Below are 57,671 nucleotides of genomic sequence, written 5' to 3'. Positions count from 1 at the left end.
CCATCGCTATCGTCGCCGGAATCACCGTGGTTGCACAGCGCTACCTCAACCGAATCCAGTAACCCCACCACTCGCCCAACGAGACAGGGGAGGACCAGCGTTGCTCACCGACACACATGTACCACTACGCGAATGGCTCACCCGCATACGTCGAGACGACCGCGGCGCAGCCCTCGAAACAGTCGTGGTATTCGGCGTCGTCCTACTGCTCTTCCTCATCGCAATCCAGGCAGCTCTCTACGCTCACGCACGGACCGTAGCGATTTCGACCGGTGAAGAAGCTCTACGACAAGCGCGATCGCAATTCGGCAGCGCTGCGGCCGGAACAGCGGCGGGCTACGCCTTCGCATCCACCGCCGGCCCGACGACCCTTCGAGCACCCGTCATTGTCGTCAACCGAGGCTTGCGAGAAGCAACTGTCCAGATCACCGGACAACCCATCCGCCTCATCCCCTTCTTCTCCCTCGACATCAATGTCAGCGAGACGCTTCCCGTTGAACGAGTCACTGCCCCAGGAACCAGATGAACACCGCGAACAAACTGCGCCAGCTGGCAGCCGCAGCCAGAGCCGACGACCGAGGATCGGCCCTGCAGACTGTCATCGTCGCCCCCGCCACACTGTTCCTGATCGCACTGATCGTCACCTTCGGCGTTCTCGCGCAAGCGCACCAGAAAGTAGTCCACGCCGCGAACGAGGCCGCGCGTACCGCCTCCATCGCGCGAACGGCGTTCTCCGCAGCCCCCGATGCGCAAGCAGCCGCGCGAAACGACCTGGCAGCACGAGGGCTCACCTGTTCCGCTCTCAACGTCAACACCGACCTCGGCGGATTCAGAACTCGCCCCGGCGTCACGGCTTCCGTCTCGGCCACCGTCACGTGCGTCATCTCCCTCGACGCACTCGGATTCCCGCAAGTCATGGGCTCACGGACCATCACAGCAACCGCGACTTCACCCGTCGACACCTACCGGGAGCGCGCCTGATGACCGAAGCACTACGCCGGGCGGTGGCCGCCTGCACACGGCGAGACGCGCACAACGACGCCGGAACCATCGCCATGTGGAGCGTCATCACAGCCATGGCGTTGCTGATCATGATGGGTCTCGTCGTCGACGGCGGCGGCAAAGTTTACGCCAAGCAGCGCGCCGAGCAAGTCGCTGAAGAAGCAGCCCGCGGGGCAGGACAAGCCATCATCGAACCACTCGCAGTCCGCGGTACCAACGTCGTCGTCAACCCGCTGACAGCCCAAGCCAAAGCCACCAAATACCTTGCCGCAGCAGGAATCCCCGGCGTCGTCGTGCAGACCGGACCGACAACACTGCTGATCACCACCACAACGACCTACCAACCCCGTGTCCTCGGTTTGATCGGCGTCGGGCCACAGCAGATCATCGGAACAGCCACCGTCAACCTGAACCGCACCAACCTCGGAATCCCCGGCACACCATGACCAATCGACCGCAGAGCAGACGAGTCGCAGAACTCCACGAGAAGACGGAGGACGTGATTCGACAGCTCGCGGCGCAACGCTGCACGACCCCGGCCACCCTGCAGCCATCGGAAAGGACACCCGCATGACCACCATCCGACGGCGCTTGACTGGTTTGCTCTACCTGATCGTCCTACTCGTCCTCGTCGTCGGAATTCCGCTCGCACTGTGGACATTCCGCGGCAACCCAATACCGACGACGCTGCCCGATCTCGACCAGATCAAAACAGCTCTGACCACCCAAGACGACGGATCACTCTTCCTCGGATTCGTGACCTGGATCGGCTGGCTCGCCTGGGCCACCTTCACCTTCAGCACCGTCATCGAACTCGTCGCAGCACTACGCGGCATCAAAGCACCTCAACTCCGAGGCCTCGGCTTCCAGCAGCGAAGCGCCTCCGTTCTCATAGGCGGAGCGCTCATGCTGGTAACAGCGGGCACCGCCACAGCCCAACCCCTCACCGCCACAGCACTACCGCTCTTCGACGCCCCTGCCCACTCGGCACCGATCCAAGTAACGCAACAAAGCCAACCGCATCCAGCAGAAGCCCCCGCCCGCCCCATCAACGGGGAAACCATCACGGTGCAGCAGGGCGACAGCCTATGGAAACTCGCAGAACGCCACCTTGGCGATGGCTTTCGATACACCGAGATCAAGCAACTCAACGCCGACGTCCTGACCGTCGACGGATGGCTGCAACCAGGATGGAAACTTCAGCTCCCCGCCGCCGCACCCACAACCGTCGACGGGGCCTACACAGTTCGAGAAGGCGACAGTCTCTGGAGCATCGCCGAGCAACATCTGGGTGACGGACACCGCTACAAAGAAATCATCAACGCCGACGGAACTGCACCGTCGACAATCATCCACGTCGGCCAGCAGCTCACCGTCAACGATCAAACCGCCGAGACCGTCACGCCCGAACCGGGTCCGGTTGCTTCCCCCGACCCGGCCCCGGTTGCTGCCGCTCCTGTACCTGCTGCTGTGCCCGAACCGACCGTCGCTCCTGAACCGGCCCCGGTCGCTGCCGCTCCCGAACCGGCTCCGGCTGCCGCTCCTGAACCGGCCCCCGCAGCAGCGCCTGAACTGTCCTCCGCTGCACCTCTCCTGGGTGGCACCGACGTTCCGGAACAAGCGGAGATGGTTCCGGGCGGTGACGAACAGGCTCAGGCAGAAGCGCAGGCCGCTGCCGCCGCCGCTGCGAAGATTTTCGGCATCGAACTCAACAGCGCTTCGTCACAGCTACCTGCTCCGACAGCGGCGGCTCCTGAGCCAGCGCCTGCTCCAGCAGCCCCTGAGCAGGCAGAGGCCCCCGCCCCGTCGGCGGTTCCTGAGCCAGCGCCTGCTCCGGTGGCCGCCCCTGAGCCAGCAGAGGCTCCCGCCCCGGTGGCAGCTTCCGAACCTGCTGCTGAGTCCGCGGGCGCAGATGTTGTGGCACCCGGGCCGGCACCCGCTCAAATGCCTGCTCCAGCGCAGACGTCGTCACCCAGTCCTGCTGCAGCTCCCGCCCCGACTCAGCCAGCCACCCAGATCCCACTGAATACATCGACGACAGACCCGGTATATATCGCCGCCACTGCGCAGCCAAGCGATGTCTCCGAGGATCAGAACAGCACATTGTGGCTCGGTATCTCAGCCCTAGCGGCCATCGGACTGGCTGGGGCCTTCGGGCTGCGCCGGCACCGTCAACAGCACGATCGCCGCAGAGGCGAGACCCTCCCTCAAACCTGGGGCGCTGCAGCAGTTGTGGAAGAACAGATTCATTCTGCAGCGGACAACAACGTCCTCACGCGGCTCGACGAAGCACTGAGGACTATCGCCGAACACGCTCGGACACAGGGCAACGCACTGCCGGCATTACTCGGCGCATTCATCGGTCCCGATGCGGTGGAGCTAGTAATCCTTGATGACTCCGTACTGCCGGACCAGTGGCTCAGATCAGAGACCGGCACCTGGACCCTCCCCGCCGACGTCCGGATCGCCCCAGCACCCACCACAATCAGCCCGTACCCCACGCTCGTGACACTCGGTTCCACAGACGACCGAACCCAAGTTCTTCTCAACCTGGAAGAACTCGGCTACCTCGGCGTCTCAGCTTCACCAGAGCACGCCCGCGGCACTCTCCAGGCCCTGGCCCTCGAACTCGTCGAATCCCCGCTCGCCGACAATCTGCACCTGACGCTGATCGGTTTCGGACAGGAGCTCCCCGAACTGTTCGGCAACGGTCGAATCGAGCACACCGACCAACCAGGCGAAGTGCTGGCCAGACTCGCCCGACAAGCCGAACGTGACCAAGACACCCTCGTCGAACAACACATCGACAGCATTGCAGCGGCCCGTTCGATCTACGACACAAGCGAAATGACCGCCCCCGAAGTAGTTCTCATCGCGAGTCAGTTGACGGCCGACCAACAGCAATCACTCGATCAGATCCTGGCCGCCACACCGCGCGTGGCGTTCGCTGCCGCCAGCACCGCCAGCACCGCCAGCGAGAACACCCAGGCCGCGTGGACACTCGACATCGTCGACCGCAACACCGCAAGCCTTGTCAAACGAGACACCGACGGCGGCTTCGCATTCCAGCCAGCATTTCTCGAGCCGGACCAATATGAAGGCATTACCGCCTACCTCGCGACCGCCACACAGCCAGCTATCCCCACAGAGTCGTCCATGCACGACCCCTGGGCTGCAGCCGAAATCGACGCACACCTCACCGACGCCGAAAGCGCTGAGACCTTCCTCGACTCCGTCACCACGATCGACCCCACCGACCAGCTGCTGCTGAACGGAACTACCGCATCGGAGACCGCCCCCGACGTCACAAACGTTCCGACCTACAGCCCGGACGCCGCGCAGTGGACATCCCCAGAAGCGATCAGGTACGACGACCAGGCCCCACCCATCGCTCCTGTCGCTGGTGACGTACCGGCCCCGGGACATCTCTGGCTCCATCTTCTCGGGAAACCAGCAGTCACCACCCCGACCGGGGAGCCACCCAAGGACGGCCGTGAAGTACTCCTAACCGAGATCGCCGCTCTTCTCTCCATCCACCCGGGAATCAAACACGACTCCATCGACAAAAAGATCTGGCCTGCAGACAATTTCGACAAACTCCCTCTGGAGGATCAGCCGAAAAAGAAGGCGACACGACGCCAGAACTACCTCTCGAGACTGCGAAATTGGTTGGGAGAGACAGAGAACGGTGAGCAGGCATTTCCGAAGCACGGCGACCGCACCGGCCGCACCGGCTACCGACTGCACCCCGATGTCCGATCGGACTGGGACTACTGGCAACAACTGATCGACACCACTCCGGCCGCCGCCACCGATGCGGAATTGCGGACGGCTGCAGAACTGGTAAACGATCAACCATTCGCCGGGACACGGTCAGACCGTTACGGGTGGGCACGAAACCTACAGCAGCACATGATCTCGACCCTCGCGGATGCCCTCGAAGAGCTCGCCACCAGACAAATAAAGACCGGAGATCTTTCCGCCGCGCTCACCACCGCAAACCGCGGCGTCACCGTCGAACCGTTCCGAGAAGGTCTCTGGAGACTGGCGATCATCGCTACCCACGGGAGCGACGAGATCAGCAAGACCCAGGAGCTGATCGACCAACTGCTCGCGAACCTCGCCGACATCGATGTCGACCCAGAACCCGAAACCGACGAACTCTTGCGCGCCCTCGCGCAATTCCACAATGGCGGCAACGCCCTCTACCGGATCGGAGCAATAGCCAGTTGATAGCAGTCGCGTCAATCGAGGTGTCTGAAGTGTCCGGTAAGCACGTTACGGTCCAAACAGCCGCACCATTATCGTTATCGCAGTACAACGCACAGAACAACGTAGGGGGTCCACGATGATCAGCACACGACGTCGCACAGGCGCGGCAATCCTCGCAGTAGCAGCCGCTGCAAGCATCAGCGTCGCATGCGGGAGCGGTGACATTGAGGCGACCCCCGTAACGACCACCACGCAGCCGGTCCTCACGGGACCAGAGGGCGTCGAAAAGTCCCCGGAACAACAGGCGACCGAGCAGGCAACAGCAAAGGTGAATGAGTTCTTCGCCGTTCTCGCGAAGGTCGAGAGCGATCCTGCTGTAGACATCAACATGCTGGACTCTGTTGCGAGTGGAAAGATCCTCGATCAGTTGAAGGCAAACGTGAACCTGCGCCGATCTCAAGGAATTGTCTCCACGGGTGCTGCGACTGTCGCAGATGCATTCGTGACGGAACTGCAGGCACCAAAGGATGCTGACGGGAACCCAATTAAGGAAGAAGCGTCGGCAACATTGCGAGTCTGCATCGACAGCTCGAACTATGACCAGATCCGTCCGGACGGCACGAGTGTGCTCCCTCCTGACCGAGTCCGGCGGGAGCTGGGCAAGCCGACTCTGGAGAACGTGGCGTGGCCAGATTCATCAGGCTGGCGCATTGTTTCCGATGCAGTGACTTCTTCGGGTACCCCATGCGACGCACCATGATCGACGGTTTGGCAAGTAGGCAACTGGAATCCATAAGGGCGGTGGGTCATGCGTAAGCCGCTTGGGGTTATCGCATCAGTGCTTCTAGTTGGAGTGTTCAACGCGAACCCAGTATTTGCGCAGCCGGGGATCGGCACCGGAACTGGCGGTGCCTTCGGCGGAGGCTTGGGTGGTTCGACAGTTGTGGTCGAAGGTACGTACACGAGTGTGCCGTCAGGGGGTGGAACGACTGGATCCGCGCCAGCTGCTGTGGGCGGGGGAGGTGGTGGGAGCGCCGCGCCGTCCGGACCGCCGCTCGAGTTCGTTCCGTCGACTGACGCCGCCAATATGACGCTTGTTCGAAATGCTGATAGTGGTGCCCCGATGGCAGTGAACGTCGTTAATGATGACGGCACAACATGGTCCTGCGAAGCGGCCGGTCCGTGTGTTCAAATTCCGGACGTTGGGGTGCCGGCTACGCCTCCGGTGGTCGACGTTATGACCGTTGTCGGCCAAGCGGTTACGGCAATGCAGTTGGATCCGCCCGGAATAGGCATCACCCCGAACCCCGCAAACACAGGTGCTGTCGGCCTGGTTGGTCTACCCGGCTGGTTCTGGGTCGCTGACCCACGGGAATCGACAGTCGGCCCCGTGACCAGAACTGCAGCAGGACCGGGTGTCATAGTTTCTGCTACAGGGGTCAATACGTCCGTGGTCGTCAATTGGGGGGACGGATCCGTGCCGTCGGTGTGCCCAGGTGCGTTACTGCCCTTCACGCCGTATACCGATGTTGCACAAGGGCTTCCAAGTCCGACGTGCGGCAATATCGTTTATCACAAGACGTCCACTACCGAGCCCGGTGGGACATTCAAGGTCTCCGCGACATCGAATTGGCTCGTCACGTGGACAGCGACGACACCCAACGGGACGGTCGGTGGAGTCATACCCACGCCGCTGACTTCGCGTACTGAAGTTCGGATTGGTGAACTGCAGGTCCTGGTCACAAATTAGAGCCGTGCGCCCCCGCTCCTCGGGTGCGAAATTGAGTCACTCCAGGCTTACCGGTTTGTAGGCTGGTGGAATGCCTGAACGGTTGACTGTCAACGTCACGATGCCACCGGAATTGGCTGGGGGGCAAGTGCAGGCCTACCTGGAAGAGTTGGGGTTCGAGGTCGCCCACACGTCCGCGCCCGATGTGTGGGCGTTAACCGAGCCGGCTGCCAGCATGGACTGTGTCGATTTTATGACCGTTCGCACCCTGTCGGGTTCGGAAGCGGACGTCGATGACGAGCTCGTCGACCTCCCGCAAGACCCTTACGTCTCCAGGCTGGACCATGGGCGAGTCGTTGAGGAGCGCCTTCGCGCGATCAGACAGATGAGCGCGGGTGCGGTGGGATCGTTCCTGTACGGACTCCAGCTACCTGTCATCACCGCCAGCGATCGAGCCTTGTCCGCGGCAGTACAGGACGCGAGTAGGGAGTTGGCCGGAACTTCGGACGACGATGACGAGCATCCGTTCGACCGGCATGCTGTCCACGTTGTTCGCTATGGCAACGCCACGCACCGTCGGATCAGGTTTCCTGGTTTCGTGTTACGTCTGAATCAGGACCCCGAACTTCTCGACGACATACGACGCGGGCCGATCGACGTCGATGAGACCATTTTCGCGTCGGGATCGTCGATCCTGAGCAGTGTCTTGATTCCCGCGAGCCATCTCGGTCCGTTGTTGGCCGCACGGTCTCCATGGGTATGGGCGTTTCAAGCGAACAGGGTGTCGGGTGCGGTGATTTTCACTCTCGGCACAGATATTGTCGGGAGGTCTCCTGTTCCGTACGAAGCGCATCAGGTACTTCCCCGATCACCAGTGGGTCGCCTTCCCCAGCGGCAGGAGCCGCCGGCACCGGAGGCGTGGGGTGCGGCCGTCGCTTGGTGGGTTGCTCAGATGAACTCTGTTCTCGGGCATCTCCTGAACCCATGCCTGTTCGCAGATGCTGACGGTGACTACCTCCCCTATGCGCAGCAGAACCGGTTGATGGAATTTGCGGATCTTCTGCAACGAGTTACCTCGACGCTGCTATCGCTGCACGACGACTACGCAGCCGGAGTTCTGATGTGGTCAGCAATGGACCTGATCGAGGCGACCTGGCTTTCATGGGATCTCACGGCACTGTGCAAGCCCTCGGTTGCGGCGAAAGCGCTGCAGCAAGTTCGAGAACGTATGCCTGCTGATGTTCAGTCCGTCCTGCTTCCGTACGCGGCTTTTGGTGTGGAAGCGTTGACCGAAGTGGGGGACGGGTTCTTCATCAAGAATTACCGTAGGTCGGAGAAGGTAATTCTGAAGCTGCCCGGTGGAGCGGACAAATCCCTGTCACTCGATGACGCAGTGAGTCAGTTCATGCGTTTGCGCAGGAACACTACACACGGGTTCGACAAACCTGATCCCGTCCGTGACCGACTTTTCGCGCAACACAACGGCCGGCTGCCGGCGACACTGATGTACCTGCCGCTGCTGTACTTGATGTACATCATGTCCGATCCTGATGACCTGAGACGTCGTCTGCTCCGTCGATCCGCTCGAAGACGCAGGACGCAGTGAGAGGTGTTCACACACGTTGCCGGTGGTGTGCTGAGACAATATTGCGGTGAGTGTCATGGTGCGCCGGCTGATGGGTGCGGTGTGGCCGACGAGGTTCGGCGCAGCCGAAATTGATGTCGAAAAGGGGGCGCTAGCAGTGGAATCGAACGACCGGGGTGGGCGCGAAAATGCTTCACCGGACTCCGCTGCTGGCGAAGAGATGGCGTCCGAGCTCAACCCGGTGAGTGTCGAGCTGAATCCGGCGGCAATCGAGATGGTGCACGCGAGCATCGAACGGACGCTGGATTCTCAGGAACGCCGAGTGACGAGCATCGATCAGCGCGGGGGTGTGCTGCTGGGATTCGCGGGCATTCTGGTGGGGATCGTGTTGCGCAATCCCGCGGGGATCGGTGTGTGGGAGGTTGCGGGTGCTGCCCTGGCCGGTGCGGCGGCAATCATGGCGGCATTCGTGATTGCACCCAATACCGCGTCGGGGCTCAATCCGGAAGTGGTGTTGGAGGAGTATTCGACAGTCGATGAGACGACGGGCCGGTTCGAGATCGCGTCGACACTGGTGTCGATTTATCAGGTGACAGAGATGCGGCTTCGGAGCAAGCTGATGCGGTTGCGGATCACGACGGGTCTGTTGGCTGGATCTGTGCTGGTGTTGCTCGTGACGGCTATCATTCGGATGTAGGAGGACATCATGGCTACGGTGAACGAGCAGCAGAAACCTGATCGACCGGTGGGCTCGGCGAGCCCGGCGACGGCGTCGCGGCGTCGCAAGGTGGCCTTGCGTCCCAATCCTCGGCTGGTGGGCAACTACGAGGGCAGTTCCCGCACGATCGACGAAGTGCGACGCCAGATAGAGAAGCAGCAGGGGGCGTCGGCGTGACGGCCTCGAAAGATCAGAATCCGCCGGCGGGGTCGTCGGCTCCACGTGCCAGCGCGCGCCCTGTGGTGGTGGTCCCGACATCGGCTGCGGGTGATCGCACCATTGTTCGGGCAGCACCCAACGAGAGAGCTATCCGCAGCATCACTGCGGGGGCTGCACCTCAAAATGTGCGGTCCGCTGTCCGCCGCGAGCACTAATTTCGCGCGCACGCCTTTGCGCTGTGTCGTAGATGATCCAAAATTGGGCTAGCAGACGGTGCCAAACGTGTTCGTCCAGGTCGCCGATCTGCAGCGTCGACTGTGTCTGCTCCCGATCACGCTTGGCCGTTACCTGGGCAGCTGTGGTGATCGATGCAGCAGCGGGGGAGGGCTTACGATGCGGCCACCGACCCGCGTCGAGTGCTCGATGTAGTAGTCGAGCATCGGGTGAAACTCGGCAGGGTAATCCCTTAGCCAAAAGCTTGCACGGTGTTCGACGAATTTCGACGCAAACCCCGCGACACTCAGACAGCGGTGGTGTGGGCAACCGGACCGCATGTATGGATCTCATAGCGATACTCCATTGCCGCGTGTCCGAACGGCGAGGACCAAACGTGGCACAACCAGCCATTGCTTACGACTTTGCGACGGACTCCTGTCACGGGCGGCGAAGTAGCCCTGCAGGTGTGGAAGCGTACGCGGGGTCGTTGAACACGGCGCTGTCTTCGCCGACATGCTCCGCAACGCCAGCGGGGGGTGGCCCGAGGATTTCAGTTTTGATGCAGCCTTTGGTCGAGTCGAGCCAGGTACGGGAATCGGCCCCAAGTCGAAATGGATGGGCCATGTCGTTGGAAATGATGTTGCGCATGATGTTGTACACCGCCGAATTGGGTTGCCGGGCCAGGAGCTGATTCATCAGCGATTGCCGGGTGGGCACCAGGTATTGCGGTTTCTTTCCTGTTGGGGACATGCACTCGAGCATCACGTTGGTCGATGCAATCAACTTCACGAGCTGGATAGCCGTTGCTCGCTTTTCCTGGGCGATGGCCACATTGACGGAAAGTGCGTCGGTATAAAGCGGTATCCCCACTTTTTCGATAGGTTCGGAGCTCAGCGGCATGACTGAATAGGTCGAGGCGTCGACGTTGTCGATGAAGTGGAAGATTTCGGTCAAGCCTACGAAGGCTCGACCGATCCGCTGGTTCCATTTCGTGATTCGGTCGTAGCCCGAGTCGGGATATGTCGCCTGGGCGTACCCGGCGATGTTTCGCAGCACCTGCATGTCGGCGAGGCCTTGCTGATCGAGTCCTGGACAGGGGGGAAGGGCGGGAGTGAGCGGAAACTGGCCCGACTCCTCCATGACGGCCTGCTCGTACATGCACGCGACGGTCGTTCCCCCAGTAAAATCCAACAGCATGCCTTGACCCTGCGCGGGCCAGACTGCTTTCGGATCCCCGTCGCCGAGGATTTTGTGTAATTCTTCGACAGTCATCCCCGGCGCACCCAGTGCTGCGTCAGTGAGACGGCGAATCAAAATTTGCATGCACCCTAAATACGGTATTCCTTGATACTCCGAGGATTCCGTTTTCAGCGATGCGAGAGACCACGGGTAAAAGTCTGCGGTGCCGTCGATATCGAACTCGACACAGAACTGACGCATGTGATCAGCGAAGATGCAGTCGTAGGCAAAAACGTCCACAGTGGACGGCGGATCGCCTTTGTAACAGTCGTAGGTGTAGACGAAATTGAGAGCGACATCCGGTTGGACGCTGTGCCACGCGGCTCTGATGGTGGACTCGAACCATTTCGGTTCGGGCGTGTACGGGTACAAGGCGACGTTCAACGTGGATGCGTCGCTGGCTGGAGGTGGCTGGTTGGTGGGGCCGGAATCCTTGTTCAAACTGCGTCCGAACTCGGTACTGGTCACTGCACACTTCCCGTCATCACACTGTCTGCAGGGGAACGGCGATTGCCTCATACAGTCGCATGATTTTCCGAAAGTGGCAAGGATCACATTTACTTACCCTCGATCCACGGACTGAGGTGACCCACTGTGGTCGATGACCGAATTGTGGGGTCGGGACTGGTTGGGCGTGTTTCGTCCGCTGGTCTACCCAGCATTTCCACGATTGTCGTTGCTCGGGCCGAGTCGGCGGGTCGGGTGAGGATCAGGCGGGTGTGGGTGGGCTGATGCCAATGATGTTGCGCCATAATTGAAGCCACGCATCGAGCCACGGCCAGTGTCGCGGCAGGTGCAGTGTGGGTGTGCGTTGTGGCCGCACGAAACGCGCGGCAATGTTGACGATTTGCGCCGTAGCGTTATTCCGCGAGCTTTCGCGTGACGCCCGCCGGAGACGGTTCCGGCGGCGCGCAGCAGGTTGTGGGCGATCGCTGCGCACTGCACCCAGGCAGAGCTCGCGCCAAACGATCCTGACGGCATGTGCGCGAGCGGTCCGTCGATCAGATCCGAGAACACAGTCTCGATGACCGCGTGTGCACGGTGGACGACATCTGCGGTCGTCGTCGGCAGGGTGCTGTTGGTAAAAAACGGGTGATACCGCCACACCGGAAACAATGCATCGCGGTAGCGGGCGTCTTTGACCCGCCGCACGATCAACCGTGCAGAAACAGGATACGCGGTGGAAGAGAAAGCGGTGAACGATGTTTCGGCGACCTCGGCGTCGGAGATCCAGCCGTCGGTGTCGGGGTCGCGGACCGCTCCCGGGTAGCGCACGGGCGTCCACGCGGTGTCAGGGATGGAGGCGATCGCTCGTTGGACGATTCGGTTCTTGATCAGTACGAACGAGAACTTGATGCAGGCGCGTACGACGCGGCTGTTGCCGTAGGCGGAGTCGCCGCGGACCATGATTTTCCCGCTGGCGAGACTGGATGTCGCAGCTCAGCCCTAGTCATCCGGGCGAGCACGGGTGGCCCATTCTAAGTCGACTCTCAGCCCGGTCGCCTGCCCTCCGTACGATCAAGGGGGTGCTGACCGATCCACTGCCGAATTCCGGCTCACTTGAGCGCTATGAGGCTTTGCCCACGATTCTCCAGCTGAGGAGCTACCTCTCGGAGATCCAGGCGGAGCCGACCGAGTGGATCTCGGTTCTACGGAATCGAGGGAGCGGAATCAAGTACAGCTCGCTTCAACCTCTTCTGGTGGCGACATCGGACCAGCGCAAATTCCTCGCCACTACCGATTGGTCCATCAACGACCTCGGCGAGCCCAGTTACAGCTCTGATCGCCTCCCGGCCTTCCGCGACGGCTTGACCTCCAACCCTGATGGCTACGACCTTCATCTGTTCGTCAACGTGTCCTGGGTGCCATCGGCAACCACAGAACCCGTTATCGAATTCACGCCGTCGTTCGTATGGTGGTTGGGCCTGATCACGCGATCGAACGAGACAATGTATCGAACTAATCACGCGGGCCGCGATGAGGAGGTCGTCGAGATCGTCAGACCGAATCCTGGTGAATACGAGGTTCGAGTCAATGCACGGCACCTCCGAAAGTATCTCGCGGCCCGGAGCATGAGCCTGGTGATCCAGCACGCCCATTCTCGGGCTGACGACAGCGTGCATGAAGCTCGGATCGACCTTGAGATTCGCACCAAAGACGCAGCGTTCGCCTACACGGCGTGGGACGCGTATCGGGGGCCTGGTTTCGTAGCGCAGTTGGTTGGGAAACAGGCAGTTTTGCCGTTCGCGTCCGCTGGCGAGCACCCCGACGATCTGCAAAGGCCTGAGCGGTTTCAATCGTTCATCGTTGACATCGACCCCTCGACCGGCGACGAGGTTCGTTTGAGTTGCGAGCGCGATGAAGCGAACTACCTCACCCCAGTCTTCTTCGACACGGATGTTCTGACCCGATACCGCGACAACCCAGACCGCTACACGGTGCTGCGGACCGATGTCTCGTGCCACGGTCGGTGGGCCATCGATGTCGACATCAACGGTGCCAACCTCGTCCAGGTGTGGCTGGGACACCTCATCCGGCTACCCGAGACCGAGCGAGAGCACTGGCTCACACACAACGTCCCGCCGAACGGTGGAATAACCATCACACGTAGCGTGCGGGACCTAGCGGGCCAGTGGGTAGAGGACGAACGCCCTGACCCTGCTCGGCTGAGACGAGCTAAGGCAGAACTCATCGAGGCGTTCACTGGCTACTTCGGTGAGTCGTTGTACAAGCAACTCGGCCCGGCTGACCTCCGTGCGTTCGATGCCTTGGCATTGTGTACCAATCCAACCGAAGGCCAAAGCGACAACGGTGTCATGGTTCTGTCGAAAGGGATCGTGGATGCACTCGATGTCAAGACTCTTCGAGAGTCCTCGGGCGCGGACACGAATAGTCCTTCGCTTGCCTGCCTACAGCTACTCGTCGAGAACTTGGGTGCCGACCCGAATGGTCTCGTCGGACCCCTACGCCAGCTTCAGGGAATCCGATCGGCAGGCTCGGCCCACATGAAGGGCACGAAATTTACGACTGCGCTGTCGGCCGCAGGACTGAATTCTCTTCAGCCGGACAAACAATTCGAGACAATCGTAGATCGGGTTACGATGGCTCTGCAGGGCTTGTCCGAGCTGTTCCGAAGGACGCCCCCGCAAGTGTGATGGTGCCGGTCATTTTGTTCCAGTCTCGCTCTGATCATGGGTTCGCATTGATCTCACCCCACGCGTCTAACGCGTGTTGGTAGGTCGCCACAGCACCCGATTCAGTCGGAGCATCGCAGAGCGCGATCGCAGCCCTGGCAAGCGACGCGAGCGCAAGATCTCCCAGATCCAAGATCGCGTCGTCGCCATGACTGAGCAGAGTAAGCATCGTGGTAGCCATCATCTTCGGATGTTCCAGGACTTCAGCGGGCTGAGGCTGGCCCAACTCGATCAAGGCCAGCGCTTCGAGAAACATCGGTACAGCGAACGCCACCCTCGGATTGATTGCGCTCATAGCGTGAAGGTTAGCAATCGGCCGAATACCGGATGTTCTGGAGAATCTCTGAGACGGTGGAGGTATGACATCGAAACGTACCTCCGCCGGCGACAAACGCGCCCGCAAGGTCCAGCAACGTCGAAAGCGACTTGCACAGCAAGGGGTCTCACGTGAGCAGCACGCTGCGCTGGTGCTCGAGCGCAGCGGTGATCCCTCGTTCGTGCAACGGCGCACCAACGCCGACGGTGGGCGCACTCTGTCGTGGAGCAAGGACATGGTGGGTGGTGCGGAGCTCAACGACTCTCTCGAAGAGCAGCGACAGGCGTTTCGGGACAAGTTCGGCCGAGATCTCGGGCCGAACGATCCATTGTTCTTCGACCCAGCTGCTGACACGCCGCAGGAGATCAGTGAGGAGAACTTGTTGGCGGACGTGGACTCCCTGATCGACAAGGCCCGCGAAGCAGGGGAGAACCCCGCCTACTTCCAAGCATGGCGCGACACCGGGTTCTTGCTCACCGAACACAACATGCATCTGTTCTCCGCGTCGGATATCGACGAATGGAACGCGGCGCTCGAACGGCATTGGGACGAAGCGGCATTCGGGCCGTTCGACGATGCATCTTAGGACCTACGGCATGTTCGGGCGGCTGCAGCGAGTCCGAGAGCGGTGGTGAAATTCCCACGCCGCTGACCGCGCGCACTGAAGTCGGATGGGCGAACTTCGGGTTTTGGTCACCAGTTAGTGCTGTGTCGCGTCGAACGGCAATTGCACCCTCGCACTATTTGCGCTCTAATTATGTACATGACTACTTTGCCGGTCGCGGATGCGCGTGCGCGTCTGTCCAAGATTGTGGACGATGCAGAACAAACCCACGCCCGGTATGAGATCACCCGTAATGGGCACCGGGCTGCTGTGTTGCTCGCTGCCGACGATTTCGATGCGCTGCAGGAGACCATTGCAGTGCTATCGGATCAGGAACTGCTGACATCTCATCTTCGGGGCGTGGCGGAGCTGCCTGAGGGTGACAGTCTCGATGCGAAGGAGTTGGCCGAGGTCATGCGGGTCGCTGGCCGGTCTACCCGCGCGTGAGTGAGCCTGAAGCGCCGTATCGGCTTGTGATTGCTCGATCAGCGTCTCGCGCTATCAGTCACACTCTTCCCGAGAAGGTCGCCGCTGCGGTGTACGAGTTCATCACCGGAGCATTGCTGGAGAATCCGCAGCGGGTCGGGAAGCCCCTGGCCCCGCCGCTTTCGCCCGCCTACAGCGCCCGCAGAGGCACCTACCGGGTTCTCTATCTGATCGACGCCGGGCAGCGCATCGTGCAGGTCACCGCGATCTCACACCGGTCAGATGCCTACCGCTGAGAAGATTGCGTAGCTACCGGATTATGTTGCGGAGATCAAGCCTCGTAGGCGTAAGGCTTCCACCAATGGTGGGTGGGTCGCGGTCTCCATCCAACCAGATTTTCGGTCCGCCTTGCTGCCGAGTGAGTCGGATACTGCGCTTCGCAGAATTCGGAGGGCATCTTCGATCGCCTCGCGATCGGCGTGATCGCGATCGAACCAACTCATGTCCGCGCCGATGACTCGTTCGTACTGCACCAGGGCACCATCCTTGTTCACTCCCGCTGTCTCCATCAGATCTAGTGAACCGATCGAGAAGACCAGAGCCCGAGTGATCGTTGTCGGCATTCCGCGCCGGTTTGCTTGGTAGACGGTCGGATCGACAATCCGGCCCATTGCCGGAATCCACAACACTAGGTGTCCTGTCCACCATGTGTCCGACTCCCATTTCGGTGTGCGGCTTCCCAGCTCCACCCACTGCTCGTCCGACCACGCCACCTGCCCGTACACGACCAACGGCTCAGCCTCGATCCCGTAGTCACGCAATGCCGGAATCAGGCAACGCACCGCAGCAATGCAGGTGCCGGAAAAACCGCCCTCGGTGTAGGCCTGCCAAATCTGGCAATGCCGGTCGATGATCTGCACTTCTGCCGGTGCAGTCACGCCAGGATTCGCAGGGGGACGGATCCCCGCTACCGGTGGTGTGACGTACCCGGCCCGCTGCGCCCATTCTGGCAATGCAGCGGCTCCCGGACCGCTACGCGATCGCCCTGACCCCTTGCCTGCACCCTTGCGTTTCTTGCTCACCGGTGACATTTAGACGCTCCCAACCCACCTCGACTCTCTGCCCCGTCGCAGGAGTTTCGCGTCCCGACCGTACCGGCCAGGTACGACACTTCCCGCACGCTAACGATCACATCCCTGTATTCAGGTTGACATGGTTGACATGACGCGAACAGCCGGGGATGATCAGGGTATGTCCACTGTCGAGAAGGATTTCGAGGTCATGGCGCACCGGCTGGTCGAGGCCAGTGGCGCGCCGGACGAGCGTGATCTGGCGTATGCAATAGCGGGCCTCGGCGGCATCGTCAACGGCCTCAAGGCGCGTCGCGCGTGGAGTGAGCACGTAGGGGAAATCTTGACCCCCAGTCAGGCCCTCGACGTTGCGGGTTGGACGCGTGCTGCCTTGAGCAAGGCTGTGAAAGAGAACCGCGTTCTTCGGTTGACCGGCAGCAACGGCAAATACGGCTACGCCGCCGCAGGCTTCACCGATGCCCAACCGGCGAAGCCGATTCTCGGCATCCAAGAGGTGCTGCGTGTGTGGGCGGGGCAGGACCCGCGTGGATGGTTGGCGGTCGCGTGGCTGACTACCGAACAGCCAGAGCTCGACGGCCGTACACCTCGGCAAGCACTTCTCGACGGGGACGTTCCTACGGCTGCTCGCGCTGCCCGGGCTGCGGTCAGTCGGCTTGCGGCGTGAGCGCTGAACGCGCCGTCGTTCATCTGTTCGAGCCCAAGCCCGTCGGTGAATTGGCGGAGCGATTTCCGTCGTGCGTCTACCCGGCTGGGGCCGAGCTGTTTCGATCGCATCAGGCCAGTCTGGGACCGTGGTGGTACTCATCGAATGGCGGCGGCAGGTTCGACCTCGAAGCCCCTGATGGGACTTGCTACCTGGCCGAAGACGAAGTGGTCACTCTCCTGGAGATTTTCGGTGGCCAACAGGTCGTGCCGAGATACGAGGTCGATGCGCGTGCAGCGTCGACGATCACGTTGGATGCTGATATCAGGCTCGCTGATCTGACTGCGAACACCGGTGTCGCGCTCGGAGTCACGGCAGAAATCTTTACTACCGCCGACTATCCGCTGACGCAGCGGTGGGCGGCCGCGTTACGGGAGGCCGGGTTCGAGGGTCTGCGGTACTGGGCCCGCCACGACCTCGAACATGCCCGGCGGTGCATTGCACTGTTCGGGCAAGCGGGGGTGGCAGGCGAGGAGCATCGTCATACCGTCCAGGCCACGGTCACCCTGTCTGAGCGAGCGGACCTGCTGGAGCGGTGGCGTGAAGAAACTGGTGTCGCGATCTTGGACGTACCAGATCTGTTGTAGCGATCGTGGTCAACCGCCCGCAAGGTATTGCTAACGAAACTTACAGTAAGTACTGTAAGTCTCATGAAGATCAGCGCACGTCCTCTGCTCGACAATTCCGTCGACGCCGAACTGTTCGTCGGCCGGCGAGACGAACTCGCCGCGATATGGGACGGATTGAACGCTGAGCTCAACGTTCTGGTGACGGGGGACCGCGGCACAGGCCGAACGTCGCTGCTTAGACAGCTGCAGCTCGACAGCCGAGAGCCGTTCACCGGTGCCCGCCGCGAAGGCGACTTCCCGATGAGCTTCGTTCGGGTCGAGGGGATCTCGGACGGCCGTGACGTGCTCGCCCGCGTCGTAGAACAGGTCACCGGCGAACCGGCAGTCGACAGTGACGGGCCCGACGTCTTGCTGCGGCGATTGAGTGACTTTCGCCTGCAGTTCATCGACGCCACGCTTCGGAGGTGGGCAGCAGAAAGCGACGACGGCACTGCTCCGCTTGGGACGCGGCTGTATCCGGTGATCATCGTCGACGACGTCACCGCATCGGCCGGGCACGCACTGTTCGGGCGGTACCGCGATGAGGTGTGGGCGACGGGATACCTGTGGGCGGTGTCGGTGCGTGAAAGTGACCGTCAAGGTCTCCTGACTCCGCCTGCAGATGCATTCTTCGAGAAGATCGTCGACGTACCCCCGCTCTCGAGAACGGAAAGCATCAAGTTGATCACTCGCCGCGCGGGAATCGACATGGAACCGCAAGCCAGCACCCTCGCTGATGCGGTAGGGCGAAACCCCCGAGATCTGGTAAGTGCTCTGCGGGGATTCCTGCAGGACCCCGGGTCGTACGAGGACAACTACCTGGCCCTCGCCGATAGAGACAATGCGCTCTGGGCTTTGGGTCGCCCAGCGTCGATGCTGGCGGCCGAAATGAAGGTGCGGGGCCCGGTCAGCGCATCGGATGAAGACTTGCTGGCCGCGTTGGGGTGGACGCGTCCTCGTGCTGTACAAGTCTTCAAGCAACTTTACGAGAAGGGGCTGGTCCGGAGCAGCGAAGTCTCGTCAGGTCCCGGGCGGCCGCGGCGGGTGTACGAGTTGACTCCGCCGGCGGAATGGCTGCGGACCGAACACGCTGATCCGGAGGACCAGAAATGAGTGACGCCCTACTGCGTCAATTGCGGGACTCGAAGGCCTTCGACCCGTCGCCGGATCCGGATCGTATGTGGCAGGTCCATGTGCCGTTCGACGTCCTCACTGGCCCCGTGAGTGGTGACTACGAGCAGCGCTTCATGGACGCTGTTCGGCGGCGTGAGCGTGTGGCTCTGATCGGTGCCAGTGGCTCGGGTAAGTCCTCGATCACCGAGTACGTGATGGACGCTCTTCACTCCGAAAACGTTGCAGCACTGAGGATCAGGATGGGATTTCAGACCGACTCCCTCGTCTCCGATCCGGCTGAATTCCCGCGTCTGTTGGTCAACACCATCGCCAAACAGCTCGACGAGAACCGGGCAGTCCAGAAGATTGCTCGGGAAATGCGTGGAGGTTCCCCACATCGACCGGTCAAATTCTCGGTTGGTCTCCCATGGTTGGCCGGCAATCTCGCGATCGAGCTCGGCAGCGTGGTGAACGAACCATCGCAAGGTGAGGATGTCGTGGATCAGGCCATCAGGGTCCTGGAACTGATTTCGCGCAGTGGCTTGATTCCGACGCTCGTGCTCGATGACACGGACCAGTGGATACGTCGTCCAGGTATCGGCGTCGATCCGGAGCCGCGGATCGCAATGTTCTTCGGCTTGACTCTGAGGATGATCGCCGAGCGACTTCCGGCAGCATGTGTCGTCGCCGTCCATAACGACTACATCGACAGCCCCCACTACAAACAGGCTCGCGAATACCTGAACACGCGAATCACCCTGCCCGCCTTAGCTAATTCAGCCGCGCTGGGGTCGATCATCGGTAGGCGGGCCCGCCAGGCCGCGGGAAATCCGAATCTCGGCGCGGTCGACGTCATCGACGCTGACGCCCTCCAGCATCTCTTCGACCACTACGGGGCCGGTCGCAGTGTCCGCCGGGAGCTGGTCGTATTGCAGGATGCGTTGGTACGAGCGTGTTCTGCAGTAAGTGAGACCATCGCCGCAGCTCACGTCGTCGCTGCGATCGCTGCAGGCTAGGACACGACTACCGGCGTAGGTAGTTCGCAAAATGCATCGCCTGAACTGCAATTCGGGTTTACCAACCCCTTTGCAGCTTCAGTAGTAGGTGTGAAACTGCTTGGCCCTGTCCACCGCATCGAGGACCTCAGCGTCGAGGCCTTGAGCTTCTCGTTCGATCGCGTTTACCCGTCGCTTCATGCCTGCTCTGGCGAGCCACGGCGACCACATCAGTCGACTGAGCTGCGCTGCTGACAAGCGCACACATCGCCCCAGCGCAGTGTTGATTCCCCCGGCTTCTTCCTGACCGTCTTTCTGCTTTACGTCGTCGTCGCTCGTCAGGCGCGCCACAGTGGCCAGTTGGATGTACAAACGCAGTGGCCGTCGCGGAACCCGTGCAATGATCGCGGCCGTCTCAAGCTCGCGGACACTGTCCTTGAAGTGCTGAAACGACGGATCAGTGGACGACGACCCTGCCCATCGGGTGCGTTCGGTGCTCGCCAAGTGCCGGAGAACCTCGCTACGCAGTTGACGGCGTTGCTGACTGCCGATCAGGTACTGGCCCGCAAAGGATCCGATACCGAGAGCTCCGATAATCGAGGCCACACCACTGATATCCATTTCGTAACAGTATTCGGATCCAGAACTTGGGGTCGGTTGACGCAACGTGAGTGGTGAAAAAGGAGAGATTTTTCCGTACCTATTGCGCCTCACGCGGCAGCAGATGTTCCGACTCCCGAATATTTGCCGGTGCTCGAAGTGTCCACCTCCGCAGGCATAATCGTGGACTGTTGGAGCCGATCGACTTTGGAATGGCGAAATTCCTCGCCTAGGGACGGTAGTGCTTCGGTCGCCGACAGATGGTCGGATCCGCGCGTGCGAATCGGAGTAGAAGGCAGTCCTATGTGGCGATGGACCGGAGAGAGTGTGACATGACGGTTGCCGATCAGAAGGTTTCGGAGCGGGAGAATGCCGAGCATCGCGCGCGTCCTCCGCAGAAACGTGCGCAACGGACCCGTGACGCGTTGATTACCGGTGCGGCTCGAACCATCGCATGTGGGGGAAGCGGCGTCACGGTCAACGACCTGATACAGGCTGCAGGGGTGACCAAAGGGGGCATGTACTTCCACTTCCCATCGAAGGACGCTGTTGTTCATGCAGTGGTCGACCAGGCTGCTCGACAATGCGAGTTCCTCCGGGCGCATCGCCCGTCTACAGGAGACACTGTGGCCGATGTTCAGGACTTGCTCGGCGGCTACTTCACTCATGCGAAACGGTATTGGTCTCTGAGGGCAGCAGCGGTGTTGTGGACCGACCTCCACTACGAGGACGTCGCACGGGCCGCGACCTACCACCCTCTCAGGGCCGCGGTCCTGGCCCTTCTGACCAGCAACGGCAGGCTGCCGACGATATCGGTGGACACTGCCGATGCTGTCATGGCCATCGTGTGCGGCGTGACGACCACCGCCGGGCCGGGGGGCTTCGGTGACGGCGGCGATCTCGACACCGTCCTGCGGTTGACGGGGCCCGTGATCGCGGCTGCCGGTGCAGTGGCGGTATGAACAGCGGTGGCGGGGACTCCGGGAAGCCTTGATCTCCGCCGGTTACCCGCGGCCGGTAGTGGGCGACGAGCCGGGCCAGCTCACGTTGTCGTGGGGCACCGGTGTCGGCGTACGAGAGATGTGTGTGAGCCCTTCAGGGGTGGTCGCCCGGACACCGGACGCGGTCTTTGCCTTGGGCCTGTTACGTCAGTCGGCAGCAGACTGGGTATCGCCGCTGCACCCGCTGATCGCAGAGCCGATCGTGCGCACATCCGAATCGCCCTTTCGGGTAGTCGAGCCGGTGACCAACATCGTTCGGAGCGCGTCGGTGATCCGGCGTTCGATGACGTGCCAGGTGAGTTTCCTGGGCTGTCAGTGTGCGGCGTTGTACGCCTCTTCGATGTCGGTGGGGATGCGGCCTCGATCGCCGATCTCGTGACCGTTGTCCGCCGCCCACTGCCGAATTGCGCGAGTCTGCGCCGGGTCACGCTTGGCCGGTGTCCCGGCTGTCGAAGGCGTCGACGCGGTTGCGGGGAAGGGTTTACGTTTGCGTCCGCCAACCCGCGCGGCGTGCTTGATGTAGTAGTCGAGCTTTCTGTGAAACTCGCTGGCGTTCTTTGCTTTCAAGTCGATCACGTACTCGACGCCCTGGACCGCGAACTCGATCGTTTCACCGGAGTCGTCGATGACCGATCCGTCGATGTCGTCGACCAATTGAATCGTTTCTAGCTTGGCCACAGTGAAGAAACCCTCTCGCAAAAATGTATGGAAGACAGCTAAGTGAGCGTATAACGGGTCTGCGTGGTCGTGACAACTGTGGGTGCGGCGCGCGTGGTTCGGATGCAGGATCGAGAGAGTGCGATTATGGGCAGCGCTCCATTCGTGGTCGGCGATGAAGCCCAAGTTACTAGTCGGGCGATGACGTCGACGCCGTCGAATGTCTGGTTGTGCTGTTCTGACGACCGTTCGATCAGGGAAATGAGGCGGACCAGCCCTTCCGCGTATCGGGCCAGGGTCCGCGGCGAGAGGTCGTAAAATCGGTACACCCATATCGTCCCGGAAGTGGCCTCGTTGAGAACGCGCGCGGCCGTGCGCGGATCGATGACAACGCTGCCGCCTACATCAGAGGGGTCGTATTCGCCCGTGTCGGCGGGTCCTTCGACATTCTGCGCGTAGTAGCCCACAACGTTGGTCGCGTCTGTGTAGCGGTACCTCTTCGCTTTCAGTGCGCGGAGCAGGAAGCCCTCGTAGATGTAGTTGTCACCACGCTTGGTGGGGTAGACCGTGCCGTCGTTGTATCCCTGATACGCACTACGCTGATCATCAGCGACATCGACGCCGCCGAACCCCCTGATCAGGATTAACGGTCGGCATTTTATTTCGCCCATCTGAACCTCCACGAGTGTTCGTCGCAGCAGGCACATGCCCCCGCTGTAACTCGTCGTCCTTGACTCAAATCGACGGGTGGAGATACCTGAGGTGCAACCGCGAACCCGCTGAGCTGGTCGTTGCGGCCAGGCCGCTTCTGATGGTCCTCGTGTTGGGGGGCGATGTCACTGGTAGTTAGGGCTGACAACCGTTTGAACGGCAGACCCGTTGGCCTGCGGATGAGAATTCGAGCTGTTCGTGGTGTCCGGTCCTGACGCTAGTGTGCATCGACAGAGACAGCCAACAGGGGCCTTGGCCTATCGGTGGGGGTGAATGATCATGCGAGACAAGAGCGGTGGAGATGTGAACGTCGACGGAAGCGGGGACGCCGTAGGACACGTCGTGGACAGGTTCGCCGCGGTGATGACCGAATTCGACGTCGATACTGCCGGCGTGGGTGTGCCGTGTATCGATTCGGTGTGGCAGGGGGAGTTGCGGGGATGAGGGGCCGGCAGCTCGTCGTTGTTGACGTCCACACCACGGGGCCGTCGTTCGAGGCTCACGAGGCCTTCGAGCTCGCCGCGATCGACGGTGCATCCGGGAGGGTGTGGGATCTCGCGCTGCCTTTGACATCGGCACAGCTCGAACGGGCGGATTCAACATTCCTGCAGCTCAGCGGATACCACCGTCGACGGCTGGTGGAAAAGGCGCAGCATGACGCGTTGACCATTGGAACGGAGCTCGCGGCGCTCAGTGATGTGTTGGCTGGAAACACGCTCGGCGGCGCAGATCCGGAGATCCATGCGGCATTTTTGAGCAAGGTCTTTCACCGGCATGGTGTCCGGTCGCGTTGGCACCACCTGCCCGCAGATATCGCGGCGTTGACCGCCGGTGCCCATGGGATCCCCGCAACCAACATTCCGCGGCTGGAGGTGTGCTGCGAATTGTGGAATGTGCAGCTCGCGGAATTTCCTTCGGCGCTGGATCGGGCGCACGCTGTCGCCGATTGCTTCGCGGCGTTCGACCGCAGAAGCGGACGGGAATCGGTGTCGGCAACGCTCAGAGGCGAGTAGGTGTTGAAGCAGCCGCTTATTGCGCTGGGCCACACCTGAGCCCCGCAGTTCTGTCTCGGTAGTCACGCTATCGCAGGCGGCGAATCCAGACGAATGGTATTCTACGAGTTAATACTCGTATTTGATGGCAGCGGCCGTCACCGTTGGACGTGGGGATCTGATGGATCTGTTCATCGATGTCATAGCCTCAATCGCTTCCTGGTGTGCTCCGATGGTTCTGCTCGTGGCTGCCGCAATCCTCTTGGTGGAATCCGGCTTGCTCGTCGGGTTTCTCCTCCCGGGTACTGGCACGGTTCTGGCGGTCGGTGCTCTCGTGGGGCTGGGCGAACTTGATCCCGTCGTGACGGCGATCGTCCTGATCGCTTCGTCGACAGCAGGGGCTCAGCTGGCCTTTCGGTCCATCAGGCGTGGATCGTGTCGCGCTGATATCGCCGGCGCAGGCCGCTTTGCGCGCCTGATCAACAGGGTGCTTGCTCGGGCACGTCAGTTGTTTTCGGGGGATGCGCGCGTCGGGACAGTGACCACGCATTTCGTCGGAGGCGCGAGGACCTTGGGGCCACGTCTCGCTGCGGGTTCCTCGTTGTCGTTCTCGAGGTTCGCGGTGTTGAATATCGTCGCCGCAACCGTGTGGGTCACTCTTCTGTTGACCACGGGAAGCGTGTTGGGAGCCAACCCCGCGTGGATCCCCTGGGCCACTGGCGCTTTCGTCGTGGCCGTAGTTGGAGTCATCGCAATTCGGGCATTTCGGCGCAGTGACGCTCCGGTTCCCGGCGGCACAATTCCCGCCCGTCGATCTGATCGACGGGGCGGGAATGCGGCTGTGCCGTGCAGTTGTGCCCGTGTCATTCGCGGCCGGCTGATACCCAACTCATGTCGGGTGCTCGGGTTCCGGTGACGGCGTCGGCGAGGGTGTCGAGGACGGCGAGCTGGTCCGCGGTGAGTTCGATGTGCACCGAGCCCGCGTTTTCGGTGACCCGATCCGCATTCCGAGTGCCGGGTATCGGAACGACGGGCAGCGCGAACTGTGTACCTTTCACCCGTAGCCACGCCAATGCGATCTGGGCGGGCGTGGATCCGTGCTGTGACGCGATGTCTGTCAATGGGGCGAGGGCGTCGGTGTTCGTTTCGAATGCGTCGAGTTGAAAGCGGGGTAGATACCGCCGAAAGTCGTTGTCGCCGAGCTGTTCCTGTTTCACTTTTCCGGTGAGCATTCCGCGTCCCAGTGGGGAGTAGGGAACGAATCCGATGCCGAGTCGAGCTGCGGTCGGGACGATGGCGTTCTCGACGTCGCGGCTGAACAAGCTCCATTCGGACTGGACCGCGGCGAGCGGATGGGTCCGGTGCGCTCGTTCTAGTTCGGGGGCGGTTACTTCCGATACTCCGATGTGCCGGACTTTTCCGTCGGCGATGAGCTCGGCCATCGCTCCGATGGTGTCGTCGATCGGGATGTGTGGGTCGACCCGGTGAAGGTAGTAGAGGTCGACGACGTCCACGTCGAGGCGACGCAGGCTGTTGTCGATGCACTGGCGGACGTAAGCCCTGTCTCCGCGGCTTCTGCGGCCGGGTTCGGTTACGGAGGTATCGATACCGAATTTGGTGGCGACGGTGACCTCGTCGCGACGGTCGGCGAGGAGTCTGCCGATCAGTTCCTCGTTGGTCCCGAGGCCGTACACATCTGCGGTGTCGATGAAGTCGATGCCGAGGTTGACGGCGTGATGCAGGGTCTTCAGTGCTTGGTCGGGGTCGGATTCGCCGTACATCGAGGTCAATGCCATGCCGCCGAATCCGAGTGCGGATACTTCGAGGCCTGTTCCGAGGTTCACGTGTGGGAAGTCGGTCATGATGCTGTCTCCTTGGAGGCGCTCGTTTCGGGTCGACCGCGTTCGACTGCCTGTGTGTCCGCGGGTCCGGCCACTGCGGTGAGGTAGGTCCGTATGGCTGCAGGGTTCTGCAGCGAGCCGGTCATGCCCACTATGCGGTCGGGACGCACGACAGCGACACCGCCCTGTCCGAGCTCGCTCGAAACGATCTCGTGGGTGTCGATCACGGTGGGAGTTGCGCTCAGAAGTGTGGTGGGGGAGTGGACCACGACCACGACGTGCAGCCGCGACCCCCACGAGTCGAGGATGGCATGTAAGGCCCGGAGTTCGTCGATACTGGTGATGGTGGCCAGCGCCAGGACTCGTCGGTCATCGAGGAGGTCGGGCAGCAACTTGTCGACCTCTCCGTCGAACTGGACGGGATGCGGGGGCAGGAACTTGCCCGGCGAGATGGTTCGACCGCGCCCGCCCCCGCGGGCCACTGACGGGCCGTAGGCCGTATCGATCTGCGCCAGTTGAGGAACGACACGCCGGGTGAGGAGCCCTGTCGCCGAGAGGATTCCGAGGATTCGGTCGCGGATCCACCGCGAAACGGCAGCACGAGTTGTCCACAGTTTCGTCTGAAGATCGGTCATCGCGGCGACCGATTCTGCGACGGGTCGTCGTTCGAGTTCATATGTTTCGAGTAGTGCTGCATCGGCTCCGTCGACCGCTACTGCTGCAAGTTTCCACGCGAGATTCGCCGCGTCCTGTATTCCGGTGTTCATACCTTGACCTCCCGCAGGACTGTGAATATGTGCAGCGTCGCCGGCAAGGATGAATCGGCCCGACACGTAGCGCGAGGACAGTCTCCGGTGTACTCGAAAGTCGCTCTGCCAAAGCACATTACTGACCCGGAAGCGGCCGAGGCCGCGTTGGCCGAGCATGATGTTGGCGCGATCGGTGATCTGAGTCGGCGGTATGAGCGCAGGGGAAGCGGACTGACGGTGTCCGAGAAATACCCGGTGTCCACCACCTGGGAGCGGGACGACGACCGTCACCCCGTCCGGGTGGAGATGGTACTGAGCCTCCCCGACCGACCCATCGGTTTCTAGGGTGCCGTCCACCAGCAGAAAAGCGTCGTCGTAGCTGTCGCCGTCGAAGTCGATGGCCGCTGTTTTCCGCACGGTGCTGTGTGCACCGTCGGTGCCCACGATCCACTCTGCTGTTGTGGTGAAGCGGATTCCGCTCGGACCGACCAATGACGCCCTCGCCCCGTCGCTGGGCCCGGCAGGGTCCGGATCGAGGGCACCGAGGAACTTGTGCCGCCAGCGGACCGTACCTCCCAGCGCCTGGTAGAGCTCGAGGAGAGCTGCCTCGACGAGGGGCTGCGGAAGGGACAGGGGTTTGTGCAGGCCGGGCTGGTCGAGGCCGGTGAAGTCGACGTGGCCGATCTGTGACCCTTTCGACCAGTACGACGCTCGGTCGAGAGTGACGCCGGCATCGAATACCGCGGGATCGACACCGAGGATGCGCAGGCTCTCCTGGGCGGCACTCCAGAGTACGAGGGCTTTCGGTTCGGTCGAGGGCCCCGACTTGCCGTCGATAATCATGTGGTCGACGTTCCTGCGGGCGAGCTCGCAAGCAAGCGTCAGACCTGTGGGGCCCGCGCCGACGATGAGGACGGTGTGCTCGGTCATGTCCGGACTCCTGACGGGCGAGGCGGGGCGAGGCTGGATTGTTCGGCCGAGATCACGTCCTCGTATCCGGTGGACGGCGCGTCGCGGGGTAGGGGAGAGGCCGCTGCGTGCGGGTCTGCTGCCGCGGGGTCGACGAGGAAGTCCTTGCGTCTGATGAGGGTGAATGCCGCGATCGCACCGATGAGGGTGACGATTCCCGCGATCGTCGTGACCTGATGCAGCGCCGAGATGAACGCGATTTCTGCTGCCACCCCAACGTCCTGCCCGGTCTCTTGCAGCGCCGCGACGGCCCCGGAGGCCACGGCGTCGACGGTGGCGTCGAGCTGGGCCGGAGTCAGGGCGGATCCGTACGCGGTGTCGAGTTCGGATTCGATGGTGCGATGAGCCAAAGCTCCGAGTACCGCCACGCCCAATGCCGCACCGACCTGCTGGAATGTCTCGTTGATCCCAGCTCCCATCCCTGAGTCTTCGGCCCGAACGAGAGCCACTGCCGCGCTCGCACGGGGTGGATTGTGTAGTCCCATACCGAGTCCCGCGATCACAAACCCCGGTAACAACGCCGTCCAGCTGTCACCGACGTCCGCGAATCGAAACAACAGAAACCCGATTCCTGTGCACAACAGCGAGATTCCGATCAGAATCGATGTCGAGATCCGGGCGCTCAGTATTCCGCCCACGGCACCGGATATCAGCAGGACGCCGGTAAGCGGCAGGAACCTCAATCCGGTCTCGATAGCCGAGTAGCCCAGCACGCCTTGCATCCACAGCACCGAGAACAAGATGGTGGCCGTGACGGCGAAGTTGATCGCAAACGTTGCCGCGGACAGGCCGTTGAAGGAACGGTTTCCGAACAGGACCATGTCGAGCATGGGATTGCGGACGCGGCGCTCGACCACAGCGAAGCCGAGGAGGGCGAGCACACCGACCGCCAACGCTACCGCGGTACGTGGGTCGGTCCATCCCACGACGGGTGCCCGGATGATTGCAAAGATCAACGCGAACAGACCTGCGGAGAACAGTGCCAGACCGAGGGGGTCGAGACCGCGGCGCGCGGTCGATGTCTGGTGGTCCCGGACTTTCAGAGCGACGACGGCCAGAATGATCAGTCCCACAGGGATATTGAGGTAGAACACCCATCGCCAGTCCACTTCGGTGAGGATGCCTCCGATCAACGGTCCCGCAGCGATGGCGATGCCCGAGGTGGCCCCGAAGATGCCGAAGGCGGTTCCTCGTTGGCGGCCGTGGAACGTCGCTGCGATCATCGCTGGGCCGACGGCGTACATGATGGCCGCGCCGAGGCCTTGAACTCCACGTGCTGCGTTGAGCAGAGTTGCTGACCCAGCGAGACCGCAAGCCACGGACGCGAGGGTGAAGGCCAGCGCGCCGACGGCGAAGATCCGGGTGCGGCCCAGTCTGTCCGCGATCGAGCCGGCGGTGAGCAGAAACGCGGCCAGTGCCAGGGCGTAGGCGTCGATCACCCATTGCAACTGCTCGAAGCTGGCCGAGAGGTCTCGTTGTATCGCGGGCAGTGCGACGTTGACGACGGTGAGGTCCAAGAACAGCATGAATGTTCCGAGGCAGACCGCTGTCAGCGTCCACCAGCGTTCGGGGGCCGACTGCAGCGGTTCGGGGGTGCTCATGCGGACTCCTCGAGGAGCGCGTCCGCGGTGGGTTGCGCGGCCGGCTGCTGGCGTCCGAACCAGGCGTCGATTGCCTCGATGGCTCCCGCGGTGTCGGTGAAGTGATGTATCTGCATTCCGTGCGCTCGGGCGGCTTGGCAATTGCGTAGGTCGTCGTCGACGAACAGGCATCGAGCGGCAGGGACGCCGAGTCGTTCGGTCGTCCGGCGGTAGATTTCGGGTTCGGGTTTGCGGACACCTTCGTTCGCGGAGACGACCTCGACGCTGAACAGGCCTGTGGGGACGATTCCTCGCCACTCGGGTTCCCATTCTCGGACGTTGTTGGTCAACAGTCCCAGAGTTCGTCCTTCGGATTTCAGCGTGTGCAAGTAGTCGAGAAGTTCCGAGTTGGGGACCCGGCCGGAGAACCATGCCGGCCGGAACTGTGACAGGTCGATAGCGCGTCCGGTCATGGTTTCCAGTGCCGATCCGACTCGGTCGAGGAAGGCCGCTTCGGTGATTTCGCCGCGTTCGAGCGGGGCCATGATCGTTTCGTCCGGGTCATCGTGCGCGGTGAACAGGGCACCCATCAGGTCCTCCGGTTGCACGGACATGTACTCGGTGAACGCCGCGATGGTGTCGGCGATGGGGTTGGTCAGGACGCCGCCGTAGTCGACGACGAGAACGAGGGGACCGGTGTCGATACTGTTGTCGGACATCGTCATCCCACCTCGACCTGCGAGCGGACGATGACGACGTCACCCTGGACGAGTTCGAAAGATGCGACGATCCCAGTCCCGGACTCGGTGGGTGCGGTGTCGATCAAGCGGCAGTAGACAGGAAGCTCGTGTTCGGCGAAGTCGAGGAACTGGATGTCGTAGCGCACCGGGGAACCGACCGACGATTCCGGCAGTGAGTGGGTGTCGAGGACGGCGCACACCGATGCCTGCCTGCACGCTTCGGTCAAGAGCATCCCCGAGACGTGGTCGACCTTGTGATCGGAGAGCGACGGGTGGTTGTTGTCGACGACGACCTCGTACGTCGTGTCGGGGTGTTCGGTGCCGGTGGAGGCGATGACGACGTTCTTCGAGTCCCGCCGGGCAACGCGTGCAGGCGGAAGCGGAACGGCGGCAGAGGTATACGGCTGATCGGGGGTGTTCTTCGCTGCCCGCCCGGCCGCGCGCATCTCGGCGAACATCTGCTTGGGCATGAAGCTCAGGGATCCGACGAATTCGCCGACAGGCACGCCGTCGAGAACGGTCTGGTACCTACCGACTGCCCCGGTCAGGTACCCCTCGACGTGGAACCGCTTCTCGAATTCGACTCGGATGACCAACCGGCCCGGTGTTTCCCCGACCTGGAGGGCAGCGAGGTCGGTCACCGACACCGAGGCCTTGCGGAAGACGAACGCCCAGTCCTTGGGTACTCCGTAGAACTGGTGACTGATCAGGATCGAGGCCTGCCTGCATGCCTCCACGAGGATCATGGGGTCGTACCGGTCGTCGAGTCGGTCGCTGTAGAGGGCATGCCCTCGCGGTAGCTGCGCGGCGACGACGAATCGGTTCTCGCCCGTCGCAGCAGCGTCGGTGAGGAAGACCTCGCTGACAGCTGCGCGGTGGACGAGGCTTCGCGGCACAGTGCGATCGAATGTCAGTTCACTGGCGATATCGAACGGTGGTGTGGTGACAGTCATTTCTTCCCCCAGGAAGGTGGTCGCAGATTTTCTGCTTTGTGCGAAACGCACCGATCGGTACGTGGTTTCAAGTACAGCGCCACGTTTTCGATAAGTCAATTCTTTTCACGTTAATTCCAAATGTTCGGAAAGTGATTCCCGTAACAATATAATTTCAGTTCGAGCGCAGATATACCGCCAGTAATTCGAGCACTATTGTGAGCCTGTGCACACGGTTAAGTGCACAGGCTCGCAATAGTGCGTTCAGCTATTTGATGCCGATCTGATGCGGTCAGTGGGGTTGTCGGGCGTCGAGCCACTGGTCGAGCGAGTCGAAGACGATGGCGGCGTTCCGTGCGTGGCCCATGTAATGGCCTGCGTGAGGAATCGTGATCGCCTTTCTGTCCGATGTTCCGGTGAACGATGCAATATGTTCGTCACCGAATTGCACGCGTGCGTCGTCCTGTCCGTAGAGGCCGAGAACTGGAATGTCTATGCTCGACATTTTGGCCAGGTCGAGAAGAATTCCGGGGCCTTGTGAAAGCATGTCGCCGCACGGGTGTTGGTTCTGATAGGGCGCTGCTGTATCGATTACTTGTTGTTCGGTATCGGCATAGTTTCCTGTCACGAATTCAGTGGTTCCTTGGTCGTAAAAGGTGTAGCCCTTGGCGGCGGGATTGTTTTCCGATGCCGAGCCTCCGGTGAGGCAGCGTGGTGTGGCGGCGAAGAATCTGACGTAGGCCTCGGGTGTCAGTCCGCGATCGGCCCAGTCCATGACGACGAGAGCGTCGACGTCGTCGAAGGTGTAGGCCTCGATCTGGACGATCTGCCCGCCGTTCGACTGGCCGGCGAGGGTGATGTGCCCGAAGGTGGGGGCCGTTCCGGATGCATCCCATTGATAGGTGCCGGTACGCAGCGCTTGGACGATCTGATGGGCCATCGTTGCTTGGGACCCCACGCACATGGCCCCGCCTGCCGGAGCGTCGCTCGTGTCGTATCCGAGTCTGTCGATCGTCAGTGAGGTCTGTCCGCGAGCGGCCATTTCGTAGGTGTGGTGGTATCCCTCGACTGGAAGACGCCAGTACCATTCGCCGGCTGCGATGCCGTGTTCGTAGAGGGTGATGGCGTTGCCGAAACCCTCTGCGGGAGCGGTGAGATGGCCACGGATGGTGTAGGTTCCGCCGTCGGCGGTGCACGGGACGGCTGTGTCGTTGGTGTTGCGGACTGTGAAGGACACCGGTACGTCGATCACGTCCGATCGGGTCGGCTGCGCGGAGGCGATGGCCGTTCCACCGAGAAAGATGGCGGTCGACGCGACGGTTATCGCAATCGCGGCGAGGAGCCGTGAGAGGGGGTGATGGCGGCTGTCGAGCATGGGGTACTCCGATCGGGGCGGGGATGTGGTGGCTGGGAGCGTGCGAGTGCAGTGCTCATACAGGGGTTTTGGGTCTTCCAGGGTCGACTTCGGTACCAGGTGTATCGACGCGTGGAGCATCGGTGATGCCGATGAGCTGGTGCAGGCGTGCCAGTGGGCGCGGTGCCCACCAGTTCCAGCGGCCGGTCAGGGCCATGATGGAGGGGACGAGGATCGCTCGGATGACGGTGGCGTCGATCAGGACCGCCAGTGCCATGCCGATTCCGAGTTGCTGAAGGAAGGTCACCCCGGAAGTGGCGTAGGTGGCGAAGGATGCGGCCAGGATGAGAGCTGCTGCGGTGACGACGGGTGCGGAGCGTGAGATGCCATCGATGATGGATTGGCGATTGTCTCCGGTACGGTCGAATTCTTCTTTGATGCGCGAGAGCAGGAAGACTTCGTAGTCCATCGACAGGCCGTAGGCGATGCAGAACATCAGGATGGGGATGCTCGGCTCGATGGCACCGGTAGGGGTGAAACCCAGCAGCCCAGCAAGATTGCCGTTCTGAAAACCCCACACCAGGACACCGAACATGACCGTCAGTGACAGCAGATTCAGAATGGTGGCTTTGATGGGGGCGATGATCGATCCGGTCATCACGAACAGAATGGCGAAGGTGATCAGTGCAATGAGCACGGCCACGAGCGGGAGCCGGGCGGTGACGCCGTCGGTGTAGTCGTCGAGCATCGCGGGTGAGCCGCCGACGAGTACCTGGCCGGGAGGCTCCACCGACCGTACCGCGGAGACGAATCCGGCTCTGTCGTCCAGTGATTCGCGAGTCGGTACCACCGAGAGGTAGCTGCCTGCGGTGTCGGGAGTGAAACGGACGGCGCCGTTCGGTGGAGCAGTGAGCGCCCTGTCGGGTTCGACGGTGCCCAGTGCGCTGTCCACTCGTAGCACCTGGGGCAGTGCTGCGAGATCGGAGGCGTACCGAGCGAGGCCGTCCGGTGCGATGGTCGGTGCGACGAGCAGAATTGCGTCTGCATCCTCGCTGGCGTAGTCGTCGCGGATGGTGTCGTACAGGGCGCGGACCGGAACCGACTGCGGCAGGATGCGATCGTCCGGTGCGCCGAACCGAACGCCTAGTACCGGCGCTCCGAGCAGTATCAAGATCACCACACCGGCGATCGCGAACACTGCAGGTCGGCCGGTCGTGGCCACGGTGATCCGCCGCCACACGGTACTTCCGTCGGTGTCCGGTTCCTTGCGCCGTAAGGCGCGGTGCCCGAGCAGCACCAATGCGGCCGGGAGTACGACCGTAGCGGCGAGCACGGCGGTGGCGACGACGGCTATCCCGGCGTAGGCGAACGAGGCCAGGAACGGGAACGGGAAGACCAGCAGAACGGCCAGTGACGCGGCGACGGTGGCGCCGGAGAACATGATGGTGCGTCCGGCTGCCTGCGCTGCTCGCTGCACGGCCAACGTCAGGTCAGCGGTGCGGCGGGCTTCCTCTCGGAAGCGGTAGATCAGGAACAGTCCGTAATCGACGCCGAGTGCAATGCCCATCACCAGCGCGATGTTCGCCGCGAAGGTCGATACTTCGGTGAAGGCTGCCACCACGCGCATGATGGCCAGGGTGCCGACGACGGAGAACAGTCCGGTTGCGAAGACCACTGCGGCGAGACGGAGCCGCCGTAGGACGGCCCACAACAGTGCGATCACCAGCGGGGCGATGATCAGCTCTGCTCGGAGAAAGTCGGTCCTGGATTGTTCTGCGACGGAGCGGAACACCTCGTCGCTGCCGCCGAGAGCGATGTCGATGTTCGAGGTAGCCGACCGGCTGAGTGCCTCGTCGAGAGCGGGAAGGACCTGTTGCCGGATTTCGGTGGCGTCGCCCGGTGCCCACGCCTGGATCAGCGCCGAGCTGCCGTCCCCGGCGGCGAGGGTCGGAACCTCTTCGGTCCAGTAGGACCATGTGTCGTCGATGCCGGGGAAGGTGTCGACGAACTCGGTCAGACGTAACCCGTCCGCGGCGACGGCCGAGCTGTCGACGTCGCCGGTCTTCGCGGTGACGAGGATGGTGATGTTGGGTGTGCCGGTCTGAAAGGTGTCGTTGAGCAGCGCCTCGGCTGCCGCAGACGGGGCGTTGGTCGCCTCGAACCTGTTCAGGGACAGTGCATTCATCGCACCGGCAGCGACTGCTGCGAGCACGAGGAAGAGGACGCCGGCCACTACGAGGGTGAGGCCGGGTCGAGTTGTGGCGAATCGGGTGGGCATCGCGGGTCCCCCTGCTACCGTGGATACGAGCGATTGCTCGTGATTTGCGAGAATACGAGCGAAAGCTCGTCTTGTCTACCGGAAAGCCTGGAGTTCACATGCCGAATACCTCGACGCCAACTACCTCTCCTGCACCCAAGCGTCAGGATCGCGGACTCAAGCGCATCGCTGCGATCCTCGACGGTGCGGAGGAGTTGTTCGGAGAAGTCGGGTTCGACGCAGCGACCACGAACGCTATCGCCAGCAAATCGGGCATGTCACCGGGTTCGCTGTACCAGTTCTTCAGAAACAAGGAAGACATCGCCGCAGCATTGGCGGAACGCTACGTCGTGGAGTTGACCGACGCCCAATCGGCCGCGGTCGATCCGCGACCGGACGGCTTCGTGGAATCTCTACCGCAGTTCATCGACCGGGCCGTCGACAATATGGTCGCCTTCAATGCGGCCAATCCGGCTTTCCTGCAACTGTTCTCGCGAGCAGATACCCAGCCTGCCCTGTATACCGCAGTCGTACCATTGCAGAGCGAACTCTCCCAGAGGGTCGCCCAGACCTTGGCCGCACTCGCACCGACCCTGTCCAGCGAACGCATCGACCTCCACGCGCTGGTGGCCTTGCAGATCACCCGCGGAATGATGCCCGTCATCGCCGCAGAAAAAACTAACAAGAAGGACCAGCTCGTGACCGAGCTCAAGGCGGCACTGATTCGTTACCTGTCCGAGGCACTCGCCTCACCCTGACGGAACAGAGACCCGCGCCGCCGCAGGCCGTGCGTACTCCCAGTCTGAAAAAAGCTGCAGCAGTAGCTGTTTTGACGTTTTTCAGTTGTGCTGCCAGCAATCACTGCTTTTCGTACACTATGGGATCCGCGCCGATCGATACTTCGATGCGTGGTGGAGCATTCGGTCGAGGCTCAACGCCCCGCGTCGTATGCTCGGTCAGCGATCGGCGACCTTAGGCGCGCACCCGGCGGCGGACCATGCGACCGGCGTGCATCGCCGCAACTTTGGTCCAATCAGGGTGTGCAATTAGCCGTCACAGCTGGACCGATGACCGCCGGACTCACGCAGGTTCCGGTGTTGCCGCGCCGGTCACCGCATGACCTGGGGGACGGTTCGCTGTTTTTCGTTCTTTGGGTGTGTCGATCAATGCGTTATGTGCAGCATCGCGTACCCAGCCTGTGATTCTGTCGAGGGTTTCGGATGGCAGGTGCCATCGTTGCCAATACAGGGGAATGGTGACGTTGTGGTCGGGGTCGAGGTGAACGAGTGTCCCGTCGGCGAGGTCGCGTGCGATTTGTCCTTCCGGTAGCACGCCCCACCCGAGTCCGAGTCGAGCTGCAGTCAGGAATTCGCGGTTCGATGGGAGGTAGTGGATCGGGGGCTCACGGTGCGCCTTGATCTTGCGTAGATAGGCGTGTTGCAGGTCGTCCTTTTTGTCGAATCGCAGCATCGGGAGGCGGCTGGGATCGCAACCGTCGGAGTCGGCGTCGCGAATGAGTGAGGGTGCGCACGCGGGCCAATAGACCATGGCTCCGAGCGGTTCGACCGTACAGCCAGGTGCTGCGGTGCGTGAGGTCGTCACGGCGGCCATGACCGCGCCTTGACGCAGTAGAGCGTCTGTATGGTCCTGATCTTCGATGTGGAGGTCCAGCAGTATCCGTCGGTCGACGGCTATCGCTTTCATCACCGGTTGGAACCACGTCGAGACCGAATCGGCATTGATAGCAAGTGAAAAGCGCAGCGGTGCAGCAGTATTCGTTGTCGTTGAGCCGCCGCGTAGCTCAGCGTCGGCGTCGACGGTGAGGACTTCGATCTGCCGCGCGAGTCGGAGCAGGGCTTGCCCGTTTCTGGTGGGTAGTACCGGCCTGGTTCGCTGTAGCAGCGCGGCCCCCGACGCTCGTTCGAGCGCGGTAATGCGTTGGCTGACTGCAGAAGACGAGATGTGCAACGCCGTTGCAGCTCCCTCGAACGACCCTGAATCGCAGATCGCGGCAAGTGTGGCGAGCTGATCGTGGTTGTACATCCACAAATACTAAACCTAGATCAGCGATACTTAGGAAACGTGCATCGATGCTGGAGCGGTCGTACCGTTCTTGCCGTGAACAACCCCGTTCTGGCCTATCTCCCCGTCGCTATCGTCTTCGGAATAATCCCAGGTCCTGACGTCATGTTGGCGGTCAAGCACTCGCTTACCGGCGGTGTGCGTCACGGCATCGCCGTAGCTTTGGGTGCGGCGACGGGGTCGATGGCCTGGGGCATCGCTGCGGCCGTGGGGTTGGCGTCCTTGCTCACCAGCGTCCCCGGGGCATTCGACGCGGTACGTATCGCAGGTGCCGCCTACCTGGTGTTTCTAGGAATTCAGAGTATCTGGCAGCGCAAGGGCAGCTTCACCGACGTCGATGCCGCGACTTACAACGCGCACCAGCCGAAGTGGTCGCGAGCGTTCATGACCGGTTTCGTCGCGGACCTGTTGAATCCGAAAATGGGTGCGTTCTACCTGGCGGTGCTGCCGCAGTTCATTCCGCGCGACGGGAACGTTTTCGTTTGGTCCATGCTGCTCATGTCGATCGAGTTCGTGGTGGCGCTGATATGTCTGTCCTCGTACGCACTTCTTGCCTCGTCCGCTCGCCGGTTCTTGGAGAAGGGCCGCTTGGGGGCGTGGCTCGAGCGTGGACTGGGTGTTGTTCTGGTGGGATTCGGCGTCCGGCTGGCCTTCGAGTAAACACCCCCGCCGTCCGAGCCCTTCTCCCTTCGCTCTTTCAACTACTCGACCCGAGCCCGACCTGACTTGATTGTGTAACGACGCCTTGGCCCGGGTCCGCGCCCCGGGCCGTCCAATCCCGCCAGGTCTTGGCTTTGCCGTGCCCTAACCCGAACTTTCCTGTACCGAAACCGAACCATCACGCACACAGAGGGGTACCGATCAATGAGCGAAAAGCTCTGGGGTGGAAGATTCTCCACCGATATCACCGACGATGTACTTCGCTACACAGAGACAGCATCGGTAGACAGCAGAATGCTCGAACACGACCTGTGGCAGAACATCGCTCATGTTCTGATGCTCGGTCGCGCGGGAATCAACACCGAACCCGACACCAAAGCGCTTCTCGCTGGGCTGCTCGACATGGAGAGCAGCCGAGCCGACGGTGGATTGCAGCTCGACGTCCGACAAGAAGATGTGCACCTCAACACCGAATTCATGCTCATCGAACGGATCGGACCCGTCGGCGGCCGCATGCACACCGCACGGTCCCGAAACGATCAGGTGCAGACCGACGCACGCATGGTCACCCGCGAGTGGCTGCTCGATGCCAGCGAAGAACTGCTCATGTTCGTGCAGGATCTGCTCGGGTGCCCCGAGTCGGAACGAGAAGCAGTTCTACCCGGCTACACGCATTCGCAGGCAGCGCAACCGATTTCGGTAGCATTTTGGAAGGCTGCGCACGCACAGGCCTTGCTGCGTGATGCCTCCCGACTGATGGATGCCTGGAAGCGCATCAACATCAATCCGCTCGGCGCGTGTGCGCTCGCCGGAACTACATTCGCCCTGGACCGCGATTACACCTCCCGGCTTCTCGGGTTCGATGCACCGATGGTCAATGCGCTCGATGCGACGTCGACGAGGGACTGGACAGTCGAAGTAGCGGGCGCAGCTGCCAGCGGTGCTGTGAATCTATCTCGCATGCAGGAAGAGATCGTCACCTGGAGCTCGAACGAATACGCTCTCGCCGAAGTGCACGATTCGTTCGCGACCGGTAGCTCGATCATGCCGCAGAAGAAGAATCCGGTGGTTGCAGAACTGGCGCGAGGGAAGTCCGGTCGCGCGGTGGGTGCGCTGGTGCAACTGCTGGTGATGGAGAAGTCGGTCGGTCTCGGGTACAGCTGCGACCTGCAGGAGGACAAACCGGTTTACTGGGGCGCCCTCGATACGTACCTCGACACCATTCGCCTGTGCCGACGCCAGAACCTGCACACCGCGTTCGACGGTGCTCGCGGCAGAGCCCTGTGCTGGGACAACTTCTCGACCGCGACAGAGATCGCCAACATCTTGGTCTCTCGGTTCGACGTTCCTTTCCGCACAGCCCACCGCATCACCGGTGACCTCGTCAACGCCGCCCTCGCAGCCGGTCACACCCTGCGCAACGTCGCGTTCACCACCACTTTCCTCCGCGAGGAACACGACATCGACATCAGTGAGGTCGACATGAAGCAGATATGCGATCCGCTCCACACACTGCGCAGCTACATCTCTGCCGGATCCACCGGACCGACGCGGGTCTCCGAACAGCAGGAGCAAGGCCTGGCCGACGTGACCGACAGACTCGCCGAAATCCGGCAAGCCAGAACCCGCCTCTGGGAGGCGAAGGCGGAATGCCTACGAGCAGCGCGATCCGTCGTCGGCGGCGTGAGCGTGCCCGAACTCGCGATGGAGGTCGGGGTATGAGCATCGTCCTGGCATATTCCGGCGGATTGGACACATCCGTTGCCGTGCACTGGCTCAAAGAGCGCTATCAGACCGAGGTCATCGCGTACTGCGCGAACCTCGGCCAAATCGAGGACCTCGAGGCCGTCTCGAAGCGCGCAACCGCGGCCGGCGCGTCGGAAGTTATCGTCGAAGACGTCCGAGACCTGTTCCTCCACGACTATGCAATCCCGGCTCTCGCCGCCGGCGCTGCATACGAGGGAAAATATCTTCTGGCTGCACCGTTGTCTCGACCGTTGATCGCCGAGCGGCTGGTCAGCATCGCTCGCGAACGCGGTGCATCCGCAGTCGCTCACGGTGCCACGGGCAAGGGAAACGATCAGGTCCGGTTCTACACCTCCGTGCGGGCGTTGGCTCCCGAGCTCGACATCCTCGCACCTGTCATCGATTGGGAAATGACCTCCCGCGGTAGCGAAATTGCCTACGCCGATCGTCACGGTATCGATGTGGGTGTCAGCAAGACGACGCCGTACAGCATCGACACCAATATCTGGGGCACCAGCATCGAGTGCGGGGATCTCGACCTCATCGACCACGCTCCACCGCCCGATGCATGGCAGATCACGACCGCGCCGGTGCAGGCACCGGATCGTCCAACAACGATCACGATCGAGTTCGAAGCAGGCATCCCCGTCGCTCTCGACGGCCGCAAGCTCGACCTGATCGACCTGGTCAGCGAACTCGGGGACACAGCGGCCGCGAACGGTATCGGGCGTACCGAAATTCTCGAGAGCCGCATCGTCGGATTCAAGAGCCGCGGAATCTACGAAGCACCCGCTGCAACAGTTCTTCTCGCTGCACGAACCGATCTCGAAGCACTCGTACTGGACCGAGAGACGCTCCACCACAAGCGGTCCATCGCCGACCAGTACGCAGAGTTGGTCTACTACGGCTACTGGTTCACCGATCTGCGTGCAGCACTCGATGCTTACTGCGCCCGTCTGGCTCACCGCGTGACGGGCACAGTGACCGTCGAGCTGTACAAGGGCTCCGCTCGATGCATCGGCCGGACGTCCCCGAAATACGGCCGATACAGCTCGGCTCTGGCCGATTACGAAGAGGCAGACACCTTTCTACACGAAGCAGGTGCCGGATTCGCGTACTGCTGGGCTCTCCCACTCACCGAAGGAGTTGTCACTCGATGAAAGACACCCGCTCTGTTCTGCTCATCTCCGACGGATCACGGTGGGGCGAACTCGCCCACGACTTTCTCCGCCGCAGATTCGCCGACGTCGACTGGTTTGCCTGGGACTACGGCGATCCAGTAACTCGATCGTTCGATCAGTGGCACGGGTGCGACCTGCTTCTGTCCTTCAAATCGGACTTCATCCTGTCCGAGGCCACACTCGATCGAGTGCGGGAACTGGCCGTGAACTTCCACCCGGCGACCCCGAACTACCGAGGGATCGGCGGATATCGCTACGCGATCGACGACAACCAGACGCAATTCGGGGCCACCTGCCACATCATCACCCCGAAGGTAGATGGCGGTCCGATCATCGCAGTCGACCGATTCGACATCGTCCCAGGCGAATCCGAGACGAGCTTGAGCGAACGCACCGCCGCCGCCGCACTGGCTCAATTCCATCGAATCGTCACCACAATATGCAACGGCACCGCTATCAGCGCCGATCACAGCGAACAATGGGGACAACGTCTCTACACACGCCGCGCCCTCGACGCAGACCGCCGAAAGCGTGGGGAGCTGGTCGAAGCGTGAGAACACTGCACTCACCCTCCGCCACCCACGAGCCCCACGATCGGCCCAGGTCGCCCGAAGCCCATGGCGGTACTGCAGTTCGCAACGGCCCCTTGGCGATCATCGAATTCGACGGTGAAGGACACAACACGTTCTCCACAGACAAGATGCGCGGCATCACCGAGTTGGTCTGGCAGCTAGGGGACACCCCGGATGTCGAGGGGCTGGTTCTGTACGGGGGAGACGGTCGATCCTTCGGTGTCGGCGGTGACTTCAACGAAGTCAAGGACTTCACGGGAGGCTCCGAGGTCAACCGATGGATCGACGCCTGCGTGGACATGTATCGAGCAGTTCTGTCGATCTCGAAACCGACCGTGGCAGTCATCGACAAATACTGCATCGGCATCGGTCTTCAGTTGGCACTGTGCGCCGACTGGCGCATCGGAACGTCGACGTCGGACCTCCGTATGCCCGAGCTCAAGTTGGGTATCTCCTGCATACTCGGAGCTCCGCTCCTGCAACGCCGAGTAGGGCCTGCCGTGGCGAATCGAATGATCATCGGGTGCGATCGATGGCTCGGTACCACCGCACTCTCCGACGGCCTCCTCGATGAACTCGTTGCAGCCCATAGTGACCCGCTCGCTGCAGGATGCACCCGAGCACAGGCACTGGCCGAGTACCAATCGGTGCCGTTTGCCCGCACCAAGGCGTTCGTCAACCACGATCTGCTGCTCGACATGGAACGAGCCCGTATTGCAGCAATAGCCGGCCACCGAGCGGGGTTCGCTGCAGGCGATGCGGCCCAACAGAAGATGCGCACAATTGTCGGAGACAACCCATGACCCCAACCGATCATGGGTGGGTCGTCTTTTCGCACAGCGGCCGCATCCGCCGTGTTGGCGGACATACCGGCCCCGTTCTGAACCGCAACGACGGAACAGTCATGATCACGACGCCGCTGCACGGCGAATGCCGAGTCTTTCTCTCCCGCACCGATGATGCACGGACATGGGCGGTGGGAGCGCAATTCGCGGCGACCGCCGCGAGTGTCGGTCACCGCGCAGGAACCACCACGGCACTTCGCCCCGGGACGACTCTGGTCTGCTCCGCCGACGGAGAGTTGTCGGTGCACCGCGCTGTCCCCCGATCGTCGCCGTCGGGCGGTGTCCCAGGGTGTTCGCTCGAACAGGCCATGGGGTGGCTCGACCATGGATTACGCACTGCAGCAACGGAAATCGCATCGTCGGGTCGTCCCATTCGCTTACTGCTCTCCGGTGGTGTCGACTCCGGACTCCTCGCCTCCTACTTGTGGAGGGCCGGTGCCGACGTCCGTGCACTGACCCTCCGCACACCCTGGGGTGACGAAATCGACGGTGCCTCTCGAACAGCGCGCCACGTCGGTCTGCCGCTCGACGTCATCGACGTCACCGCACAGGAATCGACAGCGGCGATCTACCCGTGCATGCAGCACACTCAATCCGATGATGCAGAAGTCATCACCGTGCATCTGCTGGTGACAGTGGCCTTCGAGTTGGCGCGAGCATGTGGTGCCGACCTCGTGACCGGACTCGGCAGCGATCTGCTCAACGCCGGAAGCGATTTCGGTATGGGCGCAGTCGCCGGCGATCTGAACGAACGTATCGACGACGCCAGCGCATCAGGAATGATGGTGACCGGCCAATTCACCCCAGGGCCGCGCATGTACCACCCGTACTGGAGTCCTGCTCTACTGCACCTTCAACAGAGTGTCCCCGCTCAGCTGAAGACCGTCGACGGCATCGAAAAGTACTACCTCCGCGAGCTCGCGGCCTACCAACTGCCCCGTGAGACTGCGTTCGGGAGAAAAGTCGCAATCCACCAAGGGGCGGGTTTGTCAGCAGGGTTGGACGGCGCGCTCGGAGAACAACTGGCTGCCGTCTGTGCCCAAATCCGGGCACAGACCCTCGATGAGGTCCCTCTGGGAAACCACGATGTTGCGGTCGGCGGTGAGCAGCGGTGACGGCCACCGATCCCGGAGATCTCGCGGCAGTGGCCACCCGGGATGGATTCGCTCTGGTCGGCGACGTCGACTTCGGCAGAAGCGACTTCGAGGTCTTCGTGCAGGGGCTCGGGACTCTCGCCACACATCGGTTCGGCACCGGAAGCGCAGGTCTGCTCGATCTCGACGCAAGCCCGCTACCGGACCGCGTCGTCACCGGGCGCAGTGCCCTGCCTCTGCACACCGACGGCACACTTGTCGGGACCTGTCCCAAATACATTGCGCTGTATTGCAATGCAGTCGATCAGCCCACAGGATCCGGACGCACAGAACTCTGTCTGCAATCGGATCTACTCGATGCAACACTCCCACCGGACCTGAGCACGGTGACCGACGTGGATTGGGAGTACTACGTCACCGACCAATCCCACTTTCCCGACGTCGCGCACCGCTGGCTGTCGATTCCACCTGCAGTGCGATCAGCAACGGGGACAACGCGGTTGAACGTGGCACTCCCGTTCACCGAGGAACGGACCACCCCCGCAGGATGGTCGGTCCGTCTGGCGGGCTCGACCGAAGAAGACAGCCGGGCCGTCTTCGCACGGCTCGACTCCTACCTGCGGGGCAGTACCAGCTTCTACTCGCACGACTGGGCCCCGGGTGATCTTCTCGTCCTCGACAACGAACAGGTTCTGCACGGGCGGACAACGATCGAACCGGGCAGCGTCAGACACTTGTTCCGAGGACAGATCAATGTCTGACGCGCGAGGGTTCCTCGCCGCACTGAACAGCATGCCCCAACAGGATCAGGACGCACTTCACCAGGGACGACGCCATACGACGTTCGGGGAGCTGTCGGCCGCGGCGATGGCATGGCGTGATGCACTGGCACCGGTGATCGACGAAGGCGACGTGGTCGTCGTCGATCATCACCCCGGGGCCGCAGACTTCGTTGCAGCACTACTGGGAACGATGGCCGCCGGCGGCGTGCACCTGGCGAGCCGGACGCGGCATCCAGCATGGGACCGACTGAGCGCACTGGGCCGCCGCTGGCACGCCATTACCGACCACGACATCGACCCCGACCTGCCCGAACTGGCCTCCGTGTTCGATGCAGCAACCCGAAAGCTCCGATACTGCAACCCAACGCGTCAATGCGACGTGACCGAGCACGACACCGTGCGAGGAAGAATCCTCGAAACATCCGGATCGAGTGGTGAGCCGAAATGGGTGTACTGGACCGAGGAATCGCTGTTCGCCGACCGCACCGACTGGTGCCAGCAGCTCGGTCTGACAGCCGACGATGTGATCATCAACATCCACCCCCTCGATTTCGCGCACGGGATGGACGTTCACGTTCTCGCGGGCTTGCTCTCGGGAGCACCCACGGTGCACCTCGACGCCGGTCTCCCGGCCTCTGCCCACGCGAGAGCGATTTGCGACTGGAACGGTACCTATATGAGCGCCCTTCCCTCGCACTACGACGCGATCGCAGCGTCACCGGCGGCATCGGAGCGAATGGGTGAACACCTGACCACCGCACTGACGGGCGGGGCTCTCCTGACGCCGACCACTGCGCGACTGATCCACCAGCGGTGCGGGGTCCACCTACGCAGGCTCTACGGGGCCACCGAGTGCGGCATCATGTGCGCAGATCTGCGGCCACAGTTGCAGAGCGCGGCCGAACTGCGGCCCCTACCCGGGGTGGAGATGCGAGTGCGCCCCATCCACGGAATCGACGCAGATACCTATCGAGTGGGCGAGCCCGAATTCCGCCGAGCGCACCGAGCCGAAGGCTACTGGGGACACCCGGACCGTACACAGAGCGCATTCACGGACGGCTGGTATCGAAGCGGGGACGCGGTGATGGTCCACGACAACGGTGCCATCAACGTCCTGGGCCGCATCGATGACGTATGGACAAACAACCACGGTCAACTCTGTTCGGCAGGCGTCCTGGTCGACGAGATCACCGCACTCGACGAGGTCGACGAGGTCGTCGTCTTCGCCCCAACGGCCACAGGAGCAGACACACCGACGACAGTACTGTGCCGCCTGGCACCCACCGGGGCAGACCTCGGACGAATCCACCTTCGCGTCACCGAAGTGATGAACAGCTGCGGTCTCATCGGAAAGATCACTCTGATGTCCGACTGGCCGAAAACGTCTGTCGGCAAGCCCGACCGGCGCGCATTGCTGGCATGGTGCAGAGCGTCCTGAGTTCGACATCACACGGATCAGAAAGGGCAGACATGAGCGCCGCGTCCCCACAAGGGTTTCACTGCTGGACAACCCATTTAGGACTGGCAGACGAAGGTAAAGACGACTTCTCCATGGTCATCTCCGACAGGCCGTGCACCTCGTCGGTCGTTTTCACGAAGTCACTGTTCGCGGGCCCCTGCGTCACCTTGAGCAAGACCTCGATCGAGCAGACCAGTCCGCGCGGGGTCCTCGTGTTGGCGAAGAACGCCAACGTCGCGACCGGCGCGGAAGGGCTCCGCAACGCCAGCGAGATACGCGCATCCGTCGCACGAACCGTAGGAATCGAACCCGATGCCCTGATAATGGCCTCCACCGGAGTCATCGGAGTGCAATATCCGATGGACACCATCCGCGCCGGACTCGACGGGCTCGGCCAGGGAACACCACTCGACGCGCACGCGGTGGCCCGAGCGATCATGACCACCGACACCCGCGCCAAGGTCTCCGAACGAGCCGTCGGCACCAGCACCATCGTTGGAATCGCGAAGGGCGTCGGGATGATAGAACCGGACATGGCGACCATGCTGTCGTTTGTCTTCACCGACGCCGACGTCCCCCAGGACACGCTCAACCGAATCTTTCGTGACGTTGTCGACCGCACCTACAACTCGGTCTCGATCGACACCGACACCTCCACCAGCGACACAGCGGCGGTCTTCGCCAATGGTGCCGCCGGCCCGGTACCCGATACCGAGTTCGAGCAGGCTCTCGAGGAAGTGTGCACGGATCTGGTGAAAATGATTGCCAGCGACGGCGAAGGTGCGACCAAGCTGATCGTCACTACGGTCTCGGGTGCATCGAGCGAGCGCCAAGCGCGCGTGGTCGGGAAGTCGATCATCAACTCTCCCTTGGTCAAGACGATGATCCACGGTGAAGACCCCAACTGGGGTCGAGTTCTCATGGCTATCGGAAAATGTAGCAACGAGGTGGACATAGAACCCGACAGAATCCGAGTCGCATTCGCGGACATCGATGTGTATCCGAGCTCGTCACTCGACCAGCACGACACCGTCGAGGTGGTTCGTGAACACCTTGCAACTGCCACCGTCGAGATCAACGTAGACCTCGGAATCGGCACCGACACCTGGAGAGTGTTCGGTTGCGACCTCACCGATGAATACATTCGAATAAACGCGGACTACACCACATAGAGATCACTCCAATCACTTCACCAACAGGCCGCAGTAACGTGGAGTGGGCATCCGGCCTCGACGCCTCGACCTGTCGAAGCCGTTACAGCACGTCGCCTGTGGCCGTTGATGTTGCCGGTTCTGCCGGACTCTGGACATGAGCAAATTAAAGACCGAACACGATTCGCGCCGGGGGGCGAAAATGGCTGCAACCGATAGAGAACCTTCAAAAAGGTTCCGAGACAATGCCCATAACGACCGCAATGCCACAACTCTGATCAAAACTTCCGACCACGCATCTAGCGAAGAGCGTAGTCACGAGCTGTACACCGTGTACGGAACCGCGTGTCACGCGCCTGAACGACAGTGTATGACACGACTCACTGCGCGAATAGTCGATGGGGACAGCTTAGCGTCGATTCGGTGCGGACCAGGAGAAATTACTCGTCGACAGGTTGATCTCGAAGCCGATCCACGATTCTCCGTGAGGATTCAATACGTCTTATCGGGCGAAGTAATTCTGTCGCAGAACGGCGTCCAAATATCGCTGAAGAGTGGAGGCATTGGCCTATACTATAGCGATTACAGTTATACAATGACTGTAACCCGTGCCAGCTGTTTAGCGGTAGTCACGTTACGGCAGAGGGTGGGCTCAAGAGAAGACTTCGACGCCGCCTCGGGTCGAGGTCTTCGCGTTGTGCCAAACGCTGAAGGTACGGGGAAAATACTCTCAGATACTTTACATTCTACTTCGAGAGAAATTGGAATGCTGAACACGTTCACGGCTCATAATGTCATCTCAGCCGTTCGATTACTGGCGTGGGAAGGAATGCACCCGCCCCATGGCCACGCACCGCCTGACCAGCAATCCGGCCTCGTAGCGACGGCGCGCTTGATGATCGAGAAGAATCTTTCTGATCCCACGCTCAATCCCGACCTACTCGCGCGCAAACTACATGTATCGGTTCGTCAGCTGCATCGCGCTTTCGAGCGAGAGGAGCGAACTCTGTCCGCTTATATAGCATATGAGCGCATTGAAAGGTGCGCTGCCGATTTGATCGACCCAAGCTTACAACAGATACCGATAGGCGACATCAGTGCGCGGTGGGGGCTTAGTGACCAGTCGAGACTTTCTCGGCTATTTCGCGAGTTGAAGGGTTGCTCGCCTTCGGAATTCAGAAGGTTTTACGCGGAACCCAGCTAATTCGAGAACACATCCACCGATCAATTCCGAGTGGTCAAGACCGGAACGAAGGTTCTCGTACCGGCGCGCCGCGTCGACGTGATCGAACTCGCTGGGCAACAAGTACACGACCGGGTGACGGATTCATCAAGACAAAATTCTTGACCTTGCTCGAGGTAGTGACGGTCCGGCTATCCGTCCACGGTAGCTACCACGCAACTCCGTCACGTCCGCGCGCACTCGCGCCGATCGGGGCATCGCCTTCACGGCATAAGACGATTGATCTGCGGGTTCTCGCGGTAGACGTGGCTGTAGTCGTTGTCGACTTTGGAGGGCCCGACTCCGAGGACTTGATCGTTGGCCGGTTGCGGCTTCCATGGTCTCCTCACGGCCGGCGCAGATGGGTGCCTACCTGCACTGGACCCCGTAGGGGACTTCGACCCCACTTGTCGCACGGTGCCAAAGTTTTGTCGCTTCGCGACGAAGAGCTGTGGAGGTATTTCCGCAATTAATTTCGATAAGTAGCGTCGAAGACATCATCAAGTCGCCGACCTTGCAGGTCGCAATGGTTCATTCGACATGTCGACTTGAGATACAGAAATGATGGGGAGAACCGAAGAAGGAGACTGTGATGATCTCGGCAGATCAATATGCGCGCGATAGCTATGAACGTGAGTTGAAAGCTCACTGGGACGCTAAAACAACCGATGACATCAATCTCCTACTGGGCGCTGATGATGATCTTTACCACCATCACTACGCGATTGGCGATTTCGACCGCTCTATTCTGGATTCCGTAGGTGAGGAGCGAGAGAACGCGATTTTGCGAGAGTTGCATCGAATGGAGAATGATCAAGTCGGACTGATCCTCGACGCCCTCGGTCCTTTGCCGCCCAACTCTCGCGGCATGGATGCCGGGTCAGGTCGCGGGGGAACATCTTTTCGTCTCGCTGGAGCGACGGAGAGCCGAATCGACGGCGTCAATTTTTGCGAACATCACGTCGCGTTCGCCGAGCAGATCGCACGCAAACGCGGTTGGGATAGCCGCGTTCAATTCCACCTCGGGAACATGCTGCAGGCACCATTTCCTGATCACACTTTCGATTTCGTGGTCTCAAACGAGACGACGATGTACGCCGACGCGTACGAAGCAATGGCCGAGTTCTCCCGCCTACTGCGACGGGGCGGTCGCTACGTAATGACCACCTGGTGCCGCAACGACGCAGTCGACCCACGCTCGGACGCGACAAGGCAGATCGATGAACATTACGTATGCCGAATGCACCGCCGAAGCACTTACTTCAAGGCCTTCGCGGCAAACGGCCTGATTCCGTACCGCGTGGCTCAGTACACACACGAAGCTATGCCGTACTGGGAGCTACGCAACAACAGCAAACTCCGCACCGGCGTTGAGGATGCGTTCCTCAGCGGCTACAGCGACGGTTCACTGAACTACCTAGTGATTGCGGCCGAACGCATCTGAGACATCCACCCGGAAACCACAAACTTGAAGGAGCCTGAAATGCCGAACCTCGACGTGGCAGTCCTCGGCCAGCATGACGTACAGCAGCGCCGCTACTGGGATGCCAAAAAATCCGACGATATCAACCTGCTGCTGGGCACTGAAGACGGCTTGTACCACCACCACTACGGAATCGGTGACTACGATCACTCTGTACTCGCTGCACCTGCGGAGCTGCGGGAGTCACTGATCCTGCGCGAACTTCACCGGATGGAGTCGCTGGAAATCAACCTTATCGTCGATGCATTAGGGGAGGTCTCACCGAGCTCTCGTGTCATGGACGCGGGATCGGGGCGAGGCGGAACGACCTTCACAATCGCTGATCGATTCGGCTGCCGGGTAGACGGGGTGAACTACTGCGCTCACCATGTCGAGTTCGCAGAGAAGTTGGCCCGTGAACGCGGGAGCTCGGACCGTGTGCAATTCCACTTCGCAAACATGGTTCAGGCCCCCTTCGAGGACAACACCTTCGATTACATCGTCTCCAACGAAACCACGATGTGTGTCGACCTAGGGGAGGCGTTCACCGAGTTCGCCCGGTTGCTGCGCCCCGGCGGCCGCTATGTCGCAGTCACCTGGTGCCGCAACGACGTAGTTGCTGAGCGTTCCGAGGCATCACGGTTGATCGACGAAGAATATCAGTGCGCTATGCACACCCGCAGTACTTATTTCCAAACTCTGGCAGCAAATGGTCTGGTGCCGTATCACGTTCAGCGATACACCGACGAAGCCATCCCGTACTGGGACCTGCGCAACCAGGCAGCGTTGCGCACAGGTGTCGAGGAACCATTCCTCCAGGGCTTCCGCGAACGCAGCATCGACTACTTGGTTATCGCGTGCGAGCGTCTGTAGCGGTGGCCTGAGATATCCGAGTTATCCACGCGCCAGCGATCCTCGGCATCGGCGCGCCACTTCGTCCTTCTACAAACAATCGAAGGGATTCCGGTATGGCCGGAACGGCTGATTTACCTTTAGAAATGCGACGCAACGGCCTGAACCCGACCGAAGAGCTCGCCCAGGTCCGTGACCGCGACGGTGTTATCCCAGTAGGAGAACTCTACGGGGCCCCGGCTTTTCTCGTCTGCCGTTACGAAGACGTCCGGCGAATCTTCGCAGACTCAAACCGGTTCAGCAACGCCCACACGCCAATGTTCGCAATACCCAGCGGCGGCGATGTGATTGAAGATGAACTAGCCGCCATGCGCGCCGGTAACCTCATCGGACTCGATCCCCCCGACCACACCCGCTTGCGTCATATCCTTGCTGCGGAGTTCTCAGTGCACCGGCTCAGTCGCCTGCAGCCGCGCATCGCAGAGATAGTGGACAGTGCATTGGATGGTCTCGAGCAAGCCGGGCAACCCGCCGACCTTATGGACCGTTACGCGCTACCAGTCTCTTTGCTCGTACTGTGTGAGCTGTTGGGAGTGCCCTATGCCGATCGCGACGAATTGCGAGATCGAACAGCACGCCTCCTGGATCTGTCGGCATCTGCAGAACAACGAGCGGTTGCCCAGCGAGAAGACCGTCGATACATGGCCACCCTGGTTACCCGTGCGCAGGAACAACCCGGTGACGACTTGTTGGGAATTCTGGCGCGCAAGATTGGCGACAACCTCAGCACCGACGAACTTATCAGCATCATCAGTCTGATCATGCTCGGTGGACACGAGACCACAGCAAGCATGATCGGCCTCAGTGTACTGGCCCTTTTGCATCACCCGGAACAAGCCGCCATGATGATCGAGGACCCGAACTGCGTCAATTCCGGAATTGAGGAATTATTGCGGTGGTTGTCGGTCGCCCATTCGCAGCCACCGCGCATGGCAGTAACCGAGGTGCAAATCGCCGGGGTGACCATTCCGGCAGGATCTTTCGTCATCCCGTCCCTATTGGCCGCTAATCGCGACAGCAATCTGACGGACAGACCCGACGACCTCGATATCACCAGGGGAGTAGCCGGTCACCTCGCCTTCGGGCATGGCGTCCATTTCTGTCTTGGGCATTCACTCGCTCGGATGACCCTGCGCACGGCCGTGCCGGCGGTACTGAGGCGCTTTCCCGACCTAGCCCTCTCACCCTCGCACGACGTTCGGCTCCGCTCCGCCAGCATTGTTCTCGGCCTCGAAGAACTACAGCTGACGTGGTGAGAAGCGAGCGGTCATGAAAGTCGTCGTGAACGAGCGGAGGTGTTTCGGCTCCGGTCAGTGCGTGCTCGTCGCGCCCGAGGTCTTCGAGCAGAGTAACGACGGCACAGTCACATTGCTCGTGGACAAACCTTCCCCAGACAACCATTCGCTGGTACGCGCGGCTGCACGTTCCTGCCCAGCTACTGCTATCCGCTTCGAAGAGAATGCGATGCGACAAGAGCCAACCGAATTCAGCTATGACGATCTGCCTGCTCTGATCTCCCGTATGCGGGGAGACGAAAGGCACTCGTTCTCATCCTCATCGACGATGGACGTGCTGTGGGTACTCTACGACGAAATCCTCAACGTATCCCCCGAGAGCCCCGACGACGACGACAGGGACCGCTTCTTGCTGTCCAAAGGTCACGGCCCGATGGCCTACTACGCGGTACTTGCGGCCAAAGGGTTCCTCCGACCAGAGCTCCTCGATACCTGGGCGACAAAGAACTCACCACTCGGCTTCGCGCCGGATCGAACCAAAATCTCGGGTGTAGAAATGTCGGGTGGCTCGCTCGGCCATGGCTTGCCGCTCGCAGTGGGCGTCGCGATGGGACTCCGTATACAAAATCGTCACGCACCGAGAGTCTTCGTGCTCATCGGCGATGGAGAGTTCGATGAGGGCAGCAACCACGAGGCGATGGCTTTTGCAGGACGCGCGCGCTTGAACCAACTGACGGTCATCGTCCTGGACAACGGCACGGCAAGTATGGGTTGGCCGCATGGAATCGATAAACGGTTCGACGGTGAGGGTTGGGACACAATCAACATCAACGGTGCTGACCATGAGGAGATCGCTGCGGCACTGAATCGAGATCACAACGACAGACCGCTCGCGGTGGTCGCCACCGTGACTCGGCAATCGGCCCGTTCGTCCATTCAGCAGAGATGAATCGCCATGAATTCCGCAGACACGCAAGAACCAAAGTCCTTCAACCACACTGACATGTGGACCGCATTCGGAACGACCATGTCTGGTGCATTGGAAACAGACCCCCGCGCCGTAGTTGTGCTGGCCGACATCGGAGCCCACCTCTTCAAAGCGGCCGCGATCGCAGATCCCAACCGCGTGATCAACGTAGGGATCAGGGAACAGCTGATGATGGGGGTAGCCGGCGGGCTCGCCATGTGTGGCATGCGACCCGTGGTACACACAGTCGCCGCCTTTCTCGTCGAGCGGCCTCTTGAACAAATAAAGCTGAACTTCGCCCAGCAAGATGTCGGCGCAGTCCTGGTCAGTTGGGGAGCCTCCTACGACTTGTCGGAGTTCGCCTTCTCCCATTTCACCCCGGGCGATATCACCGTCATCGATTCGATGCCCAACTGGACAGTTCACGTGCCAGGCCATCCACAGGAGGCCGCCGATCTTCTCCTCGAATCGCTACCAGGCGATGGACGGGTCTACCTACGGCTGTCGAGTCAGGTCAACCGTTACCCCCATGCGGTCCGAGGGACATCGTTCACACCTATCAAGTACGGCACCCGCGGAGTCGTCCTCGCAGTCGGGCCCTGTTTAGATGCGGTGCTGTCGGCAACCTCCATGCTCGACGTAACCATCCTCTACGCGGCGACGATTCGCCCCTTCGACGCCACGGGCCTGTGTGCCGCGGTGCAAGCCGTGAACCGTCCGAACGTCGTGTTGGTCGAGCCCTATCTGGCAGGCACCTCGGCGCACCAAGTCTCGTCCAGTCTCGTCAGCCATCCCCATCGGCTGCTCTCCCTGGGCGTTCGACGTGAGATGGAAGATCGCCACTACGGAACCCCCGACGACCACGACCACATTCACGGACTTGACGCCCGTTCCCTGAGTAATTCGATCAATTCCTTCCTCGGCTGAGCACGACCCGCGAGAGAAAGGAATCGGGATGAAGGAATCAACCATGGCACAGACGCAAGCAAGGTTTGATCGGGTGCGATGGGAACCCGGCGTATACGCAATCGTCGGTGCCACCGGAATTGGAAAGAGCGCCGAAGCGAGCAAGTTGGCATTGAGTCACTCGGCTCCGATTGTTGTTGCCGACCGTATCCAGTGTTACTCCGATCTCCTGGTCACCAGTGGTCGAGCGTTCGACGCGAAAGTGGAAGGGCTCAACCGCGTTTGGCTCGACAACCGGACCATACATCAGGGCAACTTCGATCCGGACGAGGCCTTTGACCGGCTGATAAAAGTACTGACCTCGTACGTTGATCGCGGCGAAGCGGTGGTAATGGAGGGCGGTTCGATATCGCTCATTCTTCGATTCGCGCAAACGATATCCAACCTACCGTTCCCAGCTGTCGTGAATGTTATGCCTATTCCTGATAGGCAACACTACTTTGCCCAGCAGTGCGCAAGGGCACGACAAATGTTACGGGGAGATTCAACGGGCAGGAATTTACTCACCGAACTGGCGGAAGCGTGGGTTCTAGGCGATCAGCACAACTTCATAGCCTCGGTTGCGGGTCTGGACTGTGTACTCGACTGGTGCGCCACGCATTCCGTAACACCAGAGGAGTTGGCCAACCGAGACCTCACCACGGAGGTGCTCGACGAACTGGCGGCATCAATGGGTGGCCGGTATGTCGAGCACGGCGTCCTTCAGCAGGAAATATTTTTAAGAACCTTCGGTGCCCCAGGTGTGACCGCCAGATGAGCGGGATCTGGCACACCGACGACGTGCACCTGACATCCGCCGGGGCTGATTTCGGAAACTGCATCCATGCGAAACCGTCCGTCGTTGTCGTGCCACGGACCGTGGCCGACGTGCAGGAAGCCCTGCGCTACACCGCGGCGCGGAACCTATCGCTCGCGGTGCGCGGATCCGGACACTCGACTTACGGGCAATGCCAGGCAGATGGCGGAGTCGTGCTGGACATGAAAAGGTTCAACACCGTCCACGACGTTCGATCGGGGCAGGCCACGATCGATGCGGGTGTGCGATGGAGCGACGTGGTCGCTGCCACGCTCAGCCGCCAGCAAACCCCTCCGGTACTCACCGACTATCTCGGGACCACCGTCGGCGGAACGCTTTCGGTCGGCGGCTTCGGGGGATCGAGTCACGGCTTTGGCTTGCAAACCGACAACGTGGACTCTCTTGCTGTAGTTACCGGATCGGGAGATTTTCGGGAATGCTCCGCCGTATCGAACAGTGAACTTTTCGACGCCGTGCGCGGCGGCCTCGGTCAATTCGGCGTAATCGTCAACGCGACAATCCGTCTGACCGCTGCTCACGAGTCGGTTCGACAGTACAAATTGCAGTATTCCAACCTCGGCGTATTCCTTGGCGACCAACTCCGCGCCATGTCCAACAGACTATTCGACCATGTACAAGGACGAATTCGTGTCGATGCCGACGGCCACTTACGTTATCGACTGGACCTAGCCAAGTACTTCACCCCACCACGAAGGCCAGACGACGATGCGCTGTTGTCATCGCTCCAATACGATTCGTGCGCCGAATACAACTCGGACGTAGATTATGGTGACTTTATCAACCGTATGGCGGATCAGGAGCTTGATCTTCGGCACACAGGTGAGTGGTTCTATCCACATCCATGGGCCAGCCTGCTGATCCCGGCAGACAAGATCGAGCAGTTCATCGAAACTACCAGCTCCTCATTGACGGATGACCTAGGAAACTCCGGGCTGATCATGGTTTACCCGATTCCAACAACACCGATCACCGCACCGTTCATTCCGATTCCTCACTGCGACACATTCTTCATGTTGGCCGTACTTCGAACAGCATCCCCAGGGGCCGAAGCCCGAATGATTGCCAGCAACCGCCTGCTCTATGAACAGGCTCGGGATGTAGGCGGGGTGGCCTACGCAGTCAATGCTGTCCCCATGTCACCGGGAGATTGGTGTACGCACTTCGGTTCGCGATGGCAGGCCATCGCACGGGCTAAGCGTCGCTTCGACCCATACAGGATCCTCGCCCCTGGATACAGAATGTCATTCGACTGATGAACCTTCGACCAATGCCCGCGACTACGGTCTCGGCACAGGCCCGCCCGACCCCCAAGAGCGTCACGGTCTTCTGCGGAGCTATGCCAGGGCGCGGGACCAAATATGGACAGCTCGCAGAGGGGATGGGGCGTGCGATTGCTAGATCGAAGCTGCGCCTCGTTTATGGTGGCGCCCGAGTCGGCCTCATGGGCACCCTCGCGAACGCGGCCTTGGACTCCGGCGGAACCGTCGTTGGCGTGATCCCTGAGAGCTTCACTGCGATACCCGAGGCTGCGCATCATGGACTGACAGAACTACACGTCGTCCATGACATGCACCAACGCAAAGCTCTCATGGCCGAACTCGGTGACGCATTCATTGCCCTCCCCGGCGGTGTCGGAACCGCAGAAGAGTTCTTCGAGGTCCTTACGTGGTCACACCTGGGGCTTCACAATAAACCCTGTGTACTGCTGAACGACAACGAGTATTACCGCCCCTTGCTCTCCTACATCGAGCACGCTGCCGTCGAAGGATTTATCACCCCCGCAACCCGGTCTCGCGTAATCGTCTGCAAAGACATCGAGGGGGCTATCGCGGCCATTCGCTCACCCTAATTAGTGGGACTTCTGCCTGGCCGGTAGATCTGCTCCGTCCTCGGTGCATTCTATATCGCTCACGTTCCACCCAGTTCGTCCGTATACGAAATTTGGAGGCACGTCGATGTCTGTACGAAAATTTCACCTAGGCTGGTTTGTCGGTTTCTTTGCTAACGATTTCACCGGCGACTTCTCGCCGCCTGAAGAGCCATGGGATGGCCGATTCTATGTCGAGATGGCGAAGTCGCTAGAGCGCGCAGGATTCGACTACATGATGTTCGAGGACACGGTGTCGGTACCCGATGCATACGGGCGATCCTTCGATGCGTACCTGAAACACGCCCTGTGGGTGCCGAAACACGACCCAGTGCCGTTGGCGTCGGTGATCGCGGCCGCGACCGACCGCATAGGCGTAATCGCTACGATGTCGACGGCCTTCTATCCCCCATACATGCTGGCACGCACTGTCTCTACGGTCGACCACATCGCTGGTGGGCGCTTTGGATGGAACATCGTCACCACCGGTCAAGATCAGGCCGCGCGCAACTTCGGCATGGATCGTCTGCTGCCGCACGACAAGCGCTACGAGGTAGCACATGAGTACGTCGACCTTGTCCGAGATCTATGGAATTCCTGGGATCGAGACAACATCGTCCGTGACCGCGAGTCAGGGACTTATGTTGCGCCCGGCACTGTTCGGGCAGTGAACCACACTGGGGAGCATTTCCGTTCGGCGGGTCCGCTCAACACGGTGCACCCACCCAATGGGCAACCAGTTTTCGTCCAAGCTGGCGGATCCCCCAAGGGCCGCGACTTCGCCGCGAAGTACGCCGACTCGATTGTTGCCAACGTCAACACCGTGGAGACGATGCGGGAGTTTCGTGACGATGTCCGTAACCGGGCGCAGGCACACGGTCGAGACCCTGACGACATCAAGGTTCTCTTCATCGCGATGCCAGTACTCGGTGCCACTATGGATGAGGCTCAGGCCGCGAATAAACGGAGAATGACCAGCGACCGGGCCATCGAAAACATTCTTTTGCAACTGTCTTTCGTCACCGACATCGACTTCTCTCAGTTTCCGCTCGACGAAGTACCTCCGCAAGACTTGACAACCAATGGCGAGCAGTCATCACTGGAGAGCTTCCTGCAGCACGGTAGCGGTAAAACTCTGCGCGAGCTGACCATTGATTACCTCGCTCCGTCTATCGAACTGGTGGGGACGCCTGATCACGTAGCGGAGCGCATGGGGGAGATCGTCGACGAGGTAGGCGGTGACGGATTCTTGATTTATACCGGGTCGAACTCGCTCACCCGCCGATTCATCGCTGAGATTACCGACGGCCTCGTGCCAGCTTTACAACGAATTGGGCGAACGCGGGTGGGATATTCGTCGGTGTATCTACGTGACAACCTTCGTGAGTTCTAGTTTTGGTGCTCGTTCGCGCCATCTCCCGAGGCCATCCCATGATCAGAAACGCTCCTGGTGGTGCCGGGCTCGTGATCATCGAGCTGCACGTCCCCTATCGAACAGCAATTTAAGTGACAGGAATTTGTGGTGACTGTGGATTACTCTATTCGGGGGCTCGCTCCCAGTGAGGCGCTCTACGTCGACTTGGGAGTTTTCATCGGGTATTCGGTGCGGGCTCGCGGCGATTTGAACATATCGGGGCTCTCGGCGGCATTTGCGACATTGCGACGCTCGTATCCTGTGTTGGCTGCGCACGTGGAGACGATCGATGGAGACCATATGATCGTCAAACCATCCGGTCCGCTGCCCGGCCTCAGCGTGCACACAGGGGATCCCGGTCAGCCGCTGAGCGGGGTGAACCTCAGTGCGGGCCGCGCCCTTTCCGGGCTACACGTCGTCGGCGATTCCGCCTGCGCGAGTGTGACTTTACTAACCCACCACTGCATAGCCGACGGTCGCCATTCTGTAGATTTGCTCAGCGATCTGTGGTCTTTCTACACCGACATTGTGGAAGGAAAGACCCCTGACGCGGTTGTTCATGGCTATCCCGAGTCGCTGGAAAAGCTGTTCTCCGAGAGAGGAATCGACACACCCGATGTCGGCAATGACGAACCATTAGAGTCGGCATTAAACAGGCCGCCGACGGCTGGCTATACCGAGCCACATCGTGCGATGACCCAACTGCGTTGTCGTTTGAGCAGGCGAGTCACGACCGGGCTCATCGACTTCGGACGTCACCATGGAGTTACGGTAAACGGCCTAGTATCTGCCGCTATCATGCGGACCGAGTCAGATCTGAGAAGTGTTCGGCTCGCCGACATCGCCTACCATTTTATTGTGGACCTCAGGCCTCACGTCACACCTGCAGTGGATTCCACCGCGGGAACAAATATTGTCGGCTTCCCCGTCTATCGGGCTACGGC

55 protein-coding genes and 1 pseudogene (2 of these 56 cut by a window edge) are annotated in these 57,671 nt (G+C 61.2%); 41 read left to right on the top strand and 15 right to left on the bottom strand.

Annotated elements, in window-relative coordinates; all coding sequences use genetic code 11:
• The 9 genes from CH290_RS28680 to CH290_RS28640 form a co-directional block, all read left to right on the top strand.
• Window positions 1–62, top strand: partial view of a hypothetical protein gene (locus tag CH290_RS28680; protein ID WP_015586077.1) — the 3' end only. Its footprint begins 169 nt before the window's first position; only the last 62 of its 231 coding nucleotides appear in the window; the start codon falls outside the window, past its left edge; it ends in the stop codon at window positions 60–62.
• 38 nt (window positions 63–100) lie between these two features.
• Window positions 101–526: a type II secretion system protein gene (locus CH290_RS28675; RefSeq protein WP_015586078.1), complete on the top strand. Its 426-nt coding sequence runs from the start codon at window positions 101–103 to the stop codon at window positions 524–526.
• Window positions 523–981, top strand: a complete 459-nt coding sequence (locus CH290_RS28670) for a TadE family protein (protein ID WP_015586079.1) — start codon at window positions 523–525, stop codon at window positions 979–981. Before CH290_RS28675 ends, CH290_RS28670 begins: the two co-directional genes overlap by 4 nt.
• Complete coding sequence (locus CH290_RS28665) at window positions 981–1,448, top strand: pilus assembly protein TadG-related protein (RefSeq protein WP_015586080.1); 468 nt, start codon at window positions 981–983, stop codon at window positions 1,446–1,448. The genes CH290_RS28670 and CH290_RS28665 overlap by 1 nt, the downstream gene beginning before the upstream one ends.
• A 124-nt stretch (window positions 1,449–1,572) precedes the next feature.
• On the top strand, window positions 1,573–5,235 hold the full coding sequence (locus CH290_RS31010) for an AfsR/SARP family transcriptional regulator (RefSeq protein ID WP_015586082.1): 3,663 nt from the start codon (window positions 1,573–1,575) through the stop codon (window positions 5,233–5,235).
• Window positions 5,236–5,350: 115 nt separating this feature from the next.
• A complete protein-coding gene (locus CH290_RS28655; RefSeq protein ID WP_015586083.1) occupies window positions 5,351–5,974 on the top strand; it encodes a hypothetical protein in 624 nt (207 codons plus the stop codon).
• Window positions 5,975–7,034: 1,060 nt separating this feature from the next.
• Complete coding sequence (locus tag CH290_RS28650; protein ID WP_015586085.1) at window positions 7,035–8,549, top strand: hypothetical protein; 1,515 nt, start codon at window positions 7,035–7,037, stop codon at window positions 8,547–8,549.
• Window positions 8,550–8,595: 46 nt separating this feature from the next.
• Window positions 8,596–9,225 (top strand): hypothetical protein, encoded by a 630-nt coding sequence (locus CH290_RS28645; RefSeq protein WP_139278539.1) that lies wholly within the window; start codon window positions 8,596–8,598, stop codon window positions 9,223–9,225.
• 9 nt (window positions 9,226–9,234) lie between these two features.
• Window positions 9,235–9,423, top strand: a complete 189-nt coding sequence (locus CH290_RS28640; protein WP_015586087.1) for a hypothetical protein — start codon at window positions 9,235–9,237, stop codon at window positions 9,421–9,423.
• A gap of 636 nt (window positions 9,424–10,059) precedes the next feature.
• Here CH290_RS28640 and bcmE read toward each other — a convergent pair.
• Both bcmE and CH290_RS28630 read right to left on the bottom strand, forming a co-directional pair.
• Window positions 10,060–11,328 (bottom strand): thiamine pyridinylase, encoded by a 1,269-nt coding sequence (gene bcmE, locus CH290_RS28635; RefSeq protein ID WP_032364993.1) that lies wholly within the window; start codon window positions 11,326–11,328, stop codon window positions 10,060–10,062.
• A gap of 241 nt (window positions 11,329–11,569) precedes the next feature.
• Window positions 11,570–12,276 (bottom strand): annotated as a pseudogene (locus CH290_RS28630) (transposase); the annotation flags it as partial.
• A gap of 110 nt (window positions 12,277–12,386) precedes the next feature.
• Here CH290_RS28630 and CH290_RS28625 point away from each other — a divergent pair.
• Complete coding sequence (locus CH290_RS28625; protein ID WP_052049375.1) at window positions 12,387–14,015, top strand: hypothetical protein; 1,629 nt, start codon at window positions 12,387–12,389, stop codon at window positions 14,013–14,015.
• Window positions 14,016–14,049: 34 nt separating this feature from the next.
• On the opposite strand, the gene CH290_RS28620 is transcribed toward CH290_RS28625, so the two are convergent.
• Entirely contained in the window at window positions 14,050–14,349 is a 300-nt protein-coding gene (locus CH290_RS28620) for a hypothetical protein (RefSeq protein ID WP_015586093.1), read from the bottom strand.
• Window positions 14,350–14,413: 64 nt separating this feature from the next.
• On the opposite strand from CH290_RS28620, the gene CH290_RS28615 reads away from it, so the two are divergent.
• The 3 genes from CH290_RS28615 to CH290_RS28605 all read left to right on the top strand — a co-directional run bounded on the left by CH290_RS28615 (window position 14,414) and on the right by CH290_RS28605 (window position 15,696).
• On the top strand, window positions 14,414–14,956 hold the full coding sequence (locus tag CH290_RS28615) for a hypothetical protein (protein WP_015586094.1): 543 nt from the start codon (window positions 14,414–14,416) through the stop codon (window positions 14,954–14,956).
• A 177-nt stretch (window positions 14,957–15,133) separates the two neighbouring features.
• Window positions 15,134–15,421, top strand: coding sequence for a type II toxin-antitoxin system Phd/YefM family antitoxin (locus CH290_RS28610; protein ID WP_230591632.1), 288 nt, complete (start codon window positions 15,134–15,136; stop codon window positions 15,419–15,421).
• An 89-nt stretch (window positions 15,422–15,510) separates the two neighbouring features.
• A complete protein-coding gene (locus CH290_RS28605; protein WP_306436852.1) occupies window positions 15,511–15,696 on the top strand; it encodes a type II toxin-antitoxin system RelE family toxin in 186 nt (61 codons plus the stop codon).
• Window positions 15,697–15,717: 21 nt separating this feature from the next.
• Here the strand turns inward: CH290_RS28605 and CH290_RS28600 are convergent, their stop codons facing one another.
• The gene (locus CH290_RS28600) at window positions 15,718–16,338 is read right to left on the bottom strand and encodes a hypothetical protein (RefSeq protein ID WP_032364994.1); all 621 of its coding nucleotides are present in this window, start codon (window positions 16,336–16,338) and stop codon (window positions 15,718–15,720) included.
• Between the two features lie 313 nt (window positions 16,339–16,651).
• On the opposite strand from CH290_RS28600, the gene CH290_RS28595 reads away from it, so the two are divergent.
• The 4 genes from CH290_RS28595 (at window position 16,652) to CH290_RS28580 (ending at window position 19,931) form a co-directional block, all read left to right on the top strand.
• A complete protein-coding gene (locus tag CH290_RS28595; RefSeq protein ID WP_015586098.1) occupies window positions 16,652–17,155 on the top strand; it encodes a hypothetical protein in 504 nt (167 codons plus the stop codon).
• Window positions 17,152–17,781 carry an RES family NAD+ phosphorylase gene (locus CH290_RS28590; RefSeq protein WP_015586099.1) on the top strand — a complete coding sequence of 210 codons (630 nt, stop codon included), beginning with the start codon at window positions 17,152–17,154 and terminating at the stop codon, window positions 17,779–17,781. The genes CH290_RS28595 and CH290_RS28590 overlap by 4 nt, the downstream gene beginning before the upstream one ends.
• 63 nt (window positions 17,782–17,844) lie before the next feature.
• Window positions 17,845–18,915: an ATPase AAA gene (locus tag CH290_RS28585; protein WP_015586100.1), complete on the top strand. Its 1,071-nt coding sequence runs from the start codon at window positions 17,845–17,847 to the stop codon at window positions 18,913–18,915.
• Window positions 18,912–19,931 carry a P-loop NTPase family protein gene (locus tag CH290_RS28580; protein WP_032364995.1) on the top strand — a complete coding sequence of 340 codons (1,020 nt, stop codon included), beginning with the start codon at window positions 18,912–18,914 and terminating at the stop codon, window positions 19,929–19,931. The genes CH290_RS28585 and CH290_RS28580 overlap by 4 nt, the downstream gene beginning before the upstream one ends.
• A gap of 78 nt (window positions 19,932–20,009) precedes the next feature.
• Here the strand turns inward: CH290_RS28580 and CH290_RS28575 are convergent, their stop codons facing one another.
• Window positions 20,010–20,531 carry a hypothetical protein gene (locus CH290_RS28575; RefSeq protein ID WP_015586102.1) on the bottom strand — a complete coding sequence of 174 codons (522 nt, stop codon included), beginning with the start codon at window positions 20,529–20,531 and terminating at the stop codon, window positions 20,010–20,012.
• Between the two features lie 311 nt (window positions 20,532–20,842).
• Between CH290_RS28575 and CH290_RS28570 the strand changes: the two genes are divergently transcribed.
• Entirely contained in the window at window positions 20,843–21,472 is a 630-nt protein-coding gene (locus tag CH290_RS28570; protein WP_015586103.1) for a TetR family transcriptional regulator, read from the top strand.
• A 351-nt stretch (window positions 21,473–21,823) separates the two neighbouring features.
• Here CH290_RS28570 and CH290_RS30885 read toward each other — a convergent pair whose 3' ends face one another.
• The gene (locus CH290_RS30885) at window positions 21,824–22,189 is read right to left on the bottom strand and encodes a histone-like nucleoid-structuring protein Lsr2 (protein ID WP_015586104.1); all 366 of its coding nucleotides are present in this window, start codon (window positions 22,187–22,189) and stop codon (window positions 21,824–21,826) included.
• 38 nt (window positions 22,190–22,227) lie between these two features.
• Window positions 22,228–22,839, bottom strand: coding sequence for a hypothetical protein (locus CH290_RS30880; RefSeq protein WP_230620873.1), 612 nt, complete (start codon window positions 22,837–22,839; stop codon window positions 22,228–22,230).
• 319 nt (window positions 22,840–23,158) lie between these two features.
• On the opposite strand from CH290_RS30880, the gene CH290_RS30480 reads away from it, so the two are divergent.
• On the top strand, window positions 23,159–23,323 hold the full coding sequence (locus tag CH290_RS30480; protein WP_155289035.1) for a hypothetical protein: 165 nt from the start codon (window positions 23,159–23,161) through the stop codon (window positions 23,321–23,323).
• Window positions 23,324–23,424: 101 nt separating this feature from the next.
• Window positions 23,425–23,892 carry a hypothetical protein gene (locus CH290_RS28560; RefSeq protein WP_139278538.1) on the top strand — a complete coding sequence of 156 codons (468 nt, stop codon included), beginning with the start codon at window positions 23,425–23,427 and terminating at the stop codon, window positions 23,890–23,892.
• Window positions 23,893–24,734: 842 nt separating this feature from the next.
• On the opposite strand, the gene CH290_RS28550 is transcribed toward CH290_RS28560, so the two are convergent.
• The 7 genes from CH290_RS28550 to CH290_RS28520 form a co-directional block, all read right to left on the bottom strand.
• A complete protein-coding gene (locus tag CH290_RS28550; RefSeq protein ID WP_015586110.1) occupies window positions 24,735–25,733 on the bottom strand; it encodes an aldo/keto reductase in 999 nt (332 codons plus the stop codon).
• A complete protein-coding gene (locus CH290_RS28545; protein ID WP_015586111.1) occupies window positions 25,730–27,391 on the bottom strand; it encodes an FAD-dependent monooxygenase in 1,662 nt (553 codons plus the stop codon). Before CH290_RS28545 ends, CH290_RS28550 begins: the two co-directional genes overlap by 4 nt.
• Window positions 27,388–29,031 (bottom strand): MFS transporter, encoded by a 1,644-nt coding sequence (locus tag CH290_RS28540; RefSeq protein ID WP_015586112.1) that lies wholly within the window; start codon window positions 29,029–29,031, stop codon window positions 27,388–27,390. Before CH290_RS28540 ends, CH290_RS28545 begins: the two co-directional genes overlap by 4 nt.
• On the bottom strand, window positions 29,028–29,729 hold the full coding sequence (locus CH290_RS28535; RefSeq protein WP_052047793.1) for an HAD family hydrolase: 702 nt from the start codon (window positions 29,727–29,729) through the stop codon (window positions 29,028–29,030). Before CH290_RS28535 ends, CH290_RS28540 begins: the two co-directional genes overlap by 4 nt.
• Window positions 29,730–29,731: 2 nt before the next feature.
• Window positions 29,732–30,703: a ScbA/BarX family gamma-butyrolactone biosynthesis protein gene (locus CH290_RS28530; protein WP_015586114.1), complete on the bottom strand. Its 972-nt coding sequence runs from the start codon at window positions 30,701–30,703 to the stop codon at window positions 29,732–29,734.
• Window positions 30,704–30,974: 271 nt separating this feature from the next.
• Entirely contained in the window at window positions 30,975–32,057 is a 1,083-nt protein-coding gene (locus tag CH290_RS28525; protein ID WP_015586115.1) for an alpha/beta fold hydrolase, read from the bottom strand.
• A 55-nt stretch (window positions 32,058–32,112) separates the two neighbouring features.
• Complete coding sequence (locus CH290_RS28520) at window positions 32,113–34,314, bottom strand: MMPL family transporter (RefSeq protein ID WP_052069823.1); 2,202 nt, start codon at window positions 34,312–34,314, stop codon at window positions 32,113–32,115.
• Window positions 34,315–34,412: 98 nt separating this feature from the next.
• On the opposite strand from CH290_RS28520, the gene CH290_RS28515 reads away from it, so the two are divergent.
• Window positions 34,413–35,051, top strand: a complete 639-nt coding sequence (locus CH290_RS28515; protein WP_015586117.1) for a TetR/AcrR family transcriptional regulator — start codon at window positions 34,413–34,415, stop codon at window positions 35,049–35,051.
• A gap of 322 nt (window positions 35,052–35,373) precedes the next feature.
• Here CH290_RS28515 and CH290_RS28510 read toward each other — a convergent pair whose 3' ends face one another.
• The gene (locus CH290_RS28510; protein WP_015586118.1) at window positions 35,374–36,336 is read right to left on the bottom strand and encodes a LysR family transcriptional regulator ArgP; all 963 of its coding nucleotides are present in this window, start codon (window positions 36,334–36,336) and stop codon (window positions 35,374–35,376) included.
• 75 nt (window positions 36,337–36,411) lie between these two features.
• Here CH290_RS28510 and CH290_RS28505 point away from each other — a divergent pair, with 75 nt between their 5' ends.
• The 20 genes from CH290_RS28505 to CH290_RS28410 all read left to right on the top strand — a co-directional run.
• On the top strand, window positions 36,412–37,035 hold the full coding sequence (locus CH290_RS28505) for a LysE family translocator (RefSeq protein ID WP_032364998.1): 624 nt from the start codon (window positions 36,412–36,414) through the stop codon (window positions 37,033–37,035).
• 204 nt (window positions 37,036–37,239) lie between these two features.
• The gene (gene argH / locus CH290_RS28500) at window positions 37,240–38,757 is read left to right on the top strand and encodes an argininosuccinate lyase (RefSeq protein WP_052047792.1); all 1,518 of its coding nucleotides are present in this window, start codon (window positions 37,240–37,242) and stop codon (window positions 38,755–38,757) included.
• Window positions 38,754–39,941 carry an argininosuccinate synthase gene (locus tag CH290_RS28495; protein ID WP_015586121.1) on the top strand — a complete coding sequence of 396 codons (1,188 nt, stop codon included), beginning with the start codon at window positions 38,754–38,756 and terminating at the stop codon, window positions 39,939–39,941. The genes argH and CH290_RS28495 overlap by 4 nt, the downstream gene beginning before the upstream one ends.
• Window positions 39,938–40,516: a formyltransferase family protein gene (locus CH290_RS28490; protein ID WP_032364999.1), complete on the top strand. Its 579-nt coding sequence runs from the start codon at window positions 39,938–39,940 to the stop codon at window positions 40,514–40,516. The genes CH290_RS28495 and CH290_RS28490 overlap by 4 nt, the downstream gene beginning before the upstream one ends.
• The gene (locus CH290_RS28485; RefSeq protein WP_052047791.1) at window positions 40,513–41,337 is read left to right on the top strand and encodes an enoyl-CoA hydratase/isomerase family protein; all 825 of its coding nucleotides are present in this window, start codon (window positions 40,513–40,515) and stop codon (window positions 41,335–41,337) included. Before CH290_RS28490 ends, CH290_RS28485 begins: the two co-directional genes overlap by 4 nt.
• A 101-nt stretch (window positions 41,338–41,438) precedes the next feature.
• Window positions 41,439–42,494, top strand: coding sequence for an asparagine synthase C-terminal domain-containing protein (locus CH290_RS28480; protein WP_033188359.1), 1,056 nt, complete (start codon window positions 41,439–41,441; stop codon window positions 42,492–42,494).
• Complete coding sequence (locus CH290_RS28475; RefSeq protein ID WP_015586125.1) at window positions 42,491–43,234, top strand: TauD/TfdA family dioxygenase; 744 nt, start codon at window positions 42,491–42,493, stop codon at window positions 43,232–43,234. The genes CH290_RS28480 and CH290_RS28475 overlap by 4 nt, the downstream gene beginning before the upstream one ends.
• Complete coding sequence (locus CH290_RS28470; protein ID WP_032365002.1) at window positions 43,227–44,693, top strand: class I adenylate-forming enzyme family protein; 1,467 nt, start codon at window positions 43,227–43,229, stop codon at window positions 44,691–44,693. The genes CH290_RS28475 and CH290_RS28470 overlap by 8 nt, the downstream gene beginning before the upstream one ends.
• A gap of 32 nt (window positions 44,694–44,725) precedes the next feature.
• Window positions 44,726–45,886, top strand: a complete 1,161-nt coding sequence (gene argJ, locus CH290_RS28465) for a bifunctional glutamate N-acetyltransferase/amino-acid acetyltransferase ArgJ (RefSeq protein ID WP_032365003.1) — start codon at window positions 44,726–44,728, stop codon at window positions 45,884–45,886.
• Window positions 45,887–46,022: 136 nt separating this feature from the next.
• Window positions 46,023–47,069 (top strand): helix-turn-helix domain-containing protein, encoded by a 1,047-nt coding sequence (locus CH290_RS31240; protein ID WP_080730062.1) that lies wholly within the window; start codon window positions 46,023–46,025, stop codon window positions 47,067–47,069.
• Window positions 47,070–47,679: 610 nt separating this feature from the next.
• Window positions 47,680–48,531, top strand: a complete 852-nt coding sequence (locus CH290_RS28455) for an SAM-dependent methyltransferase (RefSeq protein ID WP_015586129.1) — start codon at window positions 47,680–47,682, stop codon at window positions 48,529–48,531.
• Between the two features lie 39 nt (window positions 48,532–48,570).
• The gene (locus tag CH290_RS28450) at window positions 48,571–49,422 is read left to right on the top strand and encodes an SAM-dependent methyltransferase (protein ID WP_032365004.1); all 852 of its coding nucleotides are present in this window, start codon (window positions 48,571–48,573) and stop codon (window positions 49,420–49,422) included.
• Between the two features lie 95 nt (window positions 49,423–49,517).
• Window positions 49,518–50,717: a cytochrome P450 gene (locus CH290_RS28445; RefSeq protein WP_015586131.1), complete on the top strand. Its 1,200-nt coding sequence runs from the start codon at window positions 49,518–49,520 to the stop codon at window positions 50,715–50,717.
• 13 nt (window positions 50,718–50,730) lie between these two features.
• The gene (locus CH290_RS28440) at window positions 50,731–51,645 is read left to right on the top strand and encodes a thiamine pyrophosphate-binding protein (RefSeq protein ID WP_080730063.1); all 915 of its coding nucleotides are present in this window, start codon (window positions 50,731–50,733) and stop codon (window positions 51,643–51,645) included.
• A 6-nt stretch (window positions 51,646–51,651) separates the two neighbouring features.
• Entirely contained in the window at window positions 51,652–52,590 is a 939-nt protein-coding gene (locus CH290_RS28435; protein ID WP_015586133.1) for a transketolase family protein, read from the top strand.
• A gap of 28 nt (window positions 52,591–52,618) precedes the next feature.
• Window positions 52,619–53,386 carry an adenylate dimethylallyltransferase Fas4 gene (fas4, locus tag CH290_RS28430; protein ID WP_015586134.1) on the top strand — a complete coding sequence of 256 codons (768 nt, stop codon included), beginning with the start codon at window positions 52,619–52,621 and terminating at the stop codon, window positions 53,384–53,386.
• Window positions 53,383–54,699, top strand: a complete 1,317-nt coding sequence (locus tag CH290_RS28425) for an FAD-binding protein (RefSeq protein WP_032365005.1) — start codon at window positions 53,383–53,385, stop codon at window positions 54,697–54,699. Before fas4 ends, CH290_RS28425 begins: the two co-directional genes overlap by 4 nt.
• Entirely contained in the window at window positions 54,699–55,295 is a 597-nt protein-coding gene (locus tag CH290_RS28420; RefSeq protein WP_015586136.1) for an LOG family protein, read from the top strand. The genes CH290_RS28425 and CH290_RS28420 overlap by 1 nt, the downstream gene beginning before the upstream one ends.
• Window positions 55,296–55,401: 106 nt before the next feature.
• Window positions 55,402–56,706 carry an NtaA/DmoA family FMN-dependent monooxygenase gene (locus CH290_RS28415; RefSeq protein WP_015586137.1) on the top strand — a complete coding sequence of 435 codons (1,305 nt, stop codon included), beginning with the start codon at window positions 55,402–55,404 and terminating at the stop codon, window positions 56,704–56,706.
• Window positions 56,707–56,835: 129 nt separating this feature from the next.
• Window positions 56,836–57,671, top strand: partial view of a phthiocerol/phthiodiolone dimycocerosyl transferase family protein gene (locus CH290_RS28410; protein ID WP_032365006.1) — the 5' portion only. It continues 367 nt past the right edge of the window; the window shows 836 of its 1,203 coding nt (coding positions 1–836); its start codon is at window positions 56,836–56,838; the stop codon falls past the right edge of the window.

Source organism: Rhodococcus sp. 06-156-4, assembly GCF_002259345.1.
GTDB classification, from domain to species: Bacteria; Actinomycetota; Actinomycetes; order Mycobacteriales; family Mycobacteriaceae; genus Rhodococcoides; species Rhodococcoides fascians_E.
This window is presented reverse-complemented; position numbering and strand designations above follow the sequence as displayed.

Coding starts and splice junctions, on each gene's coding strand:
- CH290_RS31010 (WP_015586082.1), top strand. CDS start 1,573: ATGACCACCATCCGACGGCGCTTGACTGGTTTGCTCTACCTGATCGTC.
- CH290_RS28655 (WP_015586083.1), top strand. CDS start 5,351: ATGATCAGCACACGACGTCGCACAGGCGCGGCAATCCTCGCAGTAGCA.
- CH290_RS28480 (WP_033188359.1), top strand. CDS start 41,439: ATGATCACGACGCCGCTGCACGGCGAATGCCGAGTCTTTCTCTCCCGC.
- CH290_RS28540 (WP_015586112.1), bottom strand. CDS start 29,031: ATGAGCACCCCCGAACCGCTGCAGTCGGCCCCCGAACGCTGGTGGACG.
- CH290_RS28670 (WP_015586079.1), top strand. CDS start 523: ATGAACACCGCGAACAAACTGCGCCAGCTGGCAGCCGCAGCCAGAGCC.
- CH290_RS28615 (WP_015586094.1), top strand. CDS start 14,414: ATGACATCGAAACGTACCTCCGCCGGCGACAAACGCGCCCGCAAGGTC.
- CH290_RS28425 (WP_032365005.1), top strand. CDS start 53,383: ATGAGCGGGATCTGGCACACCGACGACGTGCACCTGACATCCGCCGGG.
- CH290_RS31240 (WP_080730062.1), top strand. CDS start 46,023: ATGAGCAAATTAAAGACCGAACACGATTCGCGCCGGGGGGCGAAAATG.
- CH290_RS28435 (WP_015586133.1), top strand. CDS start 51,652: ATGAATTCCGCAGACACGCAAGAACCAAAGTCCTTCAACCACACTGAC.
- CH290_RS28520 (WP_052069823.1), bottom strand. CDS start 34,314: ATGCCCACCCGATTCGCCACAACTCGACCCGGCCTCACCCTCGTAGTG.
- argH (WP_052047792.1), top strand. CDS start 37,240: ATGAGCGAAAAGCTCTGGGGTGGAAGATTCTCCACCGATATCACCGAC.
- CH290_RS28595 (WP_015586098.1), top strand. CDS start 16,652: ATGTCCACTGTCGAGAAGGATTTCGAGGTCATGGCGCACCGGCTGGTC.
- CH290_RS28420 (WP_015586136.1), top strand. CDS start 54,699: ATGAACCTTCGACCAATGCCCGCGACTACGGTCTCGGCACAGGCCCGC.
- CH290_RS28515 (WP_015586117.1), top strand. CDS start 34,413: ATGCCGAATACCTCGACGCCAACTACCTCTCCTGCACCCAAGCGTCAG.
- CH290_RS28450 (WP_032365004.1), top strand. CDS start 48,571: ATGCCGAACCTCGACGTGGCAGTCCTCGGCCAGCATGACGTACAGCAG.
- argJ (WP_032365003.1), top strand. CDS start 44,726: ATGAGCGCCGCGTCCCCACAAGGGTTTCACTGCTGGACAACCCATTTA.
- CH290_RS28495 (WP_015586121.1), top strand. CDS start 38,754: ATGAGCATCGTCCTGGCATATTCCGGCGGATTGGACACATCCGTTGCC.
- CH290_RS28545 (WP_015586111.1), bottom strand. CDS start 27,391: ATGACCGAGCACACCGTCCTCATCGTCGGCGCGGGCCCCACAGGTCTG.
- CH290_RS28510 (WP_015586118.1), bottom strand. CDS start 36,336: ATGTACAACCACGATCAGCTCGCCACACTTGCCGCGATCTGCGATTCA.
- CH290_RS28470 (WP_032365002.1), top strand. CDS start 43,227: ATGTCTGACGCGCGAGGGTTCCTCGCCGCACTGAACAGCATGCCCCAA.
- CH290_RS28440 (WP_080730063.1), top strand. CDS start 50,731: ATGAAAGTCGTCGTGAACGAGCGGAGGTGTTTCGGCTCCGGTCAGTGC.
- CH290_RS28525 (WP_015586115.1), bottom strand. CDS start 32,057: ATGCTCGACAGCCGCCATCACCCCCTCTCACGGCTCCTCGCCGCGATT.
- CH290_RS30480 (WP_155289035.1), top strand. CDS start 23,159: ATGCGAGACAAGAGCGGTGGAGATGTGAACGTCGACGGAAGCGGGGAC.
- CH290_RS30880 (WP_230620873.1), bottom strand. CDS start 22,839: ATGGGCGAAATAAAATGCCGACCGTTAATCCTGATCAGGGGGTTCGGC.
- CH290_RS28650 (WP_015586085.1), top strand. CDS start 7,035: ATGCCTGAACGGTTGACTGTCAACGTCACGATGCCACCGGAATTGGCT.
- CH290_RS28530 (WP_015586114.1), bottom strand. CDS start 30,703: ATGACTGTCACCACACCACCGTTCGATATCGCCAGTGAACTGACATTC.
- CH290_RS28585 (WP_015586100.1), top strand. CDS start 17,845: ATGAAGATCAGCGCACGTCCTCTGCTCGACAATTCCGTCGACGCCGAA.
- CH290_RS28490 (WP_032364999.1), top strand. CDS start 39,938: ATGAAAGACACCCGCTCTGTTCTGCTCATCTCCGACGGATCACGGTGG.
- fas4 (WP_015586134.1), top strand. CDS start 52,619: ATGAAGGAATCAACCATGGCACAGACGCAAGCAAGGTTTGATCGGGTG.
- CH290_RS28550 (WP_015586110.1), bottom strand. CDS start 25,733: ATGACCGACTTCCCACACGTGAACCTCGGAACAGGCCTCGAAGTATCC.
- CH290_RS28570 (WP_015586103.1), top strand. CDS start 20,843: ATGACGGTTGCCGATCAGAAGGTTTCGGAGCGGGAGAATGCCGAGCAT.
- CH290_RS28580 (WP_032364995.1), top strand. CDS start 18,912: ATGAGTGACGCCCTACTGCGTCAATTGCGGGACTCGAAGGCCTTCGAC.
- CH290_RS28610 (WP_230591632.1), top strand. CDS start 15,134: ATGACTACTTTGCCGGTCGCGGATGCGCGTGCGCGTCTGTCCAAGATT.
- CH290_RS28620 (WP_015586093.1), bottom strand. CDS start 14,349: ATGAGCGCAATCAATCCGAGGGTGGCGTTCGCTGTACCGATGTTTCTC.
- CH290_RS28575 (WP_015586102.1), bottom strand. CDS start 20,531: ATGGATATCAGTGGTGTGGCCTCGATTATCGGAGCTCTCGGTATCGGA.
- CH290_RS28455 (WP_015586129.1), top strand. CDS start 47,680: ATGATCTCGGCAGATCAATATGCGCGCGATAGCTATGAACGTGAGTTG.
- CH290_RS28535 (WP_052047793.1), bottom strand. CDS start 29,729: ATGTCCGACAACAGTATCGACACCGGTCCCCTCGTTCTCGTCGTCGAC.
- CH290_RS28665 (WP_015586080.1), top strand. CDS start 981: ATGACCGAAGCACTACGCCGGGCGGTGGCCGCCTGCACACGGCGAGAC.
- CH290_RS28415 (WP_015586137.1), top strand. CDS start 55,402: ATGTCTGTACGAAAATTTCACCTAGGCTGGTTTGTCGGTTTCTTTGCT.
- CH290_RS28445 (WP_015586131.1), top strand. CDS start 49,518: ATGGCCGGAACGGCTGATTTACCTTTAGAAATGCGACGCAACGGCCTG.
- CH290_RS28640 (WP_015586087.1), top strand. CDS start 9,235: ATGGCTACGGTGAACGAGCAGCAGAAACCTGATCGACCGGTGGGCTCG.